The organism is Kitasatospora sp. NPDC059817, from assembly GCF_042731835.1.
Classification (GTDB): domain Bacteria; phylum Actinomycetota; class Actinomycetes; order Streptomycetales; family Streptomycetaceae; genus Kitasatospora.
Map to the genome: position 1 here is coordinate 1 of NZ_JBHWIR010000012.1, position 55,671 is coordinate 55,671.

A 55,671-nucleotide genomic window follows, 5' to 3' on the forward strand; every position below is an offset into this window, starting at 1 on the left:
CCCGCGGGCGGGCCCGCCCGCGCGCGAGGGGGGCGGCCGGGCGCGCCGCGCGGGGGGCCGGGGCTCCCCCACCCCCGCCCGGCCCGGGGGATCGTCCAGCGTGTGCGCGCCCCGGCGGGCGTGCGGTGCGCGGCTCAGAAGCCGCCGGTCTGCTCGTCCCGACGACGCTGCCAGCGCTGTTCCACCCGGTCCATCATCCCGGCCTTGCGGCGGGGCGCGGCGGCCGGCCGGGGGCCGGAGCCCTGGCCGGCGGGGCCGCGGCGCCAGCCGGTCACGGCGAACACCGCGCACCCGAGCATCACCAGGAAGCCCACGACGCTGACCCAGATCTGGTCGGGGACGACCATGCCGCCCATCAGCAGGCCGATGCCCACCACGAAGCCGGCAACGGCCAGGTACACCCGCCGGCGGGTGTAGGTGCGCAGCCCGGTTCCCTCAAGCGCCGTCGCGAATTTGGGATCTTCGGCATACAGCGCTCGCTCCATCTGGTCGAGCAGTCGCTGCTCGTGCTCCGAGAGCGGCACGGAGTCCTCCTACTCGTCGGTCGCGGGTGCGACCGGTCCGCCACCCCGGTCGGGGAGGCAAAGTCCAATCAGCCTTCGGGGCACACGGTCGGACGCCTGTGCGGGGGGACCCGGCCCGTGTCGTCCATATGCCCCACGCATCCGGCTGTCATGCTTTCCGGCTTTACCCAGATCATACGGTCCGTGAGCCCGTTACGGAGTGGTCTACGCCGCGTGGGACGGGCCACTTCGACCGGGCACGGCCGCACCCGGCTCAACGCCACGAGATGCGGACAAGTGCCCGAACGGGTGGAATCGGTCCGGACCTGGGCAGGTTCGGGACCACCCGGACGAGGCCGGGGGGCGTCCGGAAGGCGAACCGCCGCCGCACGGCGTGCGAACCGTACGGCGGTGGGCGGTCCCGCGGCCACTCAGGCCAGGGTGGCCAGCAGGTGCAGCTGGGTCGCCACGGCGTGGAACGCGGGCTGCTCGGCGGCGGCCTCCTCCAGCTTCAGCAGCGCCTCCATCGCGCCCGGCTCGGCGTCCACCAGCACCCCGGGCACCAGGTCGGCGAAGACCCGGACGCCGTGCACCGACTCCACCCGCAGGCCCGCGCCCTCGGCCAGCCGACCCAGCTCCTCGCCGGTGAAGCGGCGCGGCATCGGGTCCTGCTCGCCCCAGCGGCCGTCGGTCGCGGACAGCACCGTCCGGGCCTCGGTGAAGTGGCCGGCCAGCGCCCGGGCCAGCACGGCGCCGTTGCGGTTGGCGGCCAGCAGGCTGACCAGGCCGCCCCGGCGCAGGGTGCCGGCCAAGCTGCCGAGCGCCTCCGCCGGGTCGTCCACGACCTCCAGCACGCCGTGGCAGAGCACCGCGTCCACGGTGCCGGGGGCGACCAGCTCGGGAAGCGTCTGGGTGTCGCCCTGGACGGCCCGGACCAGCTCCGTCACCCCGGCCTCGGCGGCCCGGCGCTCCAGCGCGAACAGCGCGTCCGGGCTGGGGTCGACCACCGTGACCCGGTGGCCGAGCTTGGCCACCGGCACGGCGAAGTTGCCGGTGCCGCCGCCGGTGTCGACCACGTCGAGCACCGGCTGGTCCAGCTCGGCCGCCCGCTTCTCCAGGGCGGCCCGCACCACCTCCCACACCACGGCGGTACGCAGGGCACTGCGGGGACGCGTCGGGTACAAGGCGGGGCTCCTCGGCACATGCAGATCGATCAGGATGCCTCCACCTTAGACCGGGCGGGTGGCCGGGCCCGTCACCCCCGGCGGGTCGTCGCCGTCCAGCGGAAGCCGCGGGGCCGGCGGGGCCGGGCGCAGGCCGAGCAGGCGCTCGACCAGGCGCAGGAACAGGGCGGAGTTGCGGACCAGGTCGTCGGCGTCACGGGCCGAGGCGGCGCCCCTGATCCCGGCCTCGGCGGCCGCCCGGCGGCGGGCGCCGGCGGCGTAGTAGAGCGCCCACTCGGCCAGCTCGGGGGCCATCTCGGGCAGCACCTCCCAGGCACTGCGGATGGCCTTGCGCCGGCGCGGGCTCTTCTCCGGCCGCCCGCGCACCGCGAGCACGGCCGCCACCGTGCGCAGCGCGGCCAGGTGCGCGGTGGCGTACCGCTCCAGCGGGTCCTCCAGGAGGCGGGCCCGGGCGAGCGTGCGGTGGGCGTCGGCGAGCAGGTCGAGGGCGGCCGGCGGCGCGGCGGTCCGGCGCAGCACGGGGTGGACGTCCCCGCCACCCGGGCGCCCGCCCGGGGAGGACGGCAGGGCGGTGGAGTGGAGGCGGGCGGTGACGGGCTCAGGACGGCTGATGGTCATGGTCTCCCCCGTTCCGAGGCAGCGCGCGGACCGGGCGGTCCGTGCCCCTCCATCGTGAACGGGACCACTGACAACGCGGCCCGGAACGGGTGAGCGGCGGCGGGCACCGGCCTGTCCCCCCAGGTCCTGTGCCGCCGCCGTACGCCGCCGCTCCGCCGTTCCCCACAGGCGGCGGTGGCCAGCTCCCCCTTCCGGTGGCCGGTCTCCCCCCGGCCCGCTCCGCCGCCCCGTGTCGGCGGTGCAGGGCCCGTGACCGGCTCCAGTGGCGGATCTCCGCCGCCGCCCCGCCGACCCCTCATCTGCCGGCTGGGCGGACGGATCCGCCGTCCGGGGCGGGGCGCCCGACGCGCCGCCGTCCCGGTGCCACCACTCTCCCGTCCCGGCAGGTCGGCGGGCCATCCGCTGACGTACTCAACCCCGGATCTGAGTACGCGTACTCAGATCCGTCGGCCCCGGGCCCTGGCGTGGCCGGAACCGGCGGGCCGACCCGGCACGTCCCGGTACGGTACGGCCGTGGCCCGGGCGGCCCGGCCACGGCCACGAGAAGGAGGGGGAAAGCGATGAGGAGGGGGAAGCCATGACGATCGTGCCGCTGATCTTCACCAGCGGACTCGCCAGCGGCATCAACGCCTACGCGGTGGTGCTGCTGCTCGGACTGCTGGGCCGCTTCGGCGGCGCGGACTCGGTGCCGCCCGCACTGGAGCGCACCGACGTGCTGGCCGCGGCCGCCGTGCTGTTCCTGCTGGAGGCGGTGGCCGACAAGATCCCGTTCGTCGACAGCCTCTGGGACTCCGTGCACACCGTGATCCGGCCGATCGCGGGCGCCACCGTCGGCGCGCTGATCGCGAGCACCGACCCGGGCTCGCTCGGCGAGGTCGCGGCGGGCGCCATGGGCGGCACCACGGCGCTGGTCAGCCACCTGGTCAAGGCCTCGCTGCGGATGGCGGTCAACACCTCGCCCGAGCCGGCCAGCAACATCGCGGTCAGCATGGCGGAGGACGTGTCGGTGGCCGGGCTGGTCTCCCTGGCGATCTTCCACCCCTGGCTGGCCGCCTCGATCGCCGCCGTCCTGCTCGCCGTCGGCCTGCTGCTGGTCTGGTTCGCGGTCAACCGGATCCGCGCCTTCCGGGCCCGCCGCCGCGAACGCCGCGCCGCCCGCGACGCCCGGTCCGCCGCCCGCGAACAGGAGGCGGACCGGCCGTACGTCCCACGGCGCTGAGGACGGCGCCCGCCGGGCCCGGCCCGGCCCAGGTCACGCCCTAGGATCAGGTGCCATGGCACGGATCGTCATCATCGGCGCAGGAATGAGCGGGCTCGCGGCGGCCTCCAGGCTGGCCACCCTCGGACACCGGGTGACGGTCTGCGAGGCCGGCGGCACGTACGGGGGCATGGTCGGCCGGTACGAGCGCGACGGCTTCGCCTTCGACACCGGCCCCGGCCTGCTGACCCTCCCGGCCGTCTACCGCGACCTCGCGCTGAAGACCGGCAAGGAGCCGCTGGAACAGCTCGTCGACCTCGCCCCGGTGGACCCGGAGAGCCGGCACCTGTTCCCGGACGGCACCGCCGTCAGCCTGCCCAACGCCTCCCGCGGCGGCGTCAGCCAGGCCCTGGACGCCGCCTTCGGCGCCGGCTCGGGCGCCCGCTGGAGCGCGGTCATGAACCACGGCCGGACGGTCTGGGAGGCCACCCGCCGCCCGCTCCTGGAGGAGCCGCTCCCGGCCGACCGGTCGCCGCTGCACACCGACCCCTACCCCGTCCCGCCCCGGCGCGGCCTGCTCGCCCGGCTCGGCCGGCCCCGCCCCTGGACCCTCGCCGACGTCGCCGCCCGCGAACTCGGCGGCCACCCCGGCCTCACCGCGCTGCTGGCGGAGCACGCCCTGCGCTTCGGCCTGCCCCCCGGCTCCGCCCCCGCCGGGGCCACCGTGCTGCCGTACATGGAGCAGTCCTTCGGCGTCTGGTACGTCCGGGGCGGCCTGCGGGCCCTGGCGGACGCGGTGCACCGGCGCTGCGAGCTGCGCAAGGTGGAGTTCCGCTTCGACACCCCGGTCACCGAGGTGCTGGTCGAGGACGGCCGGGCCTGCGGCGTCGACACCCCGGGCGGCCGGATCGACGCGGACCTGGTGGTCTCCTCGATGGACACCAGGTCGCTCTTCCGTGATGGTCTCGCCCGGTGGCCGGAGCTCGGACCCGACCACGGGGAGCCGTCCGAGGTGCCCGGCCGGTTCGGCGTGCTGCTCGCGCTGCGCGGCGCCCGGCCGGCCGGCACCCCGCACCGGACGGTGGTGCACGCCGCCGACCCGGCGGCCGAGCGGGACGCCCTGACCCTCTCGGCCCCGCCCTGCGAACGCCCCACCCTCCAGGTGCTGCGCCCGGACGATCCCTCGCTGCGCCCCGACGAGGCGCACGAGAGCGTGGTGCTGACCGCGACCGTCCCCGCCCAGGGCGACGTCGACTGGACGGCGCCCGGGATCGCCGAGCGCTACGCGGACCAGCTGCTGGCGCACGCCGACGCCGCCGGCCTGGGCCTGCGCGAACGGGTGCTGTGGCGGGTCGTGCGCACCCCGGACGACACCCGCCGGGAGACCGGCGCCCTCGGCGGGTCGGTCCCCCGCCCTGCGCTCGCCGGAGACGGCGGCGGATGGCTCCAGCCCGCCAACGAGTCGCCCGTCCCCGGCCTCTACCTGATCGGCGGAGCGGCCCACCCCGGCGGCGGACTGGCCCGGACCGGCATGTCCGCCTGCATCGCCGCCAACCTGATCGGCCCGGCTTAGGTCCGGCCGGACAGGGCCTAGCGGCCCTGGCGCCGGAACTCAGCCCTGGGGCCAGGTGTTCTGCTGCTGGTAGCCGTACGTGTGGTCGTAGGACTGCTGCTGCGGGATGCCCTGGGGGTGCTGGCCCGGCTGCTGGCCGGGGTGCTGCTCCAGGTGTTGCTCGGGGTGCTGCTGCGGGGTCTGCCACTGCTGCTGGGGGTGCTGCTCCCAGCCGGGCTGCTGCTGCGGGTAGGACTGGTACTGGTCCTGCTGCGGGTAGCCGTTGTACGGGTCGGGCTGCTGGGGGTAGGCCCCGTAGCCCTGGTCGTAGGCGAAGGCGGGCTGCTGCTGGCTCTGCCACTGCTGCTGCTCGTAGGCCGGCTGCGGCTGGGCGGCGTTGTCGTAGCCGGACTGGTAGGCCTCGGCGTAGGGGTCGTGCGGCGCCTGCTGCTGCTCGTAGTAGGCGGGCGCGTAGACGCCGTCCTGGGTGAGTTCCTGCATCTCGAAGGCGGCGGTCTGCTCGACCTCGGGGACGTCCTCGGCAACCGGGACGGGGGCGGCGACCGGGGCCTCCTCGACGGCGCTGACCTCGCCGATCCGCTTCTCGGTGGCCTCGACCGCGGCCACGGCGGCCGCGCCGCCGGTGAGGGCGCCGAGCAGGGGCACCTTGGCGAGCGGGCCGGGCAGCGAGCCGTCGGCCTTGCGCAGCGACCAGCCGGCCCGGTAGCCGCGCTTGACGGAGAGGGTGACGAAGGTCTGGCCGGCCGCGAAGAGGGCGGCGCCGACACCGATCACCGGGACGGAGCCGAGCACCATGCCGGCGGCCACTCCGAGGAAGCCGACCAGGGCGAGGGCCCGCCAGTGCAGCGGGGCCCGGTTCTGCAGCAGGACCTCGGCGACCAGCCAGAGCGCCACCACCGCCAACGCGACGTACAGCAGCAGGTATCCGATGCCCATCCGCCCGCTACCTCCAGTCGCGTGCCCGCGCTCGCCGCGCGTGTGCGGCGACTGTACCGGTTCAACGGCCGGGGTACCGCATCGCGTTCCCGCCGGTCGCGGCCGGGGCGCACACGACCGAGCCCGTCACCGTCGGGGCGGTGACGGGCCGGTGAACGTCCGGGCTCGCGGGCCCCGGTCTGCCCGGAGCAGGGCCCCCGACGGGGCGCCGGACGGGGCGCCGGACGGGGCCTACGCGTGGCGCTGGTGCAGGCCGAGGTTCTGGTAGATCTCCAGCGTCGCCGTGGAGTGGTTGAGCGTGATGAAGTGCAGGCCCGGCGCGCCCTCGGAGAGGAGGCGTTCGGCCATCGCGGTGGCGTGTTCCATGCCGATCGCGCGCAGCGCCGCCGGGTCGTCGACGGCGGCCCGCAGCCGGGCCTCCAGGTCGGCGGGGAAGGCCGAGCCGCTCAGCTGGGGGAAGCGTTCCAGCTGCTTGGCGTTGGTGACCGGCATGATCTCCGGGATGATCGGCGTCTCGCAGCCGGCGGCGGTGACCCGGTCGCGCAGCCGCAGGTAGTCGTCGACCTCGAAGAACATCTGGGTGATCGCGTAGTCGGCGCCCGCCCGGACCTTGCCGACGAAGTGCCGGATGTCCTCGTCCCAGTCGGTGGAGCGCGGGTGCATGTTCGGCGAGGCGGCGACGCCGACGCAGAAGTCGCCGATGCCCTTGATCAGCTCGACCAGCTCGTACGCGTACGTGACGCCGTCGGGGTGCTTGACCCATTCGCCCATCGGGTCGCCGGGCGGGTCCCCCCGGACGGCGAGGACGTTGCGCACGCCCTGGTCGGCGTACTGGCCGATGATGTTGCGCAGCTCGGCGATCGAGTGGTCGACGGCGGTCAGGTGGGCGACCGGGGTCAGCGTGGTCTCGGTGGCGATCCGGCCGACGATGTTGACGGTGCGCTCGCGCGAGGAGCCGCCCGCGCCGTACGTCATGCAGACGAAGTTGGGGTCCAGCGGTTCGAGCCGGCGGATGGCGTCCCAGAGTCTCTGCTCGCCGACCTCGGTGCGCGGGGGCATGAACTCGAAGGAGAAGGACCGCTTTCCGGCTGCCAGGAGTTCGCGGACCGTCAGTGCGCGGTCCGGTCTGGTGGAAGCGATGCCGAGTGCCATGCTGGCAGGTTATCGGGCGTTCGAAGGGGCCGGACAACTCGGTACCACGGATTGAGACAAGCGGTGGACGATACTCCGTCCGTGGTCCGACGAATTCCGACCGGCGCTCGAAGCCCGCGCCCGCCGGCCCGCACGCCGGCTCGCACATCCGTTCCCAGCTACCCCGCTACGCTTGCTGCACCCCAGCGAACCAGCGGAGCCTCATCGTGACCTCGTCCAGCAACCGGCCGGCCAACCCCATAGACGTGGAGGACGTCCGCGCGCGCGTCAACGCCGCCCTCGCCGCGTTCATGGACGGCCAGTCCGCCCTGTTGGACAAGATCTCCCCGCAGCTCGTGCCCGCCGCCGACGCCCTGCGCGACTTCCTGCTGGACGGCGGCAAGCGGCTGCGCCCGGCCTTCTGCTACTGGGGCTGGCGCGGCGCCGGCGGCCCGGCCGGCGGCGAGGGTATCGCGAACGCGGCGGCCGCGCTGGAACTGCTCCAGGCGAGCGCCCTGGTGCACGACGACCTGATGGACCGCAGCGACACCCGCCGCGGCCTGCCCTCGATCCACCGCCGCTTCGAGGCGCTGCACCGGGCGAACGGCTGGCGCGGCGACCGCGAGCAGTACGGCGCCTCGGCGGCGGTGCTGCTCGGCGACCTGCTGCTGATCTGGTGCGACGAGCTGTTCCTGCGCTCGGGCCTGGAGCCGGCCGCCGTGCTGGCCGCCAAGCCGGTGTTCGACCTGATGCGCACCGAGGTCATGGTCGGCCAGTACCTGGACGTCCTGGAGCCGGTGGCCGGCGACTCCGCCGACGAGGGCGCGCTCGGCCGGGCGCAGACGGTGCTGCACTACAAGTCGGCGAAGTACACGATCGAGCGCCCCCTCCAGGTCGGCGCGCTGCTGGCCGGGGCCGGCCCGGAGCTGGTGGCGGCGCTGGGGGCGTTCGGGCTGCCGCTGGGCGAGGCCTTCCAGCTGCGGGACGACCTGCTCGGCGTCTTCGGCGATCCGGCGGTCACCGGCAAGCCGGCCGGGGACGACCTGCGCGAGGGCAAGCGCACCCTGCTGGTGGCGCACGCGATGCGGGGCCTGCCGGCCGCCGACGCCCGGCACCTGGACGAGCGGCTCGGCGCGCCAAACCTGGTGCCCGAGGAGGTCGCCGGGCTGCGCGACCTGGTGGCCCGCAGCGGCGCGCCCGAGCGGGTGGAGCGCCGGATCGACGAGCTGATGCGGCAGTCCCTGGCCGCGCTGGAGGCGGCGCCGCTGGCCGACGAGCAGGCCCGCACGGTGCTGCTGGCCCTGGCCGAGGCCGCCACCGTCCGCAAGTACTGAGATCCGCACGCAAGAGGATCCGCAGGTACGGAGAACGGTGACGGCCCCCGGGGCCGTCAGGCCGAGCGCACCCGCCGGGCGAGCTCGGCGGCGGCGGCCTGCGGGTCGTCGGCGGCCGTGATGGCGCGGACCACGACGATCCGGCGGGCGCCGGCGGCCAGCACCTCGTCGAGGTTGCCGAGGTCGATGCCGCCGATGGCGAACCACGGCCGGTCGGTGCTCTGCTTCGCCGCGTACGAGACCAGGCCGAGGCCCGGCGCCGGGCGGCCCGGCTTGGTCGGGGTCGGCCAGACCGGGCCGGTGCAGAAGTAGTCCACGCCGGGCTCGGCGACCGCCGCGTCCACCTCGGACTCGGCGTGGCAGGACCGGCCGATCAGCACCTCGTCGCCGAGGATCGCCCGGGCGGCCGGCACCGGCAGGTCGTCCTGCCCGAGGTGCAGCACGTCCGGCCGGGCCGCGTGCGCGACGTCGGCGCGGTCGTTGACGGCCAGCAGCTTGCCGTGGCGGCGGCAGGCGTCCGCGAAGACCTCCAGGGCCTCCAGTTCCTGCTTGGCCTCCAGGCCCTTGTCCCGGAGCTGGACGATGTCCACCCCGCCCGCCAGCGCCGCGTCCAGGAACTGGGCGAGGTCGCCCTGCTCCCGGCGGGCGTCGGTGCACAGGTACAGCCGGGCGTCGGCCAGCCGCCGGCGCGGCGTGTCCGCCGCCATCAGATCAGCATCGCCTGGGCGCGCCGCTTGACCTCGGTGCCGCGGTTCTCCTGCAGCGCCTGGATCGGGCTGCCGGGCAGCGACGGGTCCTCGGTGAAGAGCCACTCCAGGATCTCCACGTCGTTGTAACCGCAGTCGCGCAGCACGGTCAGGGTGCCGGACAGGTGCTTGACCAGCCCCTGGCCGTCGATGAACGCCGCAGGGACCTGCAGCGACTTGTTGGGGCCCCGCCGGACGGCGATCAGCCCGCCGGTGCGGACCAGGTCGCGCACCTCGGTGACGCGCACCCCCCACTGCTCCGAGATGTCGGGCAGGTACATCCACTCGGAAACCAGGGCTTCAATCTTGCTTTCAATCTCACTCACGCCACCAGACTGCCACCTCCACAGCCCCCCGCGCACCAGCCGCTACCCCGCGACCGCCGACTTCAGCGGCACCGAGGGGTCCGCCGCGCGGGCCCGGTCCAGCGCGGTGCCGCGCTCGATCAGCCGGCGGCCCTGGGTCAGGTCGCGCGGCCGGTCGACGGCCAGCAGCGCGCTCGGCACCCCGTCGCGCAGCCAGAGCACCGTCCAGGAGGCGTCCTGCGGGCCGCCGCGCCACAGCAGTTCGTCGCCCTCGGCGTGCCGCCCGGCGTACTGGACCATCCGGCCGAACTGCTCCGACCAGAAGTACGGCACCGGGTCGTACGGCGGCGCGTCCGCGCCGAGGACGGCGGCCGCCGCGGCCTCGCCGGACTGCAACGCGTGGTCCCAGTGCTGGACGGCCAGCCGGGCACCGGAGCGGGCGGACGGGTAGCTGACGCAGTCCCCGGCCGCGAAGACGCCGGGCAGGCCGGTGCGCAGCCGCCCGTCCGCCAGGACGGCGCCGGTGCCGTCCAGCTCGACGCCGGAACCGGCCAGCCAGCCCGTCGCGGGCCGGGCGCCGACGCCGACCACGACCTCGTCGGCGGGCAGGTGCGAGCCGTCCGCGAGCAGCACCGCGCCCTCCTCGACGGCGGCCACGCCGACCCCGCAGCGCAGGTCGACACCGGCCTCGGCGTACCAGGCGGCCATCGCCGAACCGACCTCGGCCGGCAGCGCGCCGGGGACGGGCGCCGGGCCCGCCTCGACCACCGTCACCTCGCAGCCGGCCGCTCGGGCGGCGGTGGACACCTCGGCGCCGATCCAGCCCGCGCCGACCAGCACCAGCCGCAGGCCGGGCCGCAGCAGGGCGCGCAGCGCCAGCGCGTCGTCCAGGGTGTGCAGCAGGTGCGCGCGCTCGGCGCCGGGCAGGGCGCGTGGGGTGGCGCCGGTGGCGATCACCAGGGCGTCGTACGGGAGGTCGCCGGCGTCGGTGTGCAGCACGCCGGGGGTGAGGCCGGTGGCGCGGCGGCCGGTGAGCAGCTCGATGCCCAGGTGCGGGTAGTCGATGTCCAGGGTGGTGGCGTCGGCCTTGCCGAGCAGCACGTCCTTGGAGAGCGGCGGCCGGTCGTACGGCGCGTGCGGCTCCTCCCCGACCAGCGTGATCCGCCCCCGCCAGCCGCCCTGCCGCAGCTTCAGGGCGCACTGCGCCCCGGCCAGCCCGGCCCCGACGACGACCACCTGATCCGTTGCGTTCAGCTCTGCCACGCCCGTCACTGTACTCAGCGCCCTGCCGGGGCCACCGGCCCGTCCACCCCGCATACGGGCCTTCGGCCGGGCCCGCCCCCGGCGTTATGGTGGGGGCACCATCACGGGAGCCCGGCGTACCGGGCTGAGAGGCGGGCTGGCACGGCCCGCGACCGTCCGAACCTGATCCGGGTCATTCCGGCGAAGGGAGAAGAGCAGCCTTGTCACGCTTGCCCGAGGAAACCCACGCCGACGTGCTGGTGATCGGCGGGGGCATCATCGGCCTCGCCGTCGCCTGGCGCGCCGCGCAGCGCGGGTTGCGGAACATCGTCGTGGTCGACCCCTCCCCCGGCGGCGGGGCAGCCGGGGTCGCGGCCGGGATGCTCGCCCCGGTCACCGAGCTGCAGTACGGGGAGGAGCCGCTGCTGCGCCTCGGCATGGCCTCCAACCAGCGGTACGGGGACTTCGCCGCCGAGCTCACCGAGGCGAGCGGCGGCCTGGACACCGGGTACCGCCGGTGCGGCACGATCGCCGTCGCGCTGGACTCCGACGACCGCGAGGAACTGCGCGAGCTGCACGCCTTCCACCAGCGGCTCGGCCTGGACTCGTCCTGGCTGACCGGCCGGGAGGCCCGCAGGCTGGAGCCGATGCTCGCCCCCGGCGTACGCGGCGGCCTGCACGTCGCGGACGACCACCAGGTGGATCCCCGCCGGCTGCTGACCGCCCTGGTGGCCGCCTGCGAGCTCGCCGGGGTCGTGGTCCACCGTGCCGAGGCCGTCGGGCTGCTGGTCGAGGGCGGCCGCGCGGTCGGCGCCCGGCTCGGCACCGGCGAGACCCCGAGGGCCGACCAGGTGGTGCTCGCGGCCGGCCCGCACAGCCACCGGCTGCCCGGACTGCCGGAGGGCGTGCTGCCGGCCGTCCGCCCGGTGAAGGGGCAGATCCTGCGGCTGCGGATCCCCGAGGCGTACCGGCCGTTCCTGTCCCGCAACGTCCGCGCGGTGGTGCGCGGGCAGCACCTGTACCTGGTGCCCCGGGAGAACGGCGAGCTGGTGATCGGCGCGACCACCGAGGAGCAGGGCTACGACACCACCGTCACCGCCGGCGGGGTGTACGAACTGCTGCGCGACGCCCACGAGTTGGTGCCGGGCATCACCGAACTCCCGCTGCTGGAGACCTCGGCCGGGCTGCGGCCCGGCTCGCCGGACAACGCCCCGCTGCTGGGCCCGACCGCGCTGCCCGGGCTGGTCGCCGCCACCGGCCACTACCGCAACGGCGTGCTGCTCACCCCGGTGACCGCCGACCTGCTCGCCGAGTACCTGGCGACCGGCGAACTCCCCGAGCTCGCACAGCCGTTCACACCCACCCGGTTCTCCCCCGACCGCTCCACCACGAAGGCCTCCGCATGACCGAGATCGCACCACCCCAGACCACGCCCGCCCAGACCACGCCGGCCCAGACCACGCCGGCCCAGAGCACGCCGGCCCGGACCGCACCGGCCCAGACCGCACCTGCCCGGACCGCACCGGCCGAGATCGCGCTGACCGTCAACGGCGAGCCCCGCCGGGTGTCCACCACGACCACCCTCGCAGAGGTCGTGGCCACCCTCAGCGCCGCCCACAGCGGCGTCGCCGCCGCCCTCAACGAAGCCGTGGTGCCGCGCAGTTCGTGGCCGGCCACGGAACTGTCGGCGGGCGACCGGATCGAGATCCTCACCGCCGTCCAGGGAGGCTGACATGGCCGACGACCTGCTGACCATCGCCGGGGCATCCTTCGGCTCCCGGCTGATCATGGGCACCGGCGGCGCACCCAGCCTGGAGATCCTCGAACGGGCACTGCTGGCCTCCGGCACCGAGCTGACCACCGTGGCGATGCGCCGGGTCGACGCCGGCACCCAGGGCTCCGTCCTGGACGTGCTGACCCGCAACGGCATCCGGGTGCTGCCCAACACGGCGGGCTGCTTCACCGCCGGGGAGGCCGTGCTGACCGCCCGGCTGGCCCGCGAGGCGCTCGGCACCGACTGGGTGAAGCTGGAGGTGATCGCCGACGAGCGGACCCTCCTGCCGGACCCGATCGAGCTGCTGGACGCCGCCGAGACCCTGGTCGACGACGGCTTCACGGTGCTGCCGTACACCAACGACGACCCGGTGCTGGCGCGCAAGCTGGAGGACGTCGGCTGCGCGGCGATCATGCCGCTGGGCTCGCCGATCGGCTCCGGCCTGGGCATCCGCAACCCGCACAACTTCCAGCTGATCGTGGAGGGCGCGGGCGTCCCGGTGATCCTGGACGCGGGCGCCGGCACCGCCTCGGACGTCGCGCTGGCGATGGAGCTGGGCTGCGCGGCGGTGATGCTCGCCTCCGCGGTGACCAGGGCGCAGGACCCGGTGCTGATGGCCGAGGCGATGCGGCACGCCGCCGAGGCGGGCCGGTTCGCCCACCGGGCCGGCCGCATCCCGCGCCGGTTCCACGCCGAGGCCTCCTCGGCGATGGCCGGCCGGGCGGAGCTGGACACCCGCGAGCACCCGGCGTTCTGACGCCGGGACGCCCGGCACCCACCGCGTGTGCCGTGTCACAAACCGGGCACAGCCGGGCCCGGAGGCAATGTCCTCCGGGTCCGGCTGACAGCCGGAGCTCTAGACTCTCCGGGTGGACATGGCATTGCACGACCCCCTGATCGGTACCCTGCTCGACGGCCGGTACCGGGTCGAGCAGCGCATCGCGACCGGCGGGATGTCCACCGTCTACAAGGGCACCGACACCCGGCTCGACCGGGTCGTCGCCCTCAAGGTGATGCACCCCGCGCTGGCCGGGGACGACGGCTTCACCGCCCGGTTCATCCGCGAGGCCAAGGCCGTCGCCCGGCTCTCCCACCCGAACGTGGTGAACGTCTTCGACCAGGGCGCGGACGGCGCGAACGTCTTCCTCGCCATGGAGTACGTGCCCGGCCGCACCCTGCGGGACCTGCTGCGCGACCGCGGCGCACTGTCCGTGCGGGCCGCGCTGGACGTGCTGGAGCCGGTGCTGGCCGCCCTCGGCGCCGCCCACCGGGCCGGGCTGGTGCACCGGGACGTCAAGCCCGAGAACGTGCTGATCACCGAGGACGGGCTGGTCAAGGTCGCCGACTTCGGCCTGGTCCGGGTCCTCGGCACCGCCGACGGCGCGCCCACCTCGACCAGCACCGCGACCGGCGGCACGGTCCTCGGCACCGTCTCCTACCTGGCCCCCGAGCAGATCCTCCCGGACGCCCCCACCGACCAGCGGGTCGACGTCTACGCGGCCGGCATCCTGCTCTACGAGATGCTCACCGGCCGCCGCCCGCACACCGGCGACAACCCCGTCCAGGTCATGTACAAGCACCTGCACGAGGACGTCCCCGCCCCCTCGCTGATCGCCCCGGCCGTCGGCCCCGGGCTGGACGCCATAGTGGCCGGCGCCTGCGCCCGGACGGCCGAGGCCCGCCCGTACGACGCGGTCGAACTGCTCGCCGCCCTCCAGCGGCTCCGCCGCACGCTCACCCCGGCCGAACTGGACGCCGAGCCGCCGGCCTCCACCCGGCCCAGCCCGCGCTACCCGACCAGCGAGCCGACCTCGGTGATCCAGCCGCCGACGGGGCCCGTCGACGCCGCGGCGCCGGAGCCCACCAGCGTGCTGGACGTGCCGGCGGAGCTGCTGGACCAGCTGCTGGTCGAGCCGCGCCCGTACGACGAGCCGACCCCGGTGCGCGGGCGCCGGCCCGGCCTGCTGCGCCGCCTCCCCCGCAAGCCGCTGATCTGGGCGGCCGCGCTGACCGCCCTGGTGCTGGCGGTCGGCGGCGCGACGTACGGGCTGTCCGAGGGACTGTACGGGCCGGTACCCGGCGTGCTCGGCAAGGACCGGGCCGAGGCCCAGCGGATCCTGGACAAGGACGGCATGCACGGCCGCTTCGTCGAGGCGTTCAGCGAGAGCGTCCCGGCCGGGCAGGTGATCGCCACCGACCCCGGGGTGGGTGCGCGGACCCGCAAGAGCGACACCGTGACGGTCACCGTCTCCAGGGGCCCCAAGCGGATCGCGGTGCCGGACCTGACCGGGAAGACCGCCGACCAGGCCGCCGACGCGCTGACCGCGGCCCAGCTGACCAGGGGCGGCGTGACCGGGACGTACGACGACACCGTGCCGGAGGGCGTGGTGATCAGCAGTTCGCCCGCGGCTGGGCAGCTGCTCCAGGAGAACACCGCGGTCTCGCTGGTGGTCAGCAAGGGCATGGTGCCCGTCCCGGACGTCACCGGGATGAGCAAGGACGACGCGGCGAAGGCGCTCCAGGCGGCCGGCTTCACGATGCAGACCAGCGGGGTCAACCTGTTCGGCACCGGCAAGGTGTCCGGCCAGTCCCCGGCGGCCGGCGAGCGGCGCCCGCAGCACACCACGGTGACGGTCAACTTCCCCTTCTTCTAAGGGGATCCCTCGCTTCTGAGGGGATTCCTCCGAACGCCGGTCCGCCCTCAGCGCAGCGGGCCGTCGCCCGGCTCCTCCTGGTGGGAGTAGCGCTGCTCGCGCCACGGGTCGGCGAGGTTGTGGTAGCCGCGCTCCTCCCAGAAGCCCCGGCGGTCGGCCCGCATGTACTCCACCGCGCGGACCCACTTGGGGCCCTTCCAGGCGTACAGCCCGGGGACGATCAGCCGGACGGGGAAGCCGTGCTCGGCGGTCAGCGGCTCGCCGTTGCGGTGGGTGGCGAAGATCGTCCGCGGGTCGGCGAAGTCGGCCAGCCGCAGGTTGGCGCTGTAGCCGTACTCGGCCCAGACCATCACGTGGGTGACGCCGGGCGCGGGGGGCTCCAGGTCGAGGAGGGCGGCGGCCGGCACGCCCGACCACTCGTTGCCGAGCAGCGTGAACTTGGTGACGCAGTGCAGGTCGGCGACGACGGTGGTGCGCGGCAGGGCGTGGAAGGCCTCGAAGTCCCAGCTGTGCTTCTCCGCCGAGGCGGTCGCGCCGAACACCTGGAGGTCCCAGGTCAGCGGTTTGAAGCGGGGTACGGGCCCGTAGTGCAGGGCGGGCCAGCCGCGCTGCACGCGCTGCCCCGGGGGGAGCCTCGGGTCAGACGGCGGAAGCGGTTCTTGTTCGGACTGACCCATGACTCCATGGTGACAGACGGCGGTCGACGCGCCGTGCGCGCCCCTTGGCGCGGCCACGCGCCCCATCCCCAAGAACCGGTGGTCGAGCCCGTATCAGCTCAAATCGGATATTCCGAAACATGTCCTAGTGAGTGTGAACTTACTGGAATTTCCTCCCATTTCGATGCCAGGATGCGCAGCGCAGGAGTCACAACAGGCCGTAGCGCAGGGAGGCACCAGCCATGCAGGGCGACCCAGAGGTCATCGAGTTCCTCAACGAGCAGCTCACCGCGGAGCTCACCGCGATCAACCAGTACTTCCTGCACGCCAAGATGCAGGAGAACTTCGGCTGGACGAAGCTCGCCAAGTACACCCGGCACGAGTCCTTCGACGAGATGAAGCACGCCGAGACCCTCACCGACCGGATCCTCTTCCTGGACGGGCTGCCGAACTACCAGCGGCTGTTCCACGTCCGGATCGGCCAGACGGTCAAGGAGATGTTCGAGGCGGACCGCCAGATCGAGGTCGAGGCGATCGACCGGCTGAAGCGCGGGATCGTCGTGATGCGCGCCAAGAACGACGTCACCTCGGCGAACATCTTCGAGGACATCCTGGCCGACGAGGAGCACCACATCGACTACCTCGACACCCAGCTGGAGCTCCTGGAGAAGCTCGGCGAGGCGCTCTACCTCGCCCAGGTGATCGAGCAGCCGGAGTCCTGAGCCCTCAAGGCCGAGCCCTCAGCCCGAGTCCTCAGGCCGCGCGCAGCGGGGCGACCAGGGCCGGGGCGGCGGGAGCCGCGGCGGCCACCGGCGCGGGCGCGGCCTGGGCCTGCGGGTCGGCCAGGCCGAGCTTCGCGGCGAGGCGGGCGGTCGGGCAGGGCCGGGCGCCGTGCTCGCCGAGCAGGGCCTGGATCCGGCGGACGCAGGACCCGCAGTCGGTGCCGGCCTTGCAGCCCCGGGCGATCTGGCGCGGGGTCTCGGCACCGGCGTCGATCGCCTTCTTCACCTGGTCCTCGGTGACCGCATGGCACATGCACACGTACATCGCGGACTCTCCAGGGTGGTGCGGCGCCGACTGGCGGAACGATCTTGACTAAGGCTTGCCTTACTTCACTAAGCCTCACCTTACCCGGCGATCCGGGTACGAAAAAGCCCCTCCGGGCTCGGGGACCCCGAATCCGGAGGGGCTTTCGTCACATTCGTTCAGCGGTGACCCGCCGGCGGCGGCTCACCCGTGGCAGCTCACTGGCCGCGGTACATCTCCGCCACCAGGAACGCCAGGTCCAGCGACTGGCTGCGGTTGAGCCGCGGGTCGCAGGCCGTCTCGTAGCGCTGGTGCAGGTCGTCGACCAGCACCTCGTCGCCACCGCCGACGCACTCGGTCACGTCGTCGCCGGTCAGCTCCACGTGGATGCCGCCCGGGTGGGTGCCCAGCGCGCGGTGCACCTCGAAGAAGCCCTTGACCTCGTCGAGCACGTCGTCGAAGCTGCGGGTCTTGTGGCCGCTGGAGGCCTCGAAGGTGTTGCCGTGCATCGGGTCGCAGATCCACACCGGCTGGGCGCCGGACGCGGTGACCTTCTCCACCAGGGTGGGCAGGTGGTCGCGGACCTTGCCCGCGCCCATCCGGGTGATGAAGGTGAGGCGGCCCGGCTCGCGCTCCGGGTCCAGCTTCTCGATCAGGGTCAGTGCCTCGTCGACCGAGGTGGTCGGGCCGAGCTTGACGCCGATCGGGTTGCGGACCTTCGAGGCGAACTCGATGTGCGCGTGGTCCAGCTGGCGGGTGCGCTCACCGATCCACACCATGTGGCCGGAGACGTCGTACAGCTCGCCGGTGCGCGAGTCCACACGGGTCAGCGCGGTCTCGTAGTCGAGGATCAGCGCCTCGTGCGAGGAGAAGAACTCGACGGTCTTGAACTCCTCCGGCGCCACACCGCAGGCGTTCATGAACGCCAGGGCGTTGTCGATCTCCCGGGCGAGCTGCTCGTAGCGCTGGCCGGCCGGCGAGTTGCGCACGAAGTCCTGGTTCCAGGCGTGCACCTGGCGCAGGTCCGCGTAACCACCGGTGGTGAACGCGCGCACCAGGTTCAGCGTCGCGGCGGACGCGTTGTACATCCGCTTGAGACGCTCCGGGTCCGGGATGCGGGACTCGGGGGTGAAGTCGAAGCCGTTCACCGAGTCGCCGCGGTAGACCGGCAGCGTCACGCCGTCGCGGGTCTCGGTCGACTTGGAGCGCGGCTTGGAGTACTGGCCGGCGATCCGGCCCACCTTCACGACCGGCACCGAGGCCGCGTACGTCAGCACGGCGGCCATCTGCAGCAGGGTCTTCAGCTTGTTGCGGATGTGCTCCGCCGAGACGCCGTCGAAGGCCTCGGCACAGTCACCGCCCTGCAGCAGGAAGGCCTCCCCGCGCGCCACGGCTCCGAGCCGGGCGCGCAGCTGGTCGCACTCGCCGGCGAACACGAGCGGCGGATAGGAGGCGAGCTCCGCAAGGGTCTTGCGCAGAGCCTCTTGGTCCGGCCATTCAGGCTGCTGCGCCGCGGGCAGGGACTGCCAGGAGTGGCCAGTCCTCGATGTCTCAGTCGTCACGGTCACACCACCAAGGCTACGGGGTGACCCGAGCGATTCGTGACCATTGCCCGAGGGGTGAGACATAACTCGGACAAACACGTGACCGGGCTCACCCTCCCCGCACGATCCGCTACGCTCGAAACATGCACGCGCCCCACACCCACTCCTGGTGGTGGGCCTCCCCCAAGGGTGGCCCACCGATCGCGCGTTCCTAGACGAACACGACGGCCGCCCCTCGGGGCGGCCGTCGGCATATGCGCAGACGGCCCTCCGGGAGCGGATCCCAGCACCGCACCTCACCAGTCCCCCGGAAGGAAGCCGCTCCGTGACCGCCACCGCCGACCTGCTCGCCCGCCTCACCGCTCCCGACGCGCCCGCGTTCGCCCTGCTGCACCGCCGCACCCCCCGGCTCGCCCCGGACACCGTCGAGGTGCTGGTGGGCACCGTCGACAGCTACCAGAACCTCGCCGACCTGCCGGTCCGCACCGGCGTCCCGGCCGACGGCCCGGTGCACGACCTGCTCGCGCTCGTCCCGTACCGGCAGATCCGCGAGCGCGGCTTCGAGGCGCACGACGACGGGACCCCGCTGCAGGCCCTCTCGGTGACCGAACAGCACACCCTGCCGCTGGCCGAACTCACCGCCGCCCTGCCGCAGTCGCCGGTCTCGCTCACCGGCGGCTCGTTCGACATCGACGACGAGGCGTACGCCGCGATCGTCCGCCGGGTGATCGAGGAGGAGATCGGCAACGGCGAGGGCGCCAACTTCGTGATCCGGCGCGACTTCGGCGCCACCCTGGAGAACTTCTCGCCCGCACTCGCACTCACCCTGTTCCGGCGGCTGCTGGAGCAGGAGCGCGGCGCCTACTGGACCTTCCTGGTGCACACCGGGGACCGTCTTGCCGGAGGCGAGCCAGGTCGCTGTCTGGTCGGCGCCTCCCCCGAGGTGCACGTCCGGCAGAGCGGCGGCACCGTCGTGATGAACCCGATCTCCGGCACCTACCGCTATCCGGCCGGCGGCTCGGACATCGACTCGCTGCTCCGGTTCCTCCACGACCCCAAGGAGCTGGAGGAACTGACGATGGTCGTCGACGAGGAGCTCAAGATGATGTGCACGGTCGGCGACCTCGGCGGCCAGGTGCTCGGGCCCCGGCTCAAGGAGATGTCCCACCTCGCCCACACCGAGTACGAGCTGCGCGGACGCACCTCGCTGGACGTCCGCAAGGTGCTCCGCGAGACGATGTTCGCCGCCACCGTCACCGGCAGCCCGGTACAGAACGCCACCCGGGTCATCAAGCGGTACGAGCCCGGCGGGCGCGGCTACTACTCCGGCGCGCTCGCCCTGATCGGCCGCTCCGCCAGCGGCGGGCAGCTGCTGGACTCGCCGATCTGCATCCGCACCGCCGACATCGACCCGGCCACCGGCCGCCTGGTCGTCCGGGTCGGCGCCACGCTCGTCCGCCACTCCGTCCCCGAGTCCGAGGTCGCCGAGACCCACGCCAAGGCCGCCGGGGTGCTCACCGCGATCGGCGCCCGGCCCGCGCCCGCCCGGCTGCCCGGCCCCACCGGCCCCCGGCTGGCCGACGACCACCGTGTCCAGGCCGCCCTGGACGCCCGGCGGGCCGACCTCGCCCCGTTCTGGCTGCGGATGCAGACGCCGACCGTGGTCACCGAGCCCGCGCCGACCCTGGTGGTCGACGGCGAGGACACCTTCACCTCGATGCTCGCCCACCTGCTCACCTCGATCGGCCACCAGGTCAGCGTCGTCCGCTACGACGCGCCCGGGCTGCCCGCCCTGCTGGCGGCGCACCGCGGGCCGCTGGTGCTGGGCCCCGGGCCCGGCGACCCGGCGCTCGCCGACGACCCCAAGATGGCCCTGCTGCGGCCGGTCGTCGCGGACGCCCTGGCCGCGGTCCGGTCCGGGGCCCGCACCGCGCCGCTGCTCGCGGTCTGCCTCAGCCACCAGCTGCTCTGCGGCGAGCTCGGGCTGGCGCTGGGCCGCAAGGACGTCCCGTACCAGGGGGCGCAGGAGAGCGTCGACCTGTTCGGCACCAAGCACACCGTCGGCTTCTACAACACGTTCACCGCGCGCTGCTCGGACGCCGACGCGGCCCGGCTCGCCGCACAGGGCGTCGAGGTGGCCCGGGACGCCGCCACCGGGGACGTCCACGCGCTGCGCGGGCCCGGCTTCGCCGGCCTCCAGTTCCACCCCGAGTCGGTGCTGACCCGCGACGGCGTCGGCATCGTGGCGGGCCTGCTGCGCGACGCCGCGCCCGACCGGGCCTGAGCCACCGCGTGAGCCGCCGGTGGTGGCGGCTCCCGGCACCGGCCCCCCACCGCACGCGGGACCGCCGACGCGGCCGGACCCGCCGGAGCCGTCAGATGTCGTCGTCCAGCCCCTGCTCGATCGCGTACCGCACCAGTTCCACCCGGTTGTGCAGTTGCAGCTTGCCGAGCGTGTTCTGGACGTGGTTCTGCACCGTCCGGTGCGACAGCACCAGCCGGTCGGCGATCTGCCGGTACGACAGGCCCTTGGCCACCAGGCGCAGGACCTCGGTCTCCCGCACGGTCAACTGCGGGACGGCCGGCGCGGAGGCCGGGGCCGGTTCGGCGGCCAGCCGGCGGAACTCGCCCAGCACCAGGCCGGCCAGGCCCGGGGTGAACACGGCGTCGCCCACGGCCGTGCGCCGCACCGCGTCCAGCAGCTCCTCCCGCCCGGCCGACTTGACCAGGTACCCGGTCGCGCCGGACTTCACCGCCTCCAGCACGTCCTGGTGCTCGCCGCTGGCCGAGAGCACCAGCACCCGCACCGCCGGATCCTGCGCGACCACCTGGCGGCACACCTCGGCGCCGGGCAGACCGGGCAGGTTGAGGTCCAGCACGACGACCTGCGGCGAGCAGGCGCGGGCCCGGCGGACGGCCTCCTCGCCGTCGCCCGCGGTGGCCACCACGTCGAGCCCCGCCTCGGCGAGGTCCCGCGAGACGGCGTCGCGCCACATCGGGTGGTCGTCCACGACCATCACCCGTATCGGCCGGTCAGTCGTCGGCTGATCGGTCATCAGAGCCCTTCCTCGGGACACGGAGTTCGACCTCGACGCCCTCTCCGGGCGCCGAGTACAGCTCGGCCGTGCCGCCGAGGTCCAGCAGCCGGCCGCGGATGGACTGGGAGACGCCCAGCCGCCCGGCCCGCTCCGCCTCGCCGAGGCGGCCGGGGGCGAAGCCGGGGCCGTCGTCGCGGATGCTGACCGTGACGGCCTGCGGCTCGTCCTCCACCAGGATCCAGGCCCGGGCCCGCTCCCCGGCGTGCCGGCGGACGTTGTCGACGGCGGCGCCGACCGCCGCGGCCAGTTCGCCGGCCGCCCCGGCGGGCAGCAGCACCGGCCCGCCGGGGGCGGACAGCGTGATCCGCTCGTCGGCGTACGGGCGCAGCAGCGCGGTGAGGTCCTGCGGCTCCCCGGCCCCGCACCCCTGCGGGCGCTGCCCCGGGATCGGGCCGCCGGTCATCAGCGCCCGCAGGGCGCGCTCCTGCTCACCGGCCAGTCGGCCGAGTTCGGCGAAGTCGGCGTCGCCGCCCGGGCGTCCACCGGCCGCAGCCGCGGCGCCCTCGGCCGGCCGCGCGGTGAGTTCGGCGCCGTGGCGCTGGACGAGGGCGAGCACCTGGAGCACGCCGTCGTGGATGTCCCGGGAGAGCCGCTCGCGCTCCCGGGTGGCCGCCTCGACCTGGAGTGCCCGGGTGAGCGTCGCCTCGCTGGCGCGGGCCAGTTCGATGACGTAGCCGATGGCGCAGCCAGCCACCATCAGCAGCATGATGTTGTGGATGTTGTCGCCGGTCGGGCCGCCGTGGCCGAGGATGTTGGCGACGCCGATCACCGTGCCCGCGGCGGCCGCCCAGCGCCAGCCGCCCTTGCCGGCGAAGCCGAGCACCGTGCCGGCGGCCCAGATGGTCGGCAGGGTGGGCGCGCCGTGGCTGATCCGTACCGGGTCGTCGGTCAGGCCGCTCATCACGATGCCGGTGACGGCGAGGGTGAGGTCGGTGCCGAGCACGTACCAGGTGCAGCGCTGCGGGCCGGCGAAGGCCCGGGTGCTGGCGAGTGTCCAGAGGGTGAGTGTGCCGAGGAAGATCCAGCCGGCGACGGGGTGCAGGAAGTCCAGGTAGGAGTTGAGGTAGCGCAGCAGGGCGTAGCACAGGGCCAGCACCCGGAAGTAGGAGATGGCCTTCCACAACGGCAGTTCGACGGACATGCCCCCGGCCGCGACCGCGCCGCCGACTGCCCCGGTTCTCTCGCCGTCCGTCATCCTTGCGCCCCTCCCCTGGGCCGTGCCCGCGGTCGTCAGGCCGACCCGGTCTCCTTCGGCTCCTGCCCGGACTGCTCAGCCTGCTCGGCCTTCTCCGTCGCGGCGGCCTTGTCGGCGGCGGCCTTCTCGGCATCCGCCTCCGCCTTCTCCGCCTTGGCGGCGGCCTTGCGCTCGGCGTCGGCCTTCTTCTTGTCGTCGGCGATCTGCCGCTTGGCGGCGGTCGCGTAGATGTCCACGTACTCCTGGCCGGAGAGCCGCATGATCTCGTACATCACCTCGTCCGTCACCGAACGGAGGATGAAGCGGTCGTTCTCCATGCCGTGGTAGCGGGAGAAGTCCAGCGGGCGGCCGATCCGGATGCCGGGGCGGGTGCCGAAGTTGGGGATCACCTGACCGGGCGGCTGGACCTTCTCAGTGTCGATCATGGCGACCGGGATGACCGGCGCGCCGGTGGCCAGCGCGACGCGGGCCAGGCCGCCGACCTTGCCGCGGTACAGCTTGCCGTCGGGCGAGCGGGTGCCCTCGGGGTAGACGCCGAACAGCTCGCCGCCGTCCAGCACCGCGATGGCGCTGCGGATCGCGGCCTCGCCCGCGCCGCGCACGCCCGAGCGGTCCACCGGCAGCTGGCCGACGCCCTTGAAGAACGCGGCGGTCAGCCGGCCCTTGATGCCCGGGGTGTTGAAGTACTCGGCCTTCGCGATGAAGGTCACCCGGCGTTTGATCAGCGCGGGGAAGAAGAAGGAGTCCGAGAAGGACAGGTGGTTGCTCGCGATGATGGCCGCGCCCTCGGTGGGGATGTTCTCCTCACCCTCGATCCACGGCCGGAAGAAGATCCGAAGCAGTGGCGCGACGATCATCTTCATCAGTCGGTAGAACAACCCGGGCCTCCTGTTATGCGGACCGGTCGATCCTAATGCCCCGTGGGCTCGGCCCGCGCCCCGCCCCGCCCCGGCGGGCCGCCGCCGGACTCCCGCAGGCACTCGCACGGGGGCCTCCGCGAGGGGCGCGCGGCCCGCGCGGAGGCCGCCATGAGGGGTGTACGTCCCGGGCGGGGCCGTGGGACGATGCGGATTCCCGCAGCCTCCCCCTCCAGCGTTCCTCCCCCAGCGCCACCCGCCCGCGAAGGAGTCCGCCATGCCGTTGCTGCCCGGTGCCGAACCGTACCGCCACCACGGCGGACCGGTGGGGGTGCTGCTGTGCCACGGCTTCACCGGATCGCCGCAGTCGCTGCGGCCCTGGGCGGAGGAACTGGCGGCGGCCGGGTTCAGCGTGTCGCTGCCGCTGCTGCCCGGGCACGGCACCCGGTGGCGGGACATGCAGGTCACCCGCTGGGAGGACTGGTACGCCGAGGTCGAGCACGAACTGCTGACGCTCTCCGCCGAGTGCGAGCAGGTCTTCGTCTGCGCGCTGTCGATGGGCGGCGCGCTGGCGCTGCGGCTGGCCGCGCTGCACGGTCCGGCGGTGTCCGGGCTGGTGCTGGTCAACCCGTCGGTGCGCTCGGACAACCCCGCGAGTGTGCTGCTGCCGGTGCTGCGGCACCTCGTGCCGAGCGTGCCCGGGGTCGCCGACGACATCGCCAAGCCCGGCGCGGTCGAGCTGGGCTACGACCGGACGCCGCTGAACGCCGCCTGGTCGCTGGGCCGGCTGTGGCGGGACGTCCAACGGCGGCTGCCGCAGGTGACCCAGCCGGTGCTGCTGTTCCGCAGTCCGCAGGACCACGTCGTCTCGCCGGCCAACTCGGAACTGGTGCTGGCCCGGATATCCTCGACCGACGTGACGGAGCGGCTGTGCCAGCGCAGCTTCCACGTCGCGACGCTGGACCACGACGCGGCGGAAATATTCGCGGCCAGCCAGGACTTCATCCGACGGCTGGCCCCCGCGCACGCGGTGGGCGTCACCGGGGTCGAATCCGACGATCACCATGGCTGAAGGGCCGGAAGTGCACGAGAGCAGCACGGCGGGCGGCGGGGACGAGGCACCCCGCGAGGACGGCACGGCGAAGGACAGCACAGCGAAGGACGGCACGGCGAAGGACGGCACCGCGCACAGCGGCGCCCCGGCGGACCGTCCGGGGGCGGACGGCGTCACCGCACCGGCCGCGGAGGCCGCCGAAGCACCGGCCGCCGACCGGCGCCCGGCCGAACCGGACGCCACCGCGCCCGCGGAGCCCCGCACCCGGCGCGCCCCCGAGCGCAGCCAGGCCGAGCAGGACGAGATCTTCGCCGCCCTGGTCGCCCAGTTCGACGACCCCGTGGACCTCACCAACCCCAACTGGCCGGAGGTCGAGAACCTCCGGGCCCAGAGCGAGCTGAAGGGCGGCTTCAAGGACGCCCCCGGCTCCCGGACCGACCCGGACGACCTCGCCGACCTCGCCCCGCAGCCCCGCCCCCGCTCCGGTCGGCCGGTGATGCCGGCGGCGGGCTCGGGCCCGCGCGACTTCGAGCTGGCCGAGGAGACCGACGAGGACCACTACGTCCCGCCGGAGCCCCCGCCGCTGCCGACGGCCGACGTCACCGCGAAGTTCGCCTGGCTCGCGGTGCTCGGCGGCCCCGCCCTGCTGCTGTTCGACGCGGTGGTGTGGCGGGAGATCGCCGGCTGGCCGGCCTGGGTCGGGATCACCGCCTTCCTCGGCGGCTTCGTCACCCTGGTGACCCGGATGAAGGACCGCGACGAGGACGAGCCCGAGGACCCGGACAACGGCGCCGTGGTCTGAGCCAAGCTCCTAAGCCTCCGGCAGCTCCAGCACCGCGAGCACCGGCAGGTGGTCGGTCGCGGCGCGCAGGTCGGCCTCGGTGACGCCGGGCAGCCCGTGCGGCACCCCGCAGCCGAGGACGGTGATCCCGGGCGTGGCGAACACGGCGTCGATCCGCTGGTAGGGGCGCTCGGGGACGGACGTGAACTCGCCGCCCCAGGGCGCGGTCGGGTACCCGTCCTGGAGCCGCGCGGCCAGCAGCTGCCAGCCCCTGCCGTCCGGGTGCTCGTTGAAGTCCCCTGCCACGATGCCGTGTTCGGCGATCCCGAGCTGGTCGAGCAGCAGCTCGAACTGGCCGTACCGCTCGTCGGCGTCCAGGCTGAGGTGGCAGCTGGTGAGGGTGAACGGCGCCGTTCCGGGCAGTCGCAGCAGCGCGGTGGCGAAGCCGCGGGCGTGCAGGCCACGGGTCTTGGGCAGCAGCCGGTCGTGCACGCCCAGCAGTTGCGCCGCGCCGGGCCGGCCGAGCAGCAGCGGCCCGGCGGCGGTCCGGCCGCCGCCGGCCAGGACGACCGTCCCGGTGCTCCGGGCCAGCCGGGCGGCCTGGCCCTCGGGCCGCCAGTAGCGCGGTGACTCCTGGATGCAGACCAGGTCGGGTGCGCAGGCCCGGATCACCCGGGCCAGCGCCCGCCGGTCGTCCCGCAGCGAGCGGATGTTGTAGCTGAGCAGGCGCAGCCGGCGCGGGCCGGGCGGCGGCGGTTCGGCGGGTGCCGTGGTCATGGTCCTGGTCCTCCCCGTACGTGGTGCGTGGGACGACCGTACGGCAGGGCCGGGGGCGTGCGTCGGCGGCGGCGCGTCCGGGGTTGGTCGGGGTCCGGTCGCACCGCCGCCGGCGGGTTCAGGGGGTGGCTACGCGGTGCGGGCCAGGTCGGCGGCGCCGACGATGCCGGCGGCGGAGCCCATCGAGGCCAGCACGACCTCGGCGCGCGGGCGGTGGATGCCGCCGGTGAGGTAGTGCTCGAAGGCCTTGGCGACCGGGTCGAGCAGCAGACGGCCGGAGTCGGAGACGCCGCCGCCGAGGACGAAGACGCCCGGGTCGAAGAGCGCGGCGAGGTCGGCCATGCCGCGGCCGAGCCAGTCGGCCAGTTCGGCGTAGCACTCCAGGGCGAGCGGGTCGCCCTCCTCGGCCGCCTCGGTGATGTGGATGCCGCGGATGGTCTCGGCGACGCCGTCGTTGAGCTCCAGCATCCGCCGGCCGCGCACCTGGTCGGCGGCGGCCTTCTCCCGACCGTAGCGGCGCAGCGCCCGCCCGGAGCCGTACTGCTCCCAGCAGCCCTTGCCGCCGCAGCCGCAGGTCAGGCCGTCGGGGACCATGTTGAGGTGGCCGATCTCGCCGGCCACGCCGAACCGGCCGCGGTGCAGCCGGCCGTCGAGGACGATGCCGCCGCCGATGCCGGTGCCGACGGTGATCAGCACCATGTCCTGGTGGTCGGCGGCGGCGCCGAAGCGGAACTCGGCCCAGGCGGCGCAGTTGGCGTCGTTCTCGACGACGGTGTCCAGGCCGGCGAGCTCCTCGATGCGGCCGCGCAGCGGCTCGTTCTCCCAGTCGATGTTGGGCGCGAAGATCACCGTGGAACGGTTGCTGTCCACGAAGCCGGGGGCGCCGACGCCGACGGCGGTGACGTCGGGGTGCTGCTCCTTGAGCTCGCGCACGGCCTGCGCGATGGCATCGACCGCCCACTGCGGGTCGGCCGGGGTGGGCACCCTGGTCCGGGCCAGGATCGCGCCCGCCTCGTCGACCACGCCTGCCGCGATCTTGGTCCCGCCGACATCGACGCCGATGGTCAGAGCCATGTGTCCCTCAGCTATTCACTCGTTCCCGCTGGGCGGAACGGTACCGCCCAACCCTGCCCCCCGTACACAGCCTCGCATACATTAACCGAAGACAATCATGGACCAACCGGGCCGTGACGCTTCAAAAGTCGTATCTAATCGCCCGCTTCGTCACGCACCAGAGCAACGCGATCACGGTTCGAAGGTTACGGATTCACTGCTTGGCGGACGCCTCGTCAGGCGTGTCGAGGTCGATCCGCTCGGTGGCGGCGCCCTCGCCGGCCGTCCAGCGGTGCTCGTGGCCGGCCACCGCGGCCCGGTAGGCGGCCAGCAGCTCGGTGCCCGCGGCGGCCAGCCCGGAGCCGGCGGCGGCGAGGTGGGAGTAGACCTCGGGCTGCTGGGTGCGCAGCCGGTCGGCCAGCCCGGAGAGGGTGATCAGGGTGTCGGCGCTCGCCTCCTGCGCCTTCTGGCCGACGGCGGAGGCGAGCTTGCGCACCTCGTCCACCAGCGGGCCCAGCTCCGGCCCGAACGGGTGGGCCTGCGGACCGCCCGGCTCGGCGGTGGGCTCGGTCCGGTCGTCGGTGCTGGTCATCGCGGGCGCCTCCTCAGCCGGGGCCGCACCCCGCGGCCCTCGGGCCCGACGCTACCGGACAGCCCGTAGGGGCCCCGAAAGCACTTCAGCCCCGGGGCCAGAGCGCCGGGTCGGGCGCGAACCGCACCGAGAGCGCCCCGTCGTGCAGGCTCGCGCCGGCCACCGTGCAGCGGCGCAGCGCGGACGGCAGGGTGAGCACCCGGCGGTGGGCACCGAGGCCGACCACCAGTTCGTCGCCGCGCCGGACGAGGTCCAGCTCGGCCCGGTCGGCGCCGGGCAGTGCGAGGTGCCAGACCAGCAGGCCCTCCTCGGCGAGGCGGTCCTCGACCGGCCAGGGCTCGGGGGCCAGCCGCTCCGGGCCGGGCCCGTCCCCGTACAGCCGGTCGGCGACGGCCTCCAGGGTGGCCTCGGCCAGTCCGGTGGCCAGCACCGGGGCGTCGGTCTCGGCCGCGAGCTCGGCCAGCTCCTCCCGGCGGCGGCGGGCCAGCGCGGCCAGCCACGGGTCCGGCGAGTCGGCCGCGCCCTCGGGCAGCACGCCGTGCACCACGACGGCGTCCGGCCGGTGGCCGTGCAGGGCCAACCCGGCCCGGATCCGGCCCAGTTCCTGGTACGGGTGGCCGTCGGCGGGCACGACCAGGCGCACGCTGGTGCCGGGCGCGGCGATCGCGGCGCGGGACTCGGCGAGCACCGCGGCGGCCTTGGTCCGCCCCTCGTACAGCCACTCGGCGGGCATCGGCACGCCGGCCAGGCCGGCCAGCAGCGGGCGCAGCGCCCGGGCCGCCTGCCGCTGCTCGGGGACGAGCCGGTCCAGGTAGCGCTCCAACTGCTCGGGCAGGGCGAGGGTGGCGATCAGCTCGGCGGGCGGCGGGGCGAGCACGACCAGGACGTCCTGGTCGGCGGCGGGCAGGGCGCGCAGCAGGGCGATCCGGGCGATGCCGGGGAGGGCGGTCAGCTCCTCGGGGTCGAGCTGCTCGGCACCGAGCAGGTCGAGGGCGGGCTTGAGCCGACTGGTGAGCTCGCCGGCGGCGTACCGGAAGGCGGCCTGCTCGTCGATCCGGGAGACGGTCAGGCCGGGTGCGTAGCGGGCCGGTTCGGGCTCCAGGCGGGTGCCGAGGACGCCGTCCAGGGCGCGGTGCGGGTCGTCGGCGGCCAGCAGCCAGGTGCGGTGGCCGCGCCGGGCCGCGTGCAGGGCGGTGGCGGCGGCCACCACGGGCGCGCCCGCGTCGCCGCTGACCAGGATGGTGCGTGTCGCCGTCATGCCGTCGGCCCCCGTTCCGCCGCGTCAGCCCTGGACGGGCTTCTTGCCGTCGGCGTCCTCGACGCGCTTCTTCAGACCGGCCAGGGCGCGGTCGATGATGACCTTCTCGGCCTTGCGCTTGATCATGCCGAGCATCGGGATCTTGACGTCCACGGCGAGCTGGTACGTCACCTCGGTGCGGCTGCCGGAGAGCGGGGCGAGCGTGTAGGAGCCGTCCAGCGAGCGGAGCATCTGGCTGCGCACGAGGGTCCAGCCGACCTCGCGGTCGCCGTCCCAGGTGTAGGCGAGGACGTGCTCGTCGCGGATGGCGCCGGCGTCGAGCAGCAGGCGGACCTGGGCGGCGCGGCCGTTCTCGCCGGCTTCCAGGACCTCGACCTCCTTGACCTCGCCGGTCCAGGCCGGGTAGGCGGCGAAGTCGGCGATCACGGCCATGACCGTGGCCGGGGTCGCGTCGATGGTGATGCTCGACCTGGTGTGCTCCGCCATGGAATGGCCCTCCGCGTCGTCCCTCTGCCTGCCGGTCCGGTCGAGCGTGCTCGGCCTTGTCCGCCCGGAGCAGGCTACCGCGACCGGCGATCGGCTCGGCCGCGCGGGCCACGGCTCGGCGGGGGCCCGGCGCCGGTCGGCGGGGCATGCTACCGGCCGGTCACCTCGGGGCTGTCGTAGGGTGCCATTCGAACGACCCGGTCACGGCCTGGTCGGACCCGGCCGGGTGTGACACTTCGAACACCGGAGCCGACCCCCCTGGTCGAAGCTGCCTACCGGGCAGTAACGTCCTGCCGTCCCGCAGCGTCGCGAACGAGGAGCAGTCTTGCTCGACTTCAGCCTTCCGGCTCTCTACCAGGTACCCAGCGGCGGTAATCTCTCCGACCCTGTGCACCGGAACGCAGCGGAGCACCCGGATGTCGCGGTGCTCAGCCGTAAGGTGGACGGCCGCTGGCAGGAGTTGACCGCGGTGCAGTTCCTGGCCGAGGTGCACGCCGCCGCCAAGGGCCTGATCGCCGCGGGCATCGAGCCGGGCGACCGGGTGGGCGTCATGTCCCGCACCCGGTACGAGTGGACGCTGCTGGACTTCGCGATCTGGACGGCCGGCGCGATCACCGTCCCGGTGTACGAGACCTCCTCCGCCGAGCAGGTCGAGTGGATCCTCGGCGACTCCGGCGCGGTCGCCGTCGTCACCGAGACCGACCAGCACGTCAAGGTCGTCGACGAGGTCCGCGGCCGGCTGACCGGGCTGAAGCACACCTGGCAGATCGAGGGCGGCGCGATCGCCGCGCTGGCCGAGGCCGGGAAGGACGTCCCGGACGAGACGGTGCAGGAGCGCCGCTCGACCGCGACCGCCGACTCGATCGCCACCATCGTCTACACCTCGGGCACCACCGGCCGCCCGAAGGGCTGTCAGCTGACGCACGCCAACTTCCTCGCCGAGTGCGGCAACGTGGTGGAGCGCCTGGCCCCGCTGTTCCGCACCGGCGACAGCTCCGTCCTGCTGTTCCTGCCGCTGGCCCACGTGCTCGGCCGGATCGCCGAGATCGCCACTGCGATGGCGCCGATCAAGCTGGGCCACGTCTCCGACATCAGGGACGTCACCGCCGAGCTGGCCGCCTTCAAGCCGAGCCTGATCCTGGGCGTGCCGAGAGTCTTCGAGAAGGTCTACAACACCGCCCGCGCCAAGGCCCAGGCCGACGGCAAGGGCAAGATCTTCGACAAGGCCGCCGACACCGCGATCGCCTACAGCCGGGCGCTGGACGCCGGCGGCGCGGGCCTGGTCCTGCGGATCAAGCACGCGGTCTTCGACAAGCTGGTCTACAGCAAGCTGCGCGCCGCCCTCGGCGGCCGGGCCACCCACGCCATCTCCGGCGGCGCCCCGCTCGGCGAGCGGCTGGGCCACTTCTACCGGGGCATCGGCTTCACCGTCCTGGAGGGCTACGGCCTGACCGAGACCTGCGCGGCCACCGCCTTCAACCCGTGGGACAAGCCGAAGATCGGCACGGTCGGCCAGCCGGTCCCCGGCGCCTCGGTGCGGATCGCCGAGGACGGCGAGGTCTTCTTCAAGGGCCCGCACGTCTTCACCGGCTACTGGAACAACCCGCAGGCCACCGCCGACACCCTCAAGGACGGCTGGATCGCCACCGGCGACCTCGGCTCGCTGGACTCCGAGGGCTACCTGACCATCACCGGCCGCAAGAAGGAGATCATCGTCACCGCGGGCGGCAAGAACGTCGCCCCGGCCGTGATCGAGGACCGCATCCGGGCGCACGCGCTGGTCGGCGAGGTCATGGTGGTCGGCGACCGCAAGCCCTTCGTGGCCTGCCTGGTCACCGTCGACCCGGACTTCTTCCCCAAGTGGAAGGAGCTCAACGGCAAGCCCGCCACCGCCACGGTGGCCGAGCTGAGCCAGGACCCTGACCTGCTGGCCGCCCTCCAGGCCGCGGTGGACGACGGCAACGCGGCCGTCTCGCACGCCGAGGCGGTCAAGAAGTTCCGCCTACTGGACACCGAGTTCTCCGAGGAGAGCGGGCATCTGACACCCTCCCTCAAGCTCAAGCGCAACCTCGTGCTGAAGGACTTCGCCGCCGACATCGAGGCGATCTACCAGAAGTAGCCGCAGGGCCCCGCCTCCGCGGAAGGAGGCGGGGCCCGCTCACGTGCCCAAGCCCGGTCTAGGCCGCCAGCAGCGAGGTCAGCCGCCCGGCCAGCAGGTCCCAGCGCCAGGAGCGCTCCACCCAGCGCCGCCCGGCCTCGCCCATCCGCCGACGCAGCTCCTCGTCGCCCAGCAGCCGGACGATCCGCTCGGCGGCCGCGGCGGCCGAGCCGCCCGGCACCACGTACCCGGTCTCGCCCTCCAGCACCGCGTCCGGCGCGCCGCCGGAGTCGCCCGCGACCACCGGCAGACCGGTCGCCGAGGCCTCCAGGTAGACGATGCCCAGGCCCTCGACGTCCAGCCCCCCGCGCCTGGTCCGGCAGGGCATCGCGAAGACGTCCCCGGCCCCGTAGTGGGCGGGCAGCTCCTCCCACGGCACCGAGCCGGTGAAGCGCACCGAGGCCCGGACTCCCCTGGCGTCGGCCAGCTTCTCCAGGTCCGCCCGGTACGGGCCGCCGCCGACGATCAGCAGCACGGCGTCCGGCACATCGGCGAGGATCTGCGGCATCGCCTCGATCAGCGTGTCCTGCCCCTTGCGCGGCACCAGCCGGGAGACGCAGACCACCACCGGCCGGTCCGCCAGCCCGAGCCGGCGACGCACCTCGGCGCCCCCCGAGCCCGGGTGGAAGGTCGTCTCGTCCACGCCCGGCGGCAGCTGCACCATCCGGGCCGCGGCCTGCGGCCCGACCGCGCCCGCGATCCGGGACCGGGTGTACTCCCCCAGGTACGTCAGCACGTCGGTGCCCGCGCCGATCCGCCGCAGCAGCTGCCGGGCGGCCGGCAGCTGGGCCCAGGCGGCCTCGTGCCCGTGGGTCATGCCGAGCAGCCGCGCCGCACCGGCCCGGCGCAGCGCGGGCGCCATCAGCCCGAGCGGGGCGGCGGCGCCGAACCAGACCGAGTCGCACTTCTCCGCCCGCAGGATCTCGGCGGCCCGCCGGGTGACCCGCGGTGTGGGAACCATCACCTTCGTCCGGTCCCGGATCACCGGGAACGGCTGCTCGGCGTCGAAGCGGGCCACCTCGGTGCCGTCCCGCCAGGTCGAGGCGTACACCACGATGCTCCCGGCGGGCTGACGTACAGCCATGTTGTGCACGAAGGCCTGGATGCCGCCGGGGCGGGGCGGGAAGTCGTTGGTGACGATCAAGGTTCGGTGCATTCAGGCCACGGCTCGCTTGTCGGGGGGTGCGCGGTGTACCGCTGGGTGATCCGTACGATAGGTCAACACCATGACCCGCCGGGAACGGATCCGCGCACGGCAACCGTTTCACCCCCGGGTCAGTCCTAGAACCTAGGCGGCCGGTGGCGGCCCGGCCCAGCGTGCCGTGCCCGCCCCTCCGACCGCCCGGGCGTCCGTCGCGCGGCGCCTCCGGTGGGACGTCCGAGACGAACGAGGGAGCGCAGTGGAGTTGGCCCCGGCCACCGAGTCCGGTACACCCAGCGGCGCCGCCGGCCCCGGCCCGACGCCGGCCGCCCGGCAGGAGCCGGCCCGTGCCCCCGGCCGCCCGTTCGGGGCGCTCGCCGCACTCGGCGCCACCTGGCTGGCCACCCGGACGGTGCTGGTGCTGCTGATGACCGGCGTGGTCAAGGGGCTCGGCGGGGACATCACCGCCGACGTCTGGATGATCTACCACGCCTGGTACGGCGTCCTGCAGACCGGCACCTTCCCGTTCGACGACGTGACCTGGCAGTACCCGCCCGGCGCGGCCCTGGTGATCCTGCTGCCGGGCCTGCTGCCCTGGTCGTACCTGGTCTCCTTCTGGGTGATCTGCGGGATCGCCGACATCGCCGCCACCGCCCTGCTGGTCCGCACCGGACTGCGCCGGGGCCGGGCACTGACCGGCGCCTGGATGTGGGTGGTGGCCGTGCCGCTGCTCGGCCCGATGGTCTACAACCGGCTGGACATCATCGTCACCACGATCGCCCTGGCCGGCCTGCTGGCGCTGATCCGCCGCCCGGCGATCGGCGGGATGCTGCTCGGCCTAGGCGGGATCATCAAGATCTGGCCGCTGCTCGCCCTGATCGGCACCCCCTCCGGCCGCCGCACCCGCCGCGCCTGGACGCTGGCCGCGGCCACCGCCGTCTCGGTGGGCTTCCTGCTCGCGGCCGGGATGAACGGCGCCTTCGGCTTCCTCGCCTTCCAGAAGGAGCGCGGCATCGAGGTGGAGTCGCTCGGCGCGCTGCCGCTGCACTTCGCCCGGCTCGCGGACGCCTGGGACGGCAAGGTCACCATGAACTACGGCTCCCCGGAGATGCTCGGGCCGTGGGTCCCCGTGATCAGCAAGGTGATGATGGCCGGCACCGTGCTGGGCTTCGCCTGGCTGCTGCTCTGGCGCTTCACCGCCAAGCGCCGCAACGCGGCCACCATGTACGACGCGGCGCTCAGCGCGCTGCTCATCTTCACCGTCACCAGCCGGGTGATCAGCCCGCAGTACCTGGTCTGGCTGATCGGCGTCGCCGCGGTCTGCCTGACCGTGCGCGGCAGCAGCCAGCGGCCGGTGGCCCTGCTGATCCTGCTCGCCTGCCCGCTGACGCTGGCCGAGTTCCCGCTGATGTTCAGCCGGATCCTCGCCAGCGAGCCCTGGGGCGTCACCGTGCTCAGCCTGCGCAACCTGCTGCTGCTGGCCGCCACCGTGCTCTCCTGCATCCGGCTCTGGCGCGCGACCCGCGGCCCGGCACAGCTCCCGGCGACGGTGGTGCTGGCCAAGCCCGAGGCGGTGCCCGCCGGCGCCTACCCGGTGCGCCCCGGCATCGCCTACGAGCAGGACCTGCTGGACGGCATCGACCGGCCCGGCACCCCGGCCAGGCAGCGGCGCTGAACGACGCGCGCCTTCAATCGCGCAGCGCGGCCACCTCGGCCAGCCAGAGCCGGGTGAACTCGGCCAGGCCGACGCCCGGTCCGGCCCGGAGCAGCCGGTCGAGCCGGCGGTCCCGGTCCTCCCCCTGCCCGTCGGCCGCGCCGACCGCCCGGTAGAACGCCACGAGCCGCTCGGGCCCGTAGCGCCGGGCGATCAGCTCGCAGGCGAGCCAGGCCTGCTCGTACGCCTGGGCGATGCCGTCGGCGCCCGCGGTGAAGTCCCGGTCGGCGGGCAGCGCGGCGGGCAGCCGGCCGGCGGCGACGTCCCGGGCCAGCTCGGGGGCGATCTGCTGCGGGCGCCGGCCGGAGCCCCGGTAGGCGGTCCAGTCGGCGACGCCCTCGGAGAGCCAGAGCGGTGTCCAGGCCCGGGTGTCGGCCCTGGTCGCGACGTGGGTGGCCTCGTGGGTGACGACCACCTGCCGGCCGAAGTCGCTGAGCCGCCCGAACGTCCCGGGGTTGACCAGCACCCGGTCGGCGGGGGTGTGCCAGGGCGCGCCGGCGGCGGCCGAGGTGACCGCCGCCATGCCCGTCCAGCCCGCCGGGTCGACCTCCAGCAGCCGGGCGAACTGCTCTGCGGTGGCGGGCACTTCGAGCAGCAGGCGGCCCGCCCAGCCGGTGCCCCAGGCCTCGCTCACGGCGGGCACGGCCCGGTCCCCCACCGCGACCAGGCCGGCCGGGTCGGGCCCGTCGGCCAGGCCCAGCACCAGGCAGTGCGCGCCCGCCGCGGACCGGGCGGAGCCGAGGTCCCAGAGTGCCGGGGGCCCGCTCGCGCTCTCCTCCCGGTCGACCCGCCAGCTGCCGCCGGCCCGGACCAGGTCGATCCGGCGCGGGTACACCACCGGGTAGTCGTCGTACCCGGTGATCCGGACCGCCAGGTCGGCGGCGGCCGTGAGCCGCTCCGGCCCGGCGTCCGCGCCGAGCACCAGGTTGCGGTAGCCGGCCTCGATCGCCGCCGGTCCGGACCAGGAGGGCAGCGCCCGGGCCCGCGCGTCCAGCAGTGCGGCCACCTCGGCCCGCCGGTCCGCCGCCCACCGGCCCGACGCCCGCCCGGCCGCCGAGGGGGCCGCCGGGGCGGCCGGCGGCAGCGACAGCTGGGCCAGACCGCCGACCGCGAGCAGCAGCGCACCGCGCCGGGACAGCGTCCGGCGGGCGCCGCCTATCGGGTGGGGGGTGTCGGGGTCGGACGGTGCCGGGCTCAGAGCCGGACCACCCCCGCGACCGGCATCGCGTTGACGCTCTCGTAGCGGACCCTGGCGCCCGGGTAGGGGGCGTGCACGATCACCCCGCCGCCGGCGTACATCCCGACGTGGTGCATGTCCCGGTAGAAGATCACCAGGTCTCCCGGCCGCGCTTCGGAGAGGCTGACCCGCTGCCCGACGTACGCCTGGGCCTGCGAGGTGCGCGGCAGGGTCACTCCGGCCTGCCGCCAGCTGTAGTACATCAGACCGGAGCAGTCGAAGGCGCGGGGCCCGGTGGATCCGTAGAGGTAGGGCGAGCCGATCATCCGCACCGCGGCGGCCAGCGCGGCCGCCCCGCGCTCGGAGGCGGGCGGGGCCGTGCCGAGGTCCAGCCGGTCGGTGCCCCGGGTGGCGCGCTGCTCGGCCTCCTGGGCGTCCTGGGCGGCCATCCGGGCCCGCTCGGCGACGCCCAGGCTGTTCAGCAGCCGCTGGGCCTTGGTGAGCCGCTGCTGGATCTGCTGCTTGCTGTCGGCGAGCGAGCGGCGGGCCTGGTCGAGTTCGGCGAGCTTGCCGGCGGTCTCGGTGCGGCGCTGGTCGAGCCGGCGCTGGCGGGTGGCCAGTTCGTGCAGGGTCTCCTGCTGCCGCTCGGCGGCCTGGTCGAGGGTGCGGGCCCGGGACAGGTAGCCCTCCGGGTCGGTGGAGAGCATCAGCTGGACGGTCTGGGCCATGCCGCCGCCGCGGTACTCGGCGCCGGCCACGGTGGCGAGGTCGCCGCGCAACTGGTTGAGCTGGTCCTGGGCGACGGCGATCTCGCCCTGGAGGACGGTCGTCTCGCCCTGGAGGCGCTGCTGCGTCTCCAGGGCGGCGTTGTACTTCTCGGACGCCTGCTCGGCCTCGCCGTAGAGCTGTTCCACCTGCGCCTTGACGTCCTTGCGGGTGGGCGTGTCCGGCACGGCGGGGGCGGCCTGGGCGCTGCCGCCCGCCGTCACGCCCAGGGCGGTGGTGGCGGCCGCGGTCAGCACCAGCGCACGGGCGAGCAGTTGGGGACGACGGTGCACGGGCATGGCGGCAGCGGCTCCGATCCGGCGGTGGGGCCCCGCCGCCGCACCAACGCGGGCGGCCCTGGAAGCGGAGTCCGGTGGCAGACGTTAGCGAGTCCGGGCAACCGAGTCCAAACCCCTGCCAACCCGAATATTTGACCCGTAATCGGACATCAGTCCGAGGCGCCGGAAAAGCCGCAGGCCCGGCCTTCCGTGGTGGAAGGCCGGGCCTGGGAGGGCCTGCGCGGGGATCAGACCCGCACGATGGAGGTCAGCGGCATGTTGCCGACCGCCTCGTAGCGGACCGACGCGCCGGGCTTGGGCGCGTGCAGCACCTGGCCGTTGCCGGCGTAGATGCCGACGTGGTGGGCGTCCCCGTAGAAGATCAGCAGGTCGCCGGGCTGGGCCTGGGAGAGGTCGGTGCCGATCCGGGTACCGGCGTGGGCCTGCTCCTGCGAGGTGCGCGGCAGCGCCACGTCGACCTGGTTGAACGCCCAGACCATCAGGCCCGAGCAGTCGAAGGAACCGGGGCCGGAGGCGCCGTAGACGTACGGGCTGCCGATCTTGGAGGCGGCGATGGACAGCGCCGCGGCGCCGCGCGAGCTGCCGGCGCTCGGCTTGGTGACCGGCGCGGCGGGGGCCTGCGACGCGCTCAGGTCGGTGCGGCTGTTGTCGCGGGAGGAGCGGTCGGCGGCCTGCTGGGCCGCCGCCTGCTGCTGGGCGGCCTTCGCGGCGGCGTCGGCCTTCGCCTTGGCCTCGGCGGCGGCCTTCTCCTCGGCCGCGCGGATCGCCTGGCGCTCCTGCTCGGACAGGGTGTTGAAGAGGTCCTGCGCGGCCTTGAGCTTGCCCTGGACCTCGTCCTTGGCGCTCTTCAGCTGCTGGGTGGTGGTCTCCATCTCGGCGAGCTTGCCCTGGGCCTCGGAGCGCACCTGGTCGAGCTTGCGCTGCTCGTCCTGGAGCTGCTTGAGCTGGCCCTTCTGGGTGCCGCCGGCCTGGTTCAGCGTGTCGGCCTGGCTCAGGAAGGTGTCCGGGCTGGCGGAGAACATCAGCTGGACGGTCTGCGATATGCCGCCGTTGCGGTACTGCTCGCCGGCGATCTCGGCCAGGCCGCCCTGAAGGTCGGTCACCTGCCCCTGCTGCCGCGCCACCTGGTCCTGGAGGTCGGTGACCTGCTTCTGCAGCTGCTGCTGCTTCTCCTGGGCGGCGTTGAGCTTCTCGGTCGCGACCTCGGCCTGCTCGTTGAGCTGGTCGACCTGCTCCTTGACCTGGTCCTTGGTCGGCTGCGGGTCGGCGTGGGCGCCGGACTGCGCGGACAGCGCGACGGCCGCGGCGGCGAAGCCGGTCATGATCGAGACCCGGGTGCGACTAGCGGGCTTGGGACGACGATGGGACGCCACGAAGGCGGACTCCTTCTTCCTACGCCGTCTACCGGGTGAGCTGACGGGTTCGGGCCGGAAGCGTGCCCTACGACGCCTCACGGCCGTTCCACCGGCCGACCTGGCGCCGATTCACCCCGGAGGAACGTGGTTCCCCGGCTCCGTTCGACAGCACCCCCGACTGCTGGGCTCCCCGTCGGGCAGGCACTGGGCCCGCCCCGCTGCGTCACGAACTCGACGGAAACCACCGCCGTCACCCTGGCTGGGCGATCGGGAGTGCGGTGGTTCGGGGCACGACCCTAGTAACTGAACCGTGATCCGTTCAAATCCTTGTCAGAAAAAAGACGGAAGAAGACCAAAGTTCTTTTGTGAATATGACACATAGTGATCACCGCCGCACGCAAAGCTGATCAGTCTTCACCGGGGACTCGCGCGACGGACAAAACCCGAACGCCACCCCCGGTCGGAGGGTGGCGTGGATCACAGGCCCGGACGGGGCCCTTCGGGCGTGTCGGGCCGTCAGACCCGGCGGATCGTGTTGATCGGCATCGCGTCGACCTTCATCACCTTCACCACGTCGCCGGTGTGCGGCGCGTGCACCACCATGCCGTTGCCGATGTACATCCCGACGTGGTGCCGGTCGGGGCCGTAGATGACCAGGTCGCCCGGCTGGGCCTGGTCCAACGTGACCTTGGTGCCGACGTTGCCCTGCTCCTGCGAGGTACGCGGCAGCGAGACGCCGGCCTGGCCGTACGCCCAGACCATCAGGCCCGAGCAGTCGAAGGTGGTCGAGCCGGTGGCGCCCCACACGTACGGCGAGCCCTGCTTGCTCATCGCCTTGGCGACGGCCACGCCCGCGTAGCCGCCGGCCTGCGGGAGGCTGCCGAGGTCGGCGCGGTCGCTGCCGCGCGAGGCGCGGTCGTCCTGCTGCTGCTGGGCCCGCAGCGCGGCGCGGTCGGAGGCGCTGAGCGAGTTCAGCAGGTCCTGCGCGGCCTTGAGCTTCTGGTTGACGTCCGTCTTGGCCTGGTTCAGGTCCTTGGTGGTGGAGTCGAGCGAGGCCAGGACGGCGGCGGCCTCGGACTTCTCCTGGTCCAGCCGGCGCTGCTGGTCCAGCAGGCCCTTGAGCGCCTCGGACTCGCTGGCGCTGGCCTGCTGGGCGCTGGACGCCTTCTCCAGGTAGCCGGACGGGTCCGAGGAGAGCATCAGCTGGACGGACGGGTCGATGCCGCCGGTGCGGTACTGCTCGCCCGCCACGCCGGCCAGGCCGGTCTGGAGCTGGGTCATCTCGTCCTGGCTGCGGGCCACCTTGTCCTGCAGCTGGTCGGACTGCTTGCGGAGCTGGTCGGCCCGCTCCTTGGCGCCGTTGTACTTCTCCGCCGCCTGCTCCTGGTCCTGCTGGAGCTGGTCGATCTGCGCCTTGACGTCGCTCTTGCTGGGCTGGGGCGCGGCGTGCGCGGCGACCTGCGCGGAGAGGGCGACCGCGGTCGCCGCGGCAGCGGTGAGCACGGAGACCCGGGCGCGGCTCGGCTGCTTGGGACGGCGGTGGGAGGCCAAGGGAATTGCTCCTTCTTCCATCGGCCTCACCCGATCAGGTGAGAATCCGGAAAATAGGTTTGACGCCACACCCTAGGGAAGATCCACGGGTTTTGCCACTCCCCCGAAGGCGTGAACTCCACTTCCCCCGCAGGCTTCACCGGATGTGCACACCGCCGCAAACCGGGCGCTGACCAGGCGTCATTCCGTCGAGGCAGCCGTCAGGGCCGCGCCAGCCGGTTCAGCAGCAGAACGGAGGCCACGGGGCGCGCGCCCGCCTTCCGCACGCCCTCCGCGACCTCCCGGTCGGTGGACACCACCACCACCGGACGCCCCTGCGGCTCGGCCCGCACCAGACGGCGGATCAGCTCGTCCGCGGTCTCGCCGGTCCGGCTGAACCGCACCCGCACCCCCCGCGGTGGCGCCATGATCACCGGAACGTCCAGGTCCTGCCCGTCGAACACACAGGTGACCTCCGCCTGCGTGCGCTGGGCCAGCATCGCCAGCCCGCCCAGCAGCCGGATCCGCTGCTGCTCCAGCGGCAGCGTCGGATAGCCCGTCTTGGTCACGTTGTAGCCGTCCACCACCAGGTGCACCTGCGGGATCGCCAGCAGCTGATCCAGCAGCGCCGGATCGTCGTCGGCCAGACCGCGCCGGGCCACGTCGTGCGGCGAGGCCGCCCCCGGCACCACCGCCTCCACCAGGTCCCCCGGCCGGATCTGGGAGACCGGCAGCGCCAGCTCCCGCTGGAGCCCCTGCGCCGACTGCAGCACCGTGTCCAGCAGCAGCCGCAGCCGCATGTCCTCGACGCTGCGGCCCTCGCGGGCCGACCGGCGGCCCTGCTCGGCCGCCGTCTCCAGCTCGCCGACCCGGTGCCGCAGCCGCCGCGCCTCGGACTCCGCGGCGCCGCGCTCGGTGGCCGCCTGCGCCCTCGCGGCCTCCAGCTCGGCGGTCAGCCGCCTGGTCTCGGCCTGCGCCCGGCGGGTGTCGCTCTCCAGCGAGCGCACCTTCTTCCGCAGCGACTCGGCCTCCCGGCGGACGTCCTCGGACTCCGCACGCTGCCGCTCCAGGTCCGCCCGGGCCGCTGACCGCAGCTCGGCGAGCTCCGCCTGCAACTTCTCCACCAGCCGGGTGGCCTCGGCGGCCGCGCCCTCGGCGCCGGCCCGCTCGGCCTCCTCCCCGGCCTCGGCCACCAGCCGGCTCCAGCCGGCCGACCGCACCAGGTAGGCGGCGGCCGCGACGTCCATCGGATCGGCGGCGCCCGGGACGCTGCCCGACTCCAACGCCTTCACCAGGTCCGGCTGGCCCAGCCTCAGCCGCTCCGCTATCCGCACCCGGAACGCCGGCTCCGACTCCAGCGCCGCGGCCAGCGCCGTGGCCGCGTACTTGGCCCGCCGGGCCGGGGTGAACTTGACGTACTGGCGCAGGCTCTGCGGGAGCTCGCCGGGCGGCAGCCCGCCGAGCGCGTCCGAGGCCAGGCCGACCACGCGCCGGCGCACGCCCTCGGGCAGCGGCCGGTCCAGCTTCTCGGCAGCACGCTCCGCCACCGCCTCGCCGGAACCCACCGCCTCGCCGGAGCCTGCCGACGCATCGGAACCCGCCGCCTCGCCGACGGCCGCGGGCCCGGACGGGGCCGCGTCGGCGGCCTGCGCCTGCGCGGCGGCAGCAGGCTGAAGCCCCTGCGCTTCGGCGGGCTCCCTCGCTGCGTCCACCACGTCCTCGGCTCCGATCCTGGTCCTACGGGGTCACGGCCCGCGGCCGCCGCCCTGTCGTCACGCTCCGTGCGTCCTGTCTGTATTGTCCCAGCGCGGCGGGCAGGCGCGCCGCGCACCCGCCCCCCGCGCCGTCGGGCGTCAACCCTGCTCGGCGGAGGCCTCCGCGCTCTCGGCACCCGGACGGGCCACCAGCTCGACCTGGTCCACGGCGTTGCACCAGCGGCAGCGCACCGACTCGATCGTCTCGCTCAGCACCTCGGTCTCCTCGACCTTGGACTCGCCGGCCAGGTCGAAGTGCAGGAACTCGGTGACCCGCGCGGTGCGGGTCACGTCGAAGCGGGTGAGGTTTCCGCACAGGGTGCAGCGCCAGCGCGTCTCGGCGGTCAGGGCGGGGACGGTCATCGGGGGTCCTCTCGGGTGGTCCCTGGGTGGGCTAGGCGCTCCCCCCGGGGCCCCGGCGTCGGCGGCGGGAGGCGGGATTGCCCGCCCCAAGCCTATTGCCTGAGGCAACCATCCCGGCCACCAGTCAGGAGAACGAGCGGGCTAGTCCACCTGCCGTACAAGGCCGTGTCACACGCCCGACACGGAGGGATGCTTGGCCGCATGGCACTGACGGCCCCCGGGCACACCGACGCGCGGGGCGAACGCCCGTCCGTGCCCGCCCCGGCGGTCACCTACGCCCTGATCGCGGTCAACACCCTGGTGTTCCTGCTGGGCCCGGCCGCCGGGCTCAATCCGCTGTACGGCACCGGCCAGTCCCGGCTCTGCGCGGAGCAGCGGTACGAGCAGCGCTGGGGCGTCATCCCCGCCGAGGTGCTGGCCGGCCGCCCGCTGACCGCCGAGCAGCTGGCCCAGGCCCCCGACCCGGCCCCGGGCTGCCCGGCCGCGCCCACCCCGGCCAAGCACCCGGCGCTGTCCGTCCTCACCGGGCTCTTCGTGCACGCGGGCTGGCTGCACCTGCTGGGCAACCTGCTCTTCCTCCACGTCTTCGGCCCCACCGTCGAACAGCGGCTGGGCCGGGCCCGGTTCGCCCTCTTCTACCTGGCCGCCGGCAGCCTGGCCACGTACGGCTTCGCCCTCGCCGAGGCGCACTCCCCGGGCTCCACCCGGGTGCTGATCGGAGCCTCCGGCGCGATCTCCGCCGTCCTCGGCGCCTACCTGCGCTTCCATCCGCGCGCCCGGGTGACGACGCTCGTCCCGCTGCTGCTGTTCCTGCCGCTGCGCTTCCCGGCCTGGCTGGTGCTCGGCCTCTGGTTCGCCCTGCAGTGGTGGTCGGTCCACTCGGCCGGACCCGGGGTGGCCTATCTGGTCCACGTGATCGGCTTCGCGGCGGGCTTCCTCTACGCCTGCACGGCGGTCAGCCACCCCCCGAGACGACCCGGCTGACGCCCGATACGCTGGCGGCACCCCACAAAGGAGCCCGAACAGTGATCACCGCCATCGTCCTGATCAAGACCAGTGTCGACCGCATCCCGGAGATCGCCGAGGCCATCGCGGCCATCGAGGGCGTCAGCGAGGTGTACTCGGTGACCGGTGGCTACGACCTGGTGGCGATGGTCCGGGTGCGCCGGCACGACGATCTGGCCGCGGTCATCCCGGGCCGGCTGAACAAGGTCCCGGGCGTGGCCCACACCGAGACCCAGATCGCCTTCCGCACCTACTCCCAGCACGACCTCGAGGCCGCCTTCGCCCTCGGCCTGGACGAGTAGGCCTCTCAGCCTGCCGACCGGGCCCCTCAGCCCTGCCGACGCCCCCGGTCGACCTCCACGGTGGCGACGCAGCGTCCGCCCTCGTTGCGGTAGTTCCACGCGGCACCGTCCGTGACCAGCTCGCGGACGGCGGTCAGGAAGCGGTCGACGTGCTCGTCCGGGGTCCCGGCCCCGAAGCTCACCCGGATCGCGTTCAGGCTGCGCTCGCCGGGCAGCGACGGCTCGGGCGCCCCGCACTCGGAGGGGGAGACCTCTTCGTCCCCGAGCAGGGTGCGCAGCAGCGGGTGCGCGCAGAACAGGCCGTCGCGGACCCCGATGCCGTACTCGGCGGACAGCGCGGCCGAGAAGTGCGAGCTGTTCCAGCCCTGGACGACGAAGGACAGCACGCCCACCCGGGCCGCCTCGGCACCGAACAGGTTCAGCACCTTGACCTGCGGGATCTCCGCCAGCCCGGCGGTCAGCCGGGCGATCAGCTGCCGCTCCCGGGCCTCCAGCGCGTCGAAGCCCGCCTCGCTCAGCGCCCGGCAGGCCGAGGCGATCGCGTAGGCGCCGATGACGTTCGGCGAGCCGGCCTCGTGCCGGGCCGGGCCAGAGTGCCACTGGACGGCCACCGAGCCGTCGGTCTCCCGGGCCACCGTCCGGGTCGCCCCGCCGCCGGCCAGGTACGGGTCGGCCGCGTCCAGCCAGTCCGCCCGGCCGGCCAGCACACCGGCGCCGAAGGGCGCGTAGATCTTGTGGCCGGAGAAGGCGATCCAGTCGACGTCCAGCTCGCGCACCGAGACCCGGTGGTGCGGGGCCAGCTGGGCGGCGTCCAGCACCACCCGGGCGCCGTGCCGGTGCGCGGTCCCGGTCAGCTCGGCGACCGGCCACAGCTCGCCGGTCACGTTGGAGGCGCCGGTGACGCAGAGCAGCTTGGGGCCCTCGGGCGCCTCGGCGAGCGCGGCGTCCAGGGCGGCGACCGCCTCGGCATGCGAGCGCGGCGCGCGCAGGTAGTGGACGTCGAGCCCGGCGTGCGCCCAGGGCAGCAGCGAGGCGTGGTGCTCGGTCTCGAAGGCGAACACCCGGGTCCCGGCCGGGACGGCCGAGGCGAGCAGGTTCAGCGAGTCGGTGGTGGCCCGGGTGAAGACCACCTGGTCGCCCTCGCGCAGGTCGAGGAACTCGGCGACGGTGCGGCGGCTCTGCTCGAACAGGTCGGTGGACAGCTGGGAGAGGTATCCGGCGCCGCGGTGCACGCTGCCGTAGTAGGGGGCGTAGGCGGAGACGTCGTCCCAGACCCGCTGGAGCGCCGGGGAGCTGGCCGCGTAGTCGAGGGCCGCGTACCCGACCTTCTCGCCGCTGGCGAGCGGGACCTGGACGTCGTGGCCGAGGACGGCGAGGGGGGCGCAGAGTTCAACACGAGGCTGCCGCGCGGAGCGCGTCGAGACAAGGGTGGCGGCGGGCGACGGGTGGGAGACCGACATGAGGATGCACTCCTTCTGGGGGTGTGGGACCCCGGGAGTACTAGTCGTCGGGCGTCCGCGCTTGCCGCACGGACGATTCGCCGAGCGACCCGGTCCTCACCCAGGGCACCCCGCCACGGACGGAGGGTTGCCGGACAGCAAGCTGGGGCTTGACGCTGTCACTCATGACCTGGCCAAGACTCTAGGTCGCGCCCAGCGAGTGGTCAAACAGGCATCCACCATCCGGACAGCCGAGGAGCCCGCGCCGACGTTGCGGCACGGGCTCCCAAGTACCGCCTCACACCCGGCTGGTGGCCTCCGACCAACGCCGCAGCAGCTCCTGCGCCGCGCCCGAGTCGATGGCCCGCTCCGCCCGCGCCATGCCGGCCGCGAGCTGTTCGGTGAGCGGCGCCTCGCCCAGGTCGAGCGCGACCAGCGCCGCCGCCGTGTTCATCAGGACGGCGTCCCGTACGGCCCCGCGCTCGCCCGCCAGCAGCCGACGCGCGACCTCGGCGTTGTACGAGGGGTCCGCCCCGCGCAGCGCCTCGATGCCGACCAGCTCGACGCCGACGTCCCGCGGGTCGAAGGTGGTCTCGGTGACGGTCCCGTCCCGCACGATCCACACCTGCGAGGTGGTGGTGATGGTCAGCTCGTCCAGGCCGTCGTCGCCCCGGAAGACCAGGCCGGTCGAGCCGCGCCGGGCGAGCACGCCGGCGATCAGTGCGGCGAGCCGGGTGTCGAAGCAGCCGATCGCGTGCGAGGTGACCTTGGCCGGGTTGGTCAGCGGGCCGAGGATGTTGAACGCGGTCGGCACTCCGAGGTCGCGCCGGGCGGTGGCGGCGTGCCGCATCGACGGGTGGAACTTGGCCGCGAAGCAGAAGGTCAGCCCGACCTCCTCGGCGATCTCGGCGACCCGCCGGGCCGACAGGTCGAGGCGGACGCCGAGCTTCTCCAGCACGTCCGAGGAGCCGCTGGCCGAGGAGGAGGCCCGGTTCCCGTGCTTGACCACCTTGGCGCCGGCCGCGGCCGCGACGATCGCCGACATGGTGGAGATGTTGACGGTCTTGGCCCGGTCCCCGCCGGTGCCGACGATGTCCACGGCCGGGCCGGGGATGTCCAGCGGCTCGGCGTGCGCGTACATCGCGTCCACCAGGCCGGTGATCTCGTCGACCGTCTCGCCCTTGGCCCGCAGCGCCACCATGAACCCGGCCACCTGGACGGGGGACGCCTCGCCGCTCATGATCCGGTCCATCGCCCACGCGGTGGCCGAGCGGTCGAGGTCCTCCCCCTTCAACAGCGCCGCCAGGACGTCCGGCCAGGTGCGGACCACCTGCGCGGGTGCGGTACCACCGTTCGCAGGGTTCACGTTCACCATGGCTGACTCCAGCTGTTGTCGGGTTCCCCGCGTCGGGGGGACGTCCGTACGGATGGAGTCAGCCTATCGACCAGTCGGGTTCCCGAGGCGGCGTCTTCTCTAGTCGTGAGACGGCACCGCTCAGCGGCTGACGGGCGCCCGCTTGGCCAGCCGTGCCCGCAGCAGGGTGGCGACCGCGCCGGCCAGCGCCACCGGGTCCACCGGGCGGGAGATCGCGGCGTCGGCCCGGCTCCAGGCGGCCAGCCAGGAGTCCTGCGGCCGGCCGATCAGCACCAGCACCGGCGGGCAGCCGTAGATCTCGTCCTTGAGCTGGCGGCCGAGCCCGAGCCCGCCGGCCGGCACCGCCTCGCCGTCCAGGATGCAGAGGTCCACGCCGCCCTTCTCCAGTGCCTTCAGCACCGCCGGGGTGGTCGCGCACTCCAGGTAGGACAGTTCCGGAAGGTCCTCGACGGGCCGGCGGCCGAGTGCCGTCAGCACCTGCTCGCGGGTGTTGCGGTCATCGCTGTAGACGAGGACGGTGAGCGTCTCGTCGGTCGTGTACGCCATGGGCCCTGCTCCCTCAAGTGTGATCCGGACCACGTTCGCCTGATCCGGATGCTACTCCCGATCACCCGTCGCCGAGTCCCCCTCGCGGACCTTCCTCCTCAAGCCGCCGCGCCCGCGACTCACCCGCCCGGAGGACGGCCCGTCACCCGGACCCGTCCAGACCACCCGTACGGCCGATAAGGGGCCCGCGCATTACCCCCGGAGGCTCCGCCAAGCGTGCAACGACGCGCTGGGCAACGGGGTCGCGGGCCCCTTCGAGGAACCGTCAGAAAAGGGACACGCCGCTGCTCAGCCGCCATTGGGGTCCCCCACCGCCCCTCAGGGGGGCATACCGCACGCACCGGACACTCCGAGGGACACCCCCCGGCGTGAAGACGGAATAAGGGACCGACATAATGTCCGTCGTGGCGACAGCAACAGCAGTAGAAACCGGGCACGCGCACGGATCGGTCAACCGGCCGAACATGGTCAGCGTCGGAACGATCGTCTGGCTCAGTTCCGAGTTGATGTTCTTCGCGGCCCTCTTCGCGATGTACTTCACGCTCCGCTCCGTCAAGGGAGCCGAGTTCTGGACCGAGAAGGCGCACGCCCTCAACGTGCCCTTCTCCTCGGTCAACACCACGATCCTGGTGCTCTCCTCGCTGACCTGCCAGCTCGGCGTGTTCGCTGCCGAGCGCGGGGACGTGAAGAAGCTCCGCTCGTGGTTCGTCATCACCTTCGTGATGGGCGCGATCTTCATCGGCGGCCAGATCTTCGAGTACACCGAGCTGGTCAAGAAGGACGGCCTCTCGCTGTCCTCCGACCCGTACGGCACGGTGTTCTACCTGACCACCGGCTTCCACGGTCTGCACGTGACGGGTGGTCTGATCGCCTTCCTGCTGGTCCTGGGACGGACGTACGCAGCCAAGCGCTTCACGCACGAGCAGGCCACCGCCGCGATCGTCGTGTCGTACTACTGGCACTTCGTCGACGTCGTGTGGATCGGCCTGTTCGCGACCATCTACCTGATCAAGTAACCAGCTGATCAGGTCGCTGGCCACCGGCTTCGGTCCCCGCCCTCACCGGCGTCGGGCCGATTCTGCCGGTGGGCGACGCTCCCACCGACCGACCGCGCGCGCAGCCCTAGACAGGCAGCCTCGTGCCGGCCAGACCGGCCGCCGGGTGCACCCACCAGTCGACCAGATCCTGACACCGGGGTTATTCCGTGAAAAAGCTCTCCGCACGACGGCGCCACCCATTGGCGGCGCTGGTCGTCCTACTTCTCGCCCTGGCGGCAACCGGGGGGCTGTACGCCGCGTTCGCGCCCGCCGACAAGGCGCAGGCCGACGTCGCCGCGCAGTCGCTCGCGATCGATGAGGGCAAGAAGCTCTTCGCCGTGGGCTGCTCCTCGTGCCACGGCCTGAACGGCCAGGGCAGCAGCGACGGTCCGAGCCTGGTCGGCGTCGGCTCCGCCTCTGTCGACTTCCAGGTCGGTACCGGCCGCATGCCGGCCCAGCAGCCCGGCGCCCAGGTGCCGCGCAAGAAGAACATCTACTCGCAGGCGGAGATCGACCAGCTCGCCGCCTTCGTCGCTTCGCTCGGCCCCGGCCCGGTGACGCCGACCCCGGAGCAGTACACCTCGACCAACCCGGACGACATCTCCAAGGGTGGCGAGCTGTTCCGCACCAACTGCGCCCAGTGCCACAACTTCGCCGGCCAGGGCGGTGCCCTGACCAAGGGCAAGTACGCCCCGTCGCTGGAGGGCGTGGACGCCAAGCACATCTACGAGGCCATGCAGACCGGCCCGCAGAACATGCCGTCGTTCCCGGACACCACCATGCCCGAGGAGCAGAAGAAGCAGATCGTGGCCTTCGTCCGCCACACCACCTCCGATGAGCCCAACCCCGGTGGTCTCACGCTCGGCAGCCTCGGTCCGGTGACCGAGGGTCTGTTCGGCTGGATCTTCGGTCTCGGCACGCTCATCGCGGTCGCGATCTGGGTCGCCGCCCACACCACCAAGGCCAAGAAGTCATGAGCCACGACATGTCAGAAGAGAAGCTGCCGGAGTCACACGGCTCCGCCGGTGACGTCGCCGCACACGGCGACCCGTTCGCCGACCCGGGTCTTCCGGCCCACGAGCCCCGCCGCACCGACATCGACGAGCGGGCCGCCCAGCGGGCCGAGCGCCAGGTCTCGCTGATGTTCGTGGTCTCGATGCTCGCCACCATCGGCTTCATCGCCTCGTACGTGGCCATCGACCCGGACAAGATCGTCTACATCTTCCCGCTCGGTCACGTCAGCGCGCTGAACTTCGCGCTCGGCATGACCCTGGGCGTCGCGCTGTTCATGATCGGCGCGGGTGCGGTCCACTGGGCCCGCACGCTGATGTCGGACGTCGAGCTGCCGGCCGAGCGCCACCCGATCGAGGCTGACGACGAGGTCCGCGCGGACGTCATCGAGCAGTTCAAGACCGGTGCCGCCGAGTCCGGCTTCGGCCGCCGCAAGATGATCCGCAACACCCTCATCGGCTCCATGGCGCTGGTCCCGCTCTCCGGCGTGGTCCTGCTCCGCGACCTCGGGCCGCTGCCCGAGAAGAAGCTGAAGGAGACGGGCTGGAACGAGGCGACCCCGGCCCAGCCCCTGCAGCTCATCAACATGAACACCAACCTGCCGATGAAGGCCGAGGACATCGTCATCGGCTCGCTGACCTTCGCCATGCCCGAGGGTCTGCACGTCCACGACGAGGACTTCCAGCAGGCGATCGCCAAGGACGCCCTGATGCTGGTGCGCATCGCACCGGACGACATCAAGGACGACCGGTCGCGGGAGAAGGGCTTCGAGGGCATCCTCGCCTACTCCAAGATCTGCACCCACGTCGGCTGCCCGATCAGCCTGTACGAGCAGCAGACCCACCACGCGCTCTGCCCCTGCCACCAGTCGACCTTCGACCTGGCGGACGGCGCGCGCGTGATCTTCGGCCCGGCCGGCCACCCGCTGCCGCAGCTGAAGATCATCACTGACGAGAAGGGCTACCTGGTCGCCACCGGCGACTTCGACGAGCCCGTCGGCCCGAGCTACTGGGAGCGTGCTCGATGAGTACGAGCAGCACCACCGGTGCCGCCAAGCCCGCCAGCACGCGCGCCAAGCCCGCCAACAAGTGGGAGGCCGCTGCTGACTGGACGGACGGCCGGGTGGGGATCTACTCCCTCGCCAAGGCCAACCTGCGCAAGATCTTCCCGGACCACTGGTCCTTCATGCTGGGCGAGATCTGCCTCTACACGTTCGTCATCATCATCCTGACCGGTGTCTACCTGACGCTGTTCTTCAAGCCGTCGATGGCCGAGGTCGTCTACAACGGCTCGTACGTGCCGCTCAAGGGCATCGGGATGTCCGAGGCGTACGCCTCGACGGTGGACATCAGCTTCGAGGTCCGCGGCGGTCTGCTGATCCGGCAGATCCACCACTGGGCCGCCCTGGTCTTCGTGGCCGCGATGCTCGTGCACATGATGCGCGTGTTCTTCACCGGCGCGTTCCGCAAGCCGCGTGAGATCAACTGGGTCTTCGGCTTCCTGCTGCTGATCCTGGGCATGTTCGACGGCTTCTTCGGCTACTCGCTGCCGGACGACCTGCTGTCGGGTACCGGTATCCGGTTCATGGAAGGCGCGATCCTCGCCGTCCCGCTGGTCGGCACCTACATCCAGATGTTCCTGTTCGGGGGCGAGTTCCCCGGCCACGACATCGTGCCGCGCTTCTTCACGATCCACGTGCTGCTGATCCCGGGCATCATGCTCGGCCTGCTGGTGGCGCACCTGATCCTGGTCTTCTACCACAAGCACACCCAGTGGGCGGGCCCGGGCAAGACCGAGAAGAACGTCGTCGGCATGCCGCTGATGCCGGTCTACATGGCCAAGGCCGGTGGCTTCTTCTTCCTGGTGTTCGGTCTGATCGCCGCCATCTCGGCGATCGCCACGATCAACCCGATCTGGGCGTACGGCCCGTACCGCCCGGACCAGGTGTCCACGGACGCCCAGCCCGACTGGTACATGGGCTTCTCCGAAGGCCTGATCCGCGTCATGCCGGGCTGGGAGGTCGGCCTGTGGGGCCACACCCTGAACCTGGGTGTCTTCATCCCGCTGATGATCTTCCCGCTGGTCCTGGTCTCGATCGCGGTCTACCCGTTCATCGAGGGCTGGATCACCGGCGACAAGCGCGAGCACCACATCCTGGACCGCCCGCGCAACGCGCCCGTCCGCACCGCGCTCGGCGCCGCCTGGATCAGCCTGTACCTGGTGCTGCTGGTCGGTGGTGGCAACGACCTGTTCGCCACCCACCTGCACCTGTCGATCAACTCGATCACCTACTTCGTCCGCGTCGGCTTCTTCGCGGTGCCGGTCATCACCTTCATCATCACCAAGCGCTGGTGCCTCGGCCTCCAGCGCCGGGACAAGGAGAAGGTGCTGCACGGCCGCGAGACGGGCGTCATCAAGCGCCTGCCGCACGGCGAGTTCGTCGAGGTGCACGCCCAGCTGCCGCAGAAGGACCTGTACAAGCTCACCGCGCACGAGCAGGTCCAGCCGGTCGAGCTGCCGGCCCAGACGGACGAGAACGGCGTGGCCGGCAAGGCCGGCCTGATCGGCCGCACCCGGGCCAAGCTGTCCCGCGGCTTCTACGGCGGCGGCGCCCAGATCCCCAAGCCGACCTCCGAGGAGCACCACGAGATCACCAGCGGCCACGGCCACCACTGATCCCGTACGCCCCGCAGCGTCACACCCGAGGGCCGCTGACCAGAGTTCTTCTGGTCGGCGGCCCTCGGGCTTTCCCGTCCCCCGTCCGCACCCTCCAGGAGCTCCCGTGCAGCTGTCCGTCGACCCCGCCGCCGCCACTCCCCCGTACGAGCAGATCCGGGCCCAGATCGCCGAGCGGGCCCGTTCCGGCGAACTGCCGACCGGGCTGCGGCTGCCCACCGTCCGGGCCCTGGCCGAGGAGCTGGGGCTGGCCGCCGGGACGGTCGCCCGGGCGTACCGGGAACTGGAGGCGGACGGCGTGGTGGAGACCCACGGCCGGCGCGGCACGCTGATCGCGGCCACCGGCGACACCGCGCACCGGCTGGCCGCCGCGGCCGCCGCCGAGTACGCCGAGCGGGCGACCCGGCTCGGGCTCCCGCGGGCGGACGCGCTGGCCGCCGTGGACGCCGCCCTGCGGCTGGCCTACCAGGAGGCCTGAGAAGGCGCTCCAGGGGCCCTCAGGCCTCCGGGCGGATCATCCCCGAGGCGTGGGCCTGGGAGGACGGCACGGTGGTGCTGACGGGCTGCCCGAGGGCGCTGTGCTTGATCCAGTCCGTCCAGGAGATGTTCCAGTCCCCGAAGCCGTTGCCGAAGGGCTCCATGGTGGCGCCGCGGCTGTTCACCACCGTCACCAGGTCCCCCACCCTGGTGTTCTGGAAGTACCACTTGGCGTTCTCGGTGCTCATGCCGGTACAGCCGTGGCTGACGTTCTCCAGGCCCTGCGAGCGGACCGACCAGGGCGCCGCGTGGACGTACTCTCCGCTCCAGGTGACCCGGGTGGCCCACTCCACGTTGAGGTCGTAGAACTCCGAGCTCCCGGCCTTTATCCCGATCGTCTCGCCGTTCATCCGGACGGACCGCTCCTGGCCGAGCACCACCTTGACGCCGTTGCGGGTGTCGAAGCCGGGCTTGCCGGTGGTCACCGGGATGCTCCGGAGCAGCTCGCCGTCACGGCTGAGGGTGAGCAGGTGGGCGGCCGCGTCGACCACCGTCTCGACCCGTGCGCCGATCCGCAGGCCCAGCGTGCTGCGGTCGCCGCCGTAGAGGCCGTCCGCGATCCGGACGCCGGTGCCGTCGAAGGCCAGCGAGACGGTGGTGCCGGCCGGCCAGTACTCCTGCGGGCGGAAGTGCAGTTCCTTGTCGCCCACCCAGTACCAGGCGCCGGTGACGGCGGGCTGGGAGCTGACGGTCAGGACGCGCTCGACCTCCTGGCGGGCCTGCGGGTCCTGCACCGCCTCGGAGAGCTGCACGGTGAGCGGCTGGCCGACGCCGTAGATACCGCTGCCGGAGGAGTCCGGGCCCAGCTTGGCGGTGAGCAGGCGCTGGGCGGCGAGGGTGCTGAAGTCCGCCGTGGTGTCGCCGCGGCCGCCCTTGCCGTCGTCGGCGGCGATCCGCACCGAGTAGTCGGTGTCGGCCTTCAGCCGGCCGGTGGTCTGCCAGCTGCGCTGGTCCTCGGCGAGCTGACCGGCCACCACCCGGCCGTCCGGGCCGGTCACGGTGACGTCGGTCAGCCGGCTGCCGGGCACGGACGTCACCGTGACCGGTTTGGAGGGGTCGACCTTGCCCCCGCCCTCGGCCGAGAGATGGACGAGCACGGCCGCGTCGATCCGGTGGGGGCCGACCGCCTCGCCGCCGCCGGACGAGCAGGCGGCCAGCGGGGCCAGTACTGCGAGGGTCAGCGAGATGCCGCCGATACCTGCGATTCCGCGCCTGTCGGCCATGAAACGCCTCCGAGGGTCCGCACGATTGCTCAGATCGTAGGAACGAGGCCCGCCGAAGCGACATCGGAGCGCCCCCGCGTTCACCCGGGTGAGTGAGTTCGTCACCCTGGAGACGCAACGGGGCCGGTCCTCCCCGTGCGGGAGGACCGGCCCTGTCGTCGTCGGCGGAACCCGGGAACCTACTGGTTCTGGTTCTCGCCCCGGTAGAACTCGAAGACCCAGCCGAAGAGGCCGATCAGGATGATCGGGATCGACCAGAACAGCAGCCACCAGCCGAAGATCACTCCGAGGAACGCCAGCGAGCCGCCGATCGCCAGGGAGAGCGGCTGCCAGCTGTGCGGGGCGAAGAAGCCCAGCTCGCCGGCGTCGTCCGCCACCTCGGCCTCGGGGTTGTCACCCGCGCCGCTGTCCACCCGGCGGGCGGTGAAGGCGAGGTAGTACCCGATGAAGGCGCAGAGCGCGAAGGCGAGGAACAGCGCCGTGGTGCCGGCCGCCTCGATCCCGTGCTCCGAGTGGTTGGTCCACAGGCCGTAGGTGACGGCCATCGCGAGGACGAAGACCGCCAGCCCGAGGAAGATCTTTCCCTGTTCCTTCATCAGACGTCGCCCTCCTTCTTGCCCTTGTCCAGCTTCGGGGCGTCGTACTTCGCCGGGGTCACGCCGGCGAGGTGCTTGGCCGGCTCACCGTGGTTCTCCAGGTAGTCCAGCGCGGCGATCTCCGGGTGGTGGAGGTCGAAGGCCGGGGATTCGGAGCGGATCCGGGGCAGGGTGAGGAAGTTGTGCCGCGGCGGCGGGCAGGAGGTCGCCCACTCCAGCGAGCGGCCGTAGCCCCACGGGTCGTCGACCTCGACCTTCTCGCCGTACTTGGCCGTCTTCCACACGTTGTAGAGGAACGGCAGCATCGAGGCGCCGAGCACGAACGAGCCGATGGTCGAGACGGTGTTCAGCGTGGTGAAGCCGTCCGAGGCCAGGTAGTCGGCGTAGCGGCGGGGCATGCCCTCCGCGCCGAGCCAGTGCTGCACCAGGAAGGTGGTGTGGAAGCCGAAGAACAGCGTCCAGAAGGTGATCTTGCCGAGGCGCTCGTCCAGCATCTTGCCGGTCATCTTCGGCCACCAGAAGTGGAAGCCGGCGAACATCGCGAAGACGACGGTGCCGAAGACCACGTAGTGGAAGTGGGCGACGACGAAGTACGAGTCCGAGACGTGGAAGTCGATCGGCGGGGAGGCCAGCAGCACACCGGTCAGACCACCGAAGAGGAAGGTGACCAGGAAGCCGACCGTCCAGAGCATCGGCGTCTCGAAGCTCAGCGAGCCCTTCCACATGGTGCCGACCCAGTTGAAGAACTTCACACCGGTCGGGACCGCGATCAGGAAGGTCATGAAGGAGAAGAACGGCAGCAGCACCTGCCCGGTGACGTACATGTGGTGCGCCCACACCGTCACCGACAGACCGGCGATCGCGATGGTGGCCGCGATCAGGCCGGAGTAGCCGAACATCGGCTTGCGGCTGAAGACCGGGATGATCTCCGACACGATGCCGAAGAACGGCAGCGCGATGATGTACACCTCGGGGTGGCCGAAGAACCAGAACAGGTGTTGCCACAGCATCGCCCCGCCGTTGGCGGGATCGAATACGTGGGCCCCGAATTTACGGTCCGCCTCCAGGGCGAACAGCGCGGCGGCCAGGACCGGGAAGGCCAGCAGGACCAGCACGGCGGTCAGCAGGACGTTCCAGACGAAGATCGACATCCGGAACATCGTCATGCCGGGGGCGCGCATGCAGATGATCGTGGTGATGAAGTTGACCGCACCGAGGATCGTGCCGAAGCCGGAGAAGGCCAGACCCATGATCCACATGTCGGCGCCGACGCCCGGCGAACGGACCGCGTCCGACAGCGGGGAGTAGGCGAACCAGCCGAAGTTGGCCGCGCCGTTCGGGGTCAGGAAGCCCGCCACCGCGATGGTCGAGCCGAAGAGGTACAGCCAGTACGCGAACATGTTCAGACGCGGGAACGCCACATCCGGGGCGCCGATCTGGAGCGGCATGATCCAGTTCGCGAAGCCGGCGAACAGCGGCGTCGCGAACATCAGCAGCATGATCGTGCCGTGCATCGTGAACGCCTGGTTGAACTGCTCGTTCGACAGGATCTGGGTCCCGGGACGAGCCAGCTCGGCGCGCATGACCAGCGCGAGGATGCCGCCGATCAGGAAGAAGGCGAACGACGTGCCCAGGTACAGGGTGCCGATCGTCTTGTGGTCGGTGGTGGTCAGCCACTTGATGATGGTCGAACCCGGCTTGCGGGTCCGCTGCGCCCCGACCGTGACGGCCCCGGCGCCCCCGCCGGCCGCGGCGGGCTCGTTGAGGATGGTCACTTCTCTTCACTTCCCATGGTCGTGATGCCGGAGGGCAACGCGCCGGTCTGGCCCTTGGCCCGGAGGTCCGCCAGGTGCTTGTCGTAGTCGGCGCGGTCGACGACCTTGACGTTGAACAGCATGCGCGAGTGGTCGACGCCACAGAGCTCCGCGCACTTGCCCATGTACTCGCCCTTGACGGTGGGGGTGACCTCGAACCTGTTCACCACGCCCGGCACGACGTCCATCTTCATCATGAAGTTGACGGGCCAGAAGTCGTGGATGACGTCACGCGAGGTCAGCCGGAACTGCACCGACTCGTTGACCGGCAGCCAGAGC

53 protein-coding genes and 3 riboswitches (1 of these 56 only partly in view) are annotated in these 55,671 nt (G+C 73.1%); of the genes, 20 read left to right on the forward strand and 33 right to left on the reverse strand.

The genetic code is table 11. The features are described from left to right. Positions 1-134: 134 nt before the first annotated feature. The 3 genes from ACFV61_RS04345 to ACFV61_RS04355 form a co-directional block, all read right to left on the reverse strand. Positions 135-524 (reverse strand): DUF3040 domain-containing protein, encoded by a 390-nt coding sequence (locus ACFV61_RS04345; RefSeq protein ID WP_063347247.1) that lies wholly within the window; start codon positions 522-524, stop codon positions 135-137. Positions 525-934: 410 nt separating this feature from the next. Continuing rightward, the gene (locus ACFV61_RS04350) at positions 935-1,687 is read right to left on the reverse strand and encodes a methyltransferase domain-containing protein (protein ID WP_363378597.1); all 753 of its coding nucleotides are present in this window, start codon (positions 1,685-1,687) and stop codon (positions 935-937) included. Positions 1,688-1,732: 45 nt separating this feature from the next. Further along, positions 1,733-2,299: an SAV_6107 family HEPN domain-containing protein gene (locus ACFV61_RS04355; protein WP_380372237.1), complete on the reverse strand. Its 567-nt coding sequence runs from the start codon at positions 2,297-2,299 to the stop codon at positions 1,733-1,735. A gap of 583 nt (positions 2,300-2,882) precedes the next feature. Between ACFV61_RS04355 and ACFV61_RS04360 the strand changes: the two genes are divergently transcribed. Together ACFV61_RS04360 and ACFV61_RS04365 are read left to right on the forward strand one after the other, a co-directional pair. After that, complete coding sequence (locus ACFV61_RS04360; protein ID WP_363378593.1) at positions 2,883-3,524, forward strand: DUF4126 domain-containing protein; 642 nt, start codon at positions 2,883-2,885, stop codon at positions 3,522-3,524. Positions 3,525-3,579: 55 nt separating this feature from the next. Next, the gene (locus ACFV61_RS04365) at positions 3,580-5,076 is read left to right on the forward strand and encodes a phytoene desaturase family protein (protein ID WP_380490096.1); all 1,497 of its coding nucleotides are present in this window, start codon (positions 3,580-3,582) and stop codon (positions 5,074-5,076) included. 39 nt (positions 5,077-5,115) lie between these two features. Here the strand turns inward: ACFV61_RS04365 and ACFV61_RS04370 are convergent, their stop codons facing one another. Further along, positions 5,116-6,012, reverse strand: a complete 897-nt coding sequence (locus ACFV61_RS04370; protein ID WP_380490098.1) for a hypothetical protein — start codon at positions 6,010-6,012, stop codon at positions 5,116-5,118. A gap of 231 nt (positions 6,013-6,243) precedes the next feature. After that, positions 6,244-7,164 carry a methylenetetrahydrofolate reductase [NAD(P)H] gene (gene metF, locus ACFV61_RS04375; protein ID WP_380490100.1) on the reverse strand — a complete coding sequence of 307 codons (921 nt, stop codon included), beginning with the start codon at positions 7,162-7,164 and terminating at the stop codon, positions 6,244-6,246. A 206-nt stretch (positions 7,165-7,370) separates the two neighbouring features. Here metF and ACFV61_RS04380 point away from each other — a divergent pair, with 206 nt between their 5' ends. After that, complete coding sequence (locus ACFV61_RS04380; RefSeq protein ID WP_380490103.1) at positions 7,371-8,477, forward strand: polyprenyl synthetase family protein; 1,107 nt, start codon at positions 7,371-7,373, stop codon at positions 8,475-8,477. A gap of 56 nt (positions 8,478-8,533) precedes the next feature. On the opposite strand, the gene thiE is transcribed toward ACFV61_RS04380, so the two are convergent. The 3 genes from thiE to ACFV61_RS04395 are packed head-to-tail and all read right to left on the reverse strand — an operon-like array spanning position 8,534 to position 10,800. After that, the gene (thiE, locus tag ACFV61_RS04385) at positions 8,534-9,184 is read right to left on the reverse strand and encodes a thiamine phosphate synthase (RefSeq protein WP_063347254.1); all 651 of its coding nucleotides are present in this window, start codon (positions 9,182-9,184) and stop codon (positions 8,534-8,536) included. Then, positions 9,184-9,549 carry an Rv2175c family DNA-binding protein gene (locus ACFV61_RS04390; protein ID WP_063347255.1) on the reverse strand — a complete coding sequence of 122 codons (366 nt, stop codon included), beginning with the start codon at positions 9,547-9,549 and terminating at the stop codon, positions 9,184-9,186. Before ACFV61_RS04390 ends, thiE begins: the two co-directional genes overlap by 1 nt. A 42-nt stretch (positions 9,550-9,591) precedes the next feature. Further along, entirely contained in the window at positions 9,592-10,800 is a 1,209-nt protein-coding gene (locus tag ACFV61_RS04395) for an NAD(P)/FAD-dependent oxidoreductase (protein WP_380490105.1), read from the reverse strand. An 84-nt stretch (positions 10,801-10,884) separates the two neighbouring features. Next, a riboswitch (TPP riboswitch) is annotated at positions 10,885-10,997 on the forward strand. A 3-nt stretch (positions 10,998-11,000) separates the two neighbouring features. Here ACFV61_RS04395 and thiO point away from each other — a divergent pair. The 4 genes from thiO to pknB all read left to right on the forward strand — a co-directional run bounded on the left by thiO (position 11,001) and on the right by pknB (position 15,198). After that, positions 11,001-12,176, forward strand: coding sequence for a glycine oxidase ThiO (thiO, locus tag ACFV61_RS04400; protein WP_063347256.1), 1,176 nt, complete (start codon positions 11,001-11,003; stop codon positions 12,174-12,176). Further along, positions 12,173-12,502 carry a sulfur carrier protein ThiS gene (gene thiS, locus ACFV61_RS04405; protein ID WP_380490107.1) on the forward strand — a complete coding sequence of 110 codons (330 nt, stop codon included), beginning with the start codon at positions 12,173-12,175 and terminating at the stop codon, positions 12,500-12,502. Before thiO ends, thiS begins: the two co-directional genes overlap by 4 nt. A gap of 1 nt (position 12,503) precedes the next feature. Further along, positions 12,504-13,301, forward strand: a complete 798-nt coding sequence (locus ACFV61_RS04410; protein WP_063347257.1) for a thiazole synthase — start codon at positions 12,504-12,506, stop codon at positions 13,299-13,301. Between the two features lie 118 nt (positions 13,302-13,419). Beyond that, positions 13,420-15,198 (forward strand): Stk1 family PASTA domain-containing Ser/Thr kinase, encoded by a 1,779-nt coding sequence (gene pknB, locus ACFV61_RS04415; RefSeq protein WP_380490130.1) that lies wholly within the window; start codon positions 13,420-13,422, stop codon positions 15,196-15,198. Between the two features lie 47 nt (positions 15,199-15,245). Here the strand turns inward: pknB and ACFV61_RS04420 are convergent, their stop codons facing one another. Further along, positions 15,246-15,875, reverse strand: a complete 630-nt coding sequence (locus ACFV61_RS04420; RefSeq protein WP_063347259.1) for a molybdopterin-dependent oxidoreductase — start codon at positions 15,873-15,875, stop codon at positions 15,246-15,248. Between the two features lie 221 nt (positions 15,876-16,096). Here ACFV61_RS04420 and bfr point away from each other — a divergent pair, with 221 nt between their 5' ends. Continuing rightward, complete coding sequence (bfr, locus tag ACFV61_RS04425) at positions 16,097-16,576, forward strand: bacterioferritin (protein ID WP_063347260.1); 480 nt, start codon at positions 16,097-16,099, stop codon at positions 16,574-16,576. A 31-nt stretch (positions 16,577-16,607) separates the two neighbouring features. Here bfr and ACFV61_RS04430 read toward each other — a convergent pair whose 3' ends face one another. After that, on the reverse strand, positions 16,608-16,901 hold the full coding sequence (locus ACFV61_RS04430; protein ID WP_063347261.1) for a bacterioferritin-associated ferredoxin: 294 nt from the start codon (positions 16,899-16,901) through the stop codon (positions 16,608-16,610). Positions 16,902-17,098: 197 nt separating this feature from the next. Further along, positions 17,099-18,508, reverse strand: a complete 1,410-nt coding sequence (locus ACFV61_RS04435; RefSeq protein WP_380336515.1) for a class II 3-deoxy-7-phosphoheptulonate synthase — start codon at positions 18,506-18,508, stop codon at positions 17,099-17,101. Between the two features lie 241 nt (positions 18,509-18,749). On the opposite strand from ACFV61_RS04435, the gene ACFV61_RS04440 reads away from it, so the two are divergent. After that, positions 18,750-20,708 carry an anthranilate synthase family protein gene (locus ACFV61_RS04440; RefSeq protein ID WP_380490109.1) on the forward strand — a complete coding sequence of 653 codons (1,959 nt, stop codon included), beginning with the start codon at positions 18,750-18,752 and terminating at the stop codon, positions 20,706-20,708. Between the two features lie 91 nt (positions 20,709-20,799). Here the strand turns inward: ACFV61_RS04440 and ACFV61_RS04445 are convergent, their stop codons facing one another. The 3 genes from ACFV61_RS04445 to ACFV61_RS04455 are packed head-to-tail and all read right to left on the reverse strand — an operon-like array spanning position 20,800 to position 23,580. Next, positions 20,800-21,480, reverse strand: coding sequence for a response regulator (locus tag ACFV61_RS04445; protein ID WP_380490110.1), 681 nt, complete (start codon positions 21,478-21,480; stop codon positions 20,800-20,802). Continuing rightward, complete coding sequence (macS, locus tag ACFV61_RS04450) at positions 21,458-22,717, reverse strand: MacS family sensor histidine kinase (protein WP_380490111.1); 1,260 nt, start codon at positions 22,715-22,717, stop codon at positions 21,458-21,460. Before macS ends, ACFV61_RS04445 begins: the two co-directional genes overlap by 23 nt. A 35-nt stretch (positions 22,718-22,752) precedes the next feature. Beyond that, entirely contained in the window at positions 22,753-23,580 is an 828-nt protein-coding gene (locus ACFV61_RS04455; protein ID WP_079136233.1) for a lysophospholipid acyltransferase family protein, read from the reverse strand. Between the two features lie 271 nt (positions 23,581-23,851). Here ACFV61_RS04455 and ACFV61_RS04460 point away from each other — a divergent pair, with 271 nt between their 5' ends. Both ACFV61_RS04460 and ACFV61_RS04465 read left to right on the forward strand, forming a co-directional pair. Then, positions 23,852-24,646, forward strand: coding sequence for an alpha/beta hydrolase (locus ACFV61_RS04460; protein ID WP_380490112.1), 795 nt, complete (start codon positions 23,852-23,854; stop codon positions 24,644-24,646). Then, on the forward strand, positions 24,639-25,430 hold the full coding sequence (locus tag ACFV61_RS04465) for a hypothetical protein (RefSeq protein WP_380490113.1): 792 nt from the start codon (positions 24,639-24,641) through the stop codon (positions 25,428-25,430). Before ACFV61_RS04460 ends, ACFV61_RS04465 begins: the two co-directional genes overlap by 8 nt. 9 nt (positions 25,431-25,439) lie before the next feature. On the opposite strand, the gene ACFV61_RS04470 is transcribed toward ACFV61_RS04465, so the two are convergent. The 5 genes from ACFV61_RS04470 to ACFV61_RS04490 all read right to left on the reverse strand — a co-directional run bounded on the left by ACFV61_RS04470 (position 25,440) and on the right by ACFV61_RS04490 (position 29,575). Continuing rightward, on the reverse strand, positions 25,440-26,186 hold the full coding sequence (locus ACFV61_RS04470) for an endonuclease/exonuclease/phosphatase family protein (RefSeq protein ID WP_063347267.1): 747 nt from the start codon (positions 26,184-26,186) through the stop codon (positions 25,440-25,442). Positions 26,187-26,315: 129 nt separating this feature from the next. After that, positions 26,316-27,260 (reverse strand): ROK family glucokinase, encoded by a 945-nt coding sequence (locus ACFV61_RS04475; protein WP_063347268.1) that lies wholly within the window; start codon positions 27,258-27,260, stop codon positions 26,316-26,318. Between the two features lie 193 nt (positions 27,261-27,453). After that, positions 27,454-27,831: a DUF5304 family protein gene (locus ACFV61_RS04480; RefSeq protein ID WP_350884427.1), complete on the reverse strand. Its 378-nt coding sequence runs from the start codon at positions 27,829-27,831 to the stop codon at positions 27,454-27,456. An 85-nt stretch (positions 27,832-27,916) separates the two neighbouring features. Next, on the reverse strand, positions 27,917-29,089 hold the full coding sequence (locus ACFV61_RS04485; RefSeq protein WP_363377758.1) for an ArsA-related P-loop ATPase: 1,173 nt from the start codon (positions 29,087-29,089) through the stop codon (positions 27,917-27,919). A 24-nt stretch (positions 29,090-29,113) separates the two neighbouring features. Further along, positions 29,114-29,575 (reverse strand): SRPBCC family protein, encoded by a 462-nt coding sequence (locus ACFV61_RS04490; protein ID WP_063347271.1) that lies wholly within the window; start codon positions 29,573-29,575, stop codon positions 29,114-29,116. A 325-nt stretch (positions 29,576-29,900) separates the two neighbouring features. On the opposite strand from ACFV61_RS04490, the gene ACFV61_RS04495 reads away from it, so the two are divergent. Further along, on the forward strand, positions 29,901-31,694 hold the full coding sequence (locus ACFV61_RS04495; RefSeq protein ID WP_063347272.1) for a long-chain fatty acid--CoA ligase: 1,794 nt from the start codon (positions 29,901-29,903) through the stop codon (positions 31,692-31,694). Between the two features lie 58 nt (positions 31,695-31,752). On the opposite strand, the gene ACFV61_RS04500 is transcribed toward ACFV61_RS04495, so the two are convergent. Then, positions 31,753-32,889, reverse strand: a complete 1,137-nt coding sequence (locus tag ACFV61_RS04500) for a glycosyltransferase family 4 protein (RefSeq protein WP_063347273.1) — start codon at positions 32,887-32,889, stop codon at positions 31,753-31,755. A gap of 244 nt (positions 32,890-33,133) precedes the next feature. Between ACFV61_RS04500 and ACFV61_RS04505 the strand changes: the two genes are divergently transcribed. Continuing rightward, positions 33,134-34,549, forward strand: a complete 1,416-nt coding sequence (locus ACFV61_RS04505) for a glycosyltransferase 87 family protein (protein ID WP_380490114.1) — start codon at positions 33,134-33,136, stop codon at positions 34,547-34,549. Positions 34,550-34,562: 13 nt separating this feature from the next. Here the strand turns inward: ACFV61_RS04505 and ACFV61_RS04510 are convergent, their stop codons facing one another. From ACFV61_RS04510 to ACFV61_RS04535, 6 genes are all read right to left on the reverse strand, one after another. Further along, positions 34,563-35,594 carry a hypothetical protein gene (locus ACFV61_RS04510; RefSeq protein WP_380490115.1) on the reverse strand — a complete coding sequence of 344 codons (1,032 nt, stop codon included), beginning with the start codon at positions 35,592-35,594 and terminating at the stop codon, positions 34,563-34,565. A gap of 188 nt (positions 35,595-35,782) precedes the next feature. Next, positions 35,783-36,829, reverse strand: a complete 1,047-nt coding sequence (locus ACFV61_RS04515; protein ID WP_380490116.1) for an NlpC/P60 family protein — start codon at positions 36,827-36,829, stop codon at positions 35,783-35,785. Between the two features lie 227 nt (positions 36,830-37,056). Further along, positions 37,057-38,202 (reverse strand): NlpC/P60 family protein, encoded by a 1,146-nt coding sequence (locus ACFV61_RS04520; RefSeq protein WP_063347277.1) that lies wholly within the window; start codon positions 38,200-38,202, stop codon positions 37,057-37,059. Between the two features lie 10 nt (positions 38,203-38,212). Continuing rightward, a riboswitch (cyclic di-AMP (ydaO/yuaA leader) is annotated at positions 38,213-38,362 on the reverse strand. Positions 38,363-38,700: 338 nt separating this feature from the next. Then, positions 38,701-39,735: an NlpC/P60 family protein gene (locus ACFV61_RS04525; RefSeq protein WP_063347278.1), complete on the reverse strand. Its 1,035-nt coding sequence runs from the start codon at positions 39,733-39,735 to the stop codon at positions 38,701-38,703. Between the two features lie 200 nt (positions 39,736-39,935). After that, positions 39,936-41,279: an NYN domain-containing protein gene (locus tag ACFV61_RS04530; protein WP_063351055.1), complete on the reverse strand. Its 1,344-nt coding sequence runs from the start codon at positions 41,277-41,279 to the stop codon at positions 39,936-39,938. 288 nt (positions 41,280-41,567) lie between these two features. After that, the gene (locus ACFV61_RS04535; RefSeq protein WP_063347279.1) at positions 41,568-41,831 is read right to left on the reverse strand and encodes a hypothetical protein; all 264 of its coding nucleotides are present in this window, start codon (positions 41,829-41,831) and stop codon (positions 41,568-41,570) included. 201 nt (positions 41,832-42,032) lie between these two features. Here ACFV61_RS04535 and ACFV61_RS04540 point away from each other — a divergent pair, with 201 nt between their 5' ends. Beyond that, complete coding sequence (locus ACFV61_RS04540; protein WP_063347280.1) at positions 42,033-42,815, forward strand: rhomboid family intramembrane serine protease; 783 nt, start codon at positions 42,033-42,035, stop codon at positions 42,813-42,815. Between the two features lie 41 nt (positions 42,816-42,856). Continuing rightward, the gene (locus ACFV61_RS04545) at positions 42,857-43,138 is read left to right on the forward strand and encodes an Lrp/AsnC ligand binding domain-containing protein (RefSeq protein WP_063347281.1); all 282 of its coding nucleotides are present in this window, start codon (positions 42,857-42,859) and stop codon (positions 43,136-43,138) included. A 26-nt stretch (positions 43,139-43,164) separates the two neighbouring features. Here ACFV61_RS04545 and ACFV61_RS04550 read toward each other — a convergent pair whose 3' ends face one another. The 3 genes from ACFV61_RS04550 to ACFV61_RS04560 all read right to left on the reverse strand — a co-directional run bounded on the left by ACFV61_RS04550 (position 43,165) and on the right by ACFV61_RS04560 (position 46,498). Then, complete coding sequence (locus tag ACFV61_RS04550; RefSeq protein ID WP_380490117.1) at positions 43,165-44,598, reverse strand: aminotransferase class V-fold PLP-dependent enzyme; 1,434 nt, start codon at positions 44,596-44,598, stop codon at positions 43,165-43,167. 52 nt (positions 44,599-44,650) lie between these two features. After that, positions 44,651-44,768: riboswitch (SAM riboswitch) on the reverse strand. Positions 44,769-44,875: 107 nt separating this feature from the next. Then, complete coding sequence (gene trpD / locus ACFV61_RS04555; RefSeq protein ID WP_107452844.1) at positions 44,876-45,952, reverse strand: anthranilate phosphoribosyltransferase; 1,077 nt, start codon at positions 45,950-45,952, stop codon at positions 44,876-44,878. 120 nt (positions 45,953-46,072) lie between these two features. Then, positions 46,073-46,498, reverse strand: a complete 426-nt coding sequence (locus ACFV61_RS04560; RefSeq protein WP_063347283.1) for a hypothetical protein — start codon at positions 46,496-46,498, stop codon at positions 46,073-46,075. A 395-nt stretch (positions 46,499-46,893) separates the two neighbouring features. Between ACFV61_RS04560 and ACFV61_RS04565 the strand changes: the two genes are divergently transcribed. The 5 genes from ACFV61_RS04565 (at position 46,894) to ACFV61_RS04585 (ending at position 51,700) form a co-directional block, all read left to right on the forward strand. Then, positions 46,894-47,514 (forward strand): heme-copper oxidase subunit III, encoded by a 621-nt coding sequence (locus tag ACFV61_RS04565; RefSeq protein ID WP_063347284.1) that lies wholly within the window; start codon positions 46,894-46,896, stop codon positions 47,512-47,514. Positions 47,515-47,702: 188 nt separating this feature from the next. Then, complete coding sequence (locus ACFV61_RS04570) at positions 47,703-48,512, forward strand: c-type cytochrome (protein WP_063347285.1); 810 nt, start codon at positions 47,703-47,705, stop codon at positions 48,510-48,512. Between the two features lie 8 nt (positions 48,513-48,520). Beyond that, positions 48,521-49,573, forward strand: a complete 1,053-nt coding sequence (locus ACFV61_RS04575) for a ubiquinol-cytochrome c reductase iron-sulfur subunit (protein WP_063347286.1) — start codon at positions 48,521-48,523, stop codon at positions 49,571-49,573. Further along, entirely contained in the window at positions 49,570-51,222 is a 1,653-nt protein-coding gene (locus ACFV61_RS04580) for a ubiquinol-cytochrome c reductase cytochrome b subunit (RefSeq protein ID WP_063347287.1), read from the forward strand. The genes ACFV61_RS04575 and ACFV61_RS04580 overlap by 4 nt, the downstream gene beginning before the upstream one ends. A gap of 106 nt (positions 51,223-51,328) precedes the next feature. Further along, entirely contained in the window at positions 51,329-51,700 is a 372-nt protein-coding gene (locus tag ACFV61_RS04585; protein ID WP_063347288.1) for a GntR family transcriptional regulator, read from the forward strand. 19 nt (positions 51,701-51,719) lie between these two features. Here ACFV61_RS04585 and ACFV61_RS04590 read toward each other — a convergent pair whose 3' ends face one another. The 4 genes from ACFV61_RS04590 to coxB form a co-directional block, all read right to left on the reverse strand. Continuing rightward, positions 51,720-52,982: an Ig-like domain-containing protein gene (locus ACFV61_RS04590; protein ID WP_063347289.1), complete on the reverse strand. Its 1,263-nt coding sequence runs from the start codon at positions 52,980-52,982 to the stop codon at positions 51,720-51,722. Positions 52,983-53,161: 179 nt separating this feature from the next. Beyond that, a complete protein-coding gene (locus ACFV61_RS04595; protein ID WP_063347290.1) occupies positions 53,162-53,578 on the reverse strand; it encodes a cytochrome c oxidase subunit 4 in 417 nt (138 codons plus the stop codon). Beyond that, complete coding sequence (gene ctaD / locus ACFV61_RS04600) at positions 53,578-55,353, reverse strand: cytochrome c oxidase subunit I (protein ID WP_063347291.1); 1,776 nt, start codon at positions 55,351-55,353, stop codon at positions 53,578-53,580. Before ctaD ends, ACFV61_RS04595 begins: the two co-directional genes overlap by 1 nt. Further along, positions 55,350-55,671, reverse strand: partial view of a cytochrome c oxidase subunit II gene (gene coxB, locus ACFV61_RS04605; protein WP_063347292.1) — the 3' end only. Its footprint extends 533 nt past the window's final position; only the last 322 of its 855 coding nucleotides appear in the window; its start codon lies beyond the right edge, outside the window — the gene reads right to left on this strand; it ends in the stop codon at positions 55,350-55,352. The genes ctaD and coxB overlap by 4 nt, the downstream gene beginning before the upstream one ends.

Excerpts from the sequence above, each read along its gene's own strand:
- ACFV61_RS04540 (WP_063347280.1), top strand. The coding sequence starts at position 42,033 with ATGGCACTGACGGCCCCCGGGCACACCGACGCGCGGGGCGAACGCCCG.
- ACFV61_RS04535 (WP_063347279.1), bottom strand. The coding sequence starts at position 41,831 with ATGACCGTCCCCGCCCTGACCGCCGAGACGCGCTGGCGCTGCACCCTG.
- ACFV61_RS04430 (WP_063347261.1), bottom strand. The coding sequence starts at position 16,901 with ATGTACGTGTGCATGTGCCATGCGGTCACCGAGGACCAGGTGAAGAAG.
- ACFV61_RS04360 (WP_363378593.1), top strand. The coding sequence starts at position 2,883 with ATGACGATCGTGCCGCTGATCTTCACCAGCGGACTCGCCAGCGGCATC.
- ACFV61_RS04550 (WP_380490117.1), bottom strand. The coding sequence starts at position 44,598 with ATGTCGGTCTCCCACCCGTCGCCCGCCGCCACCCTTGTCTCGACGCGC.
- thiE (WP_063347254.1), bottom strand. The coding sequence starts at position 9,184 with ATGGCGGCGGACACGCCGCGCCGGCGGCTGGCCGACGCCCGGCTGTAC.
- metF (WP_380490100.1), bottom strand. The coding sequence starts at position 7,164 with ATGGCACTCGGCATCGCTTCCACCAGACCGGACCGCGCACTGACGGTC.
- ACFV61_RS04595 (WP_063347290.1), bottom strand. The coding sequence starts at position 53,578 with ATGAAGGAACAGGGAAAGATCTTCCTCGGGCTGGCGGTCTTCGTCCTC.
- ACFV61_RS04515 (WP_380490116.1), bottom strand. The coding sequence starts at position 36,829 with ATGCCCGTGCACCGTCGTCCCCAACTGCTCGCCCGTGCGCTGGTGCTG.
- pknB (WP_380490130.1), top strand. The coding sequence starts at position 13,420 with ATGGCATTGCACGACCCCCTGATCGGTACCCTGCTCGACGGCCGGTAC.
- ACFV61_RS04445 (WP_380490110.1), bottom strand. The coding sequence starts at position 21,480 with ATGACCGATCAGCCGACGACTGACCGGCCGATACGGGTGATGGTCGTG.
- ACFV61_RS04410 (WP_063347257.1), top strand. The coding sequence starts at position 12,504 with ATGGCCGACGACCTGCTGACCATCGCCGGGGCATCCTTCGGCTCCCGG.
- ACFV61_RS04365 (WP_380490096.1), top strand. The coding sequence starts at position 3,580 with ATGGCACGGATCGTCATCATCGGCGCAGGAATGAGCGGGCTCGCGGCG.
- ACFV61_RS04460 (WP_380490112.1), top strand. The coding sequence starts at position 23,852 with ATGCCGTTGCTGCCCGGTGCCGAACCGTACCGCCACCACGGCGGACCG.
- ACFV61_RS04485 (WP_363377758.1), bottom strand. The coding sequence starts at position 29,089 with ATGACGGCGACACGCACCATCCTGGTCAGCGGCGACGCGGGCGCGCCC.
- ACFV61_RS04490 (WP_063347271.1), bottom strand. The coding sequence starts at position 29,575 with ATGGCGGAGCACACCAGGTCGAGCATCACCATCGACGCGACCCCGGCC.
- bfr (WP_063347260.1), top strand. The coding sequence starts at position 16,097 with ATGCAGGGCGACCCAGAGGTCATCGAGTTCCTCAACGAGCAGCTCACC.
- ACFV61_RS04470 (WP_063347267.1), bottom strand. The coding sequence starts at position 26,186 with ATGACCACGGCACCCGCCGAACCGCCGCCGCCCGGCCCGCGCCGGCTG.
- ACFV61_RS04465 (WP_380490113.1), top strand. The coding sequence starts at position 24,639 with ATGGCTGAAGGGCCGGAAGTGCACGAGAGCAGCACGGCGGGCGGCGGG.
- ACFV61_RS04560 (WP_063347283.1), bottom strand. The coding sequence starts at position 46,498 with ATGGCGTACACGACCGACGAGACGCTCACCGTCCTCGTCTACAGCGAT.
- ACFV61_RS04480 (WP_350884427.1), bottom strand. The coding sequence starts at position 27,831 with ATGACCAGCACCGACGACCGGACCGAGCCCACCGCCGAGCCGGGCGGT.
- thiS (WP_380490107.1), top strand. The coding sequence starts at position 12,173 with ATGACCGAGATCGCACCACCCCAGACCACGCCCGCCCAGACCACGCCG.
- ACFV61_RS04590 (WP_063347289.1), bottom strand. The coding sequence starts at position 52,982 with ATGGCCGACAGGCGCGGAATCGCAGGTATCGGCGGCATCTCGCTGACC.
- ACFV61_RS04420 (WP_063347259.1), bottom strand. The coding sequence starts at position 15,875 with ATGGGTCAGTCCGAACAAGAACCGCTTCCGCCGTCTGACCCGAGGCTC.
- ACFV61_RS04580 (WP_063347287.1), top strand. The coding sequence starts at position 49,570 with ATGAGTACGAGCAGCACCACCGGTGCCGCCAAGCCCGCCAGCACGCGC.
- ACFV61_RS04575 (WP_063347286.1), top strand. The coding sequence starts at position 48,521 with ATGTCAGAAGAGAAGCTGCCGGAGTCACACGGCTCCGCCGGTGACGTC.
- ACFV61_RS04455 (WP_079136233.1), bottom strand. The coding sequence starts at position 23,580 with ATGAAGATGATCGTCGCGCCACTGCTTCGGATCTTCTTCCGGCCGTGG.
- ACFV61_RS04565 (WP_063347284.1), top strand. The coding sequence starts at position 46,894 with ATGTCCGTCGTGGCGACAGCAACAGCAGTAGAAACCGGGCACGCGCAC.
- ACFV61_RS04370 (WP_380490098.1), bottom strand. The coding sequence starts at position 6,012 with ATGGGCATCGGATACCTGCTGCTGTACGTCGCGTTGGCGGTGGTGGCG.
- ACFV61_RS04435 (WP_380336515.1), bottom strand. The coding sequence starts at position 18,508 with ATGTCTCACCCCTCGGGCAATGGTCACGAATCGCTCGGGTCACCCCGT.
- ACFV61_RS04500 (WP_063347273.1), bottom strand. The coding sequence starts at position 32,889 with ATGCACCGAACCTTGATCGTCACCAACGACTTCCCGCCCCGCCCCGGC.
- ACFV61_RS04475 (WP_063347268.1), bottom strand. The coding sequence starts at position 27,260 with ATGGCTCTGACCATCGGCGTCGATGTCGGCGGGACCAAGATCGCGGCA.
- trpD (WP_107452844.1), bottom strand. The coding sequence starts at position 45,952 with ATGGTGAACGTGAACCCTGCGAACGGTGGTACCGCACCCGCGCAGGTG.
- macS (WP_380490111.1), bottom strand. The coding sequence starts at position 22,717 with ATGACGGACGGCGAGAGAACCGGGGCAGTCGGCGGCGCGGTCGCGGCC.